The sequence below is a fragment of the Chromobacterium sp. LK1 genome, assembly GCF_001043555.1.
Taxonomy (GTDB): domain Bacteria; phylum Pseudomonadota; class Gammaproteobacteria; order Burkholderiales; family Chromobacteriaceae; genus Chromobacterium; species Chromobacterium aquaticum.
In genome coordinates this window covers 1-50,255 of sequence record NZ_LDUI01000004.1, presented here as the reverse complement: position 1 = coordinate 50,255, position 50,255 = coordinate 1, and the positions used below count along the sequence as shown (strand labels likewise).

Sequence of the window (50,255 nt, the reverse complement as noted above, 5' to 3'; positions counted from 1 at the left end):
CGCGGTGGAAACGCTGACACGAAAGCCTCCCCTCGGGGAGGCTTTGTTGCGTTCGGGCATTGGACATGCCGGCAATAAAAAAGCGCCGCGAGCGGCGCTTGATCGTGAAGTTTAGAGTCTGTTTACGCTCCCGCGAGCAAGAGCGAGACAAGGCGAAAACGGTTGAAGCAACGTAGACTTTGAACAGGTTCTTAGAAATCCACGCGCATGAGCAAGCGTGGTTCGTCCTCGCCGAAGTAGTGCGGCTGATGCTCGATGATGGTGAAGCCCAGTTGCTGGTACAGCCGAACCGCGGGGTTGTCGGGATGCACGGTCAGTTTCGCATGGCTGGCCTGGCGCGCCCGTAGCGCTTGCAGCAGCGTCTGCAGCAATTGCTTGCCGGTGCCCTGGCCGCGGCAATGTAGGTGTACCGCCAGAGACATGATCCAGAACTCGCCTTGCCCGCTGCCCGGCGCGCCAATGATGTAGCCGCCCAATTCGCCGTCTTGCGCGCCTGGCGCGACCAAGAACAGGTCTGGCCACAGATCGTGGGCCTGACGGAAGAAGAAGTCGGGGTAGATGTGCTGGCCGAATACCGCCTGCTCGATCTGGAAGACCGGGGCGAGGTCCGGGAGTTGCGCCGGGCGTGCCGTCATCGTGAAAACATCCTTGTCCATGAGTGCTGTGGAGCGGGCAAGCCTACTGCAATGTCAGGCGCTTGCAAAGCGCGGGCGTAAAAAAGCCGCGCGGGCGCGCGGCTATTGAACGGCTCAGGGCGGCTTACCACATGACCTTAACCTTGTCTGAGCCCAGCCAATCCTGCAAGGACAGCAGCAGGCCGTCGTCCAGCCGCACGCCCCAGGGTGGCGGCAGCATCAGGTCGCCGCTGGCGGCGCCGTTATTGTAGTGGATGCGTACCGGGCAGCCGGCATCCTCGCTACGGAACGGGTGCAACTGGGCCTTGAGCTTGCTGACATCGACCTTGCCGGCCAATTGCAGCGACAAGCTGCGCGCGTAGCGGCTGCGCGCCTCGCCCAGCTCGTAGACCTTGTCGGCGATGATGCGCAGGCCACCGGAGAAGTTGTCTTCGCTGACCTTGCCTTCTATCACCAGCACCACGTCGTCCTTCAGCCGGCTGCGGTTGGCTTCGAAGCTTTCCGCGAACAGGCTGACTTCCAGTTTGGTGCTGCCGTCGTCCAGTTGCACGAAGGCCATCTTGCCGCGGTTGCCCACCTTGACGCGGATGCCGGTGACGAAGCCGGCCAACAGCTGCGGCTCCTTGCGCGGGCTGAGCCGTGATAGCGGCGTCTTGATGAAACCGCGGATTTCCTTGGCGTAGGCGGCGAAAGGGTGGCCGGACAGGTAGAAACCGATGGCCAGCTTTTCTTCCGCCAGCTTGACCGCATCGTTCCAGGGCTTGATCTCCACCATTTCCACGCTGGGGGCGACGTCGTCGCCGAACATGTCGAACAGGCCGCCCTGGTTGGCATTGGCGTGTTCCTGTTCGGCGGCGTCCATCGCCAGGCCGACATTGCCGAACAGTTTGGCCCGGTTCGGCTCGATGCTGTCGAAAGCGCCGGCGCGGATCAGCGCTTCGATCACGCGTTTGTTGACGATTTTCTTGTCGGTGCGGCGGCAGAAATCGAACAGGTCCTTGAACGGGCCGGATTCGGCGCGCACCGCGACGATGTGATCGACAGCGGCCTCGCCGGTGCCCTTGATCGCGCCCAGCGCGTAGCGAATGTGCTTGCGGTCCACCGGCACGAAGCGGTAGTAGCTCTGGTTGACGTCTGGGGGCAGGAAGATCAGCTTGTTCTTGCTGTCCACGCTGTCGTCGTAGAACACCTTGAGCTGGTCGGTGTTGTCCAATTCCGAGGACATGGTGGCCGCCATGAAGGCCGCGGTGTGATGAGCCTTGAGCCATGCGGTCTGGTAGGACACCACCGCGTAAGCGGCGGTGTGCGATTTGTTGAAGCCGTACTCGGCGAACTTGGCCATCAGGTCGAACAGCATCTCGGCCAACTTGGGATCGTAGCCCTTGGTCGCCGCGCCCTGGGCGATCTTGCCGCGGTGCTCGGCCATTTCCTCCGGCTTTTTCTTACCCATCGCGCGGCGCAGCATGTCGGCGCCGCCCAGAGTGTAGCCGCCGATGATCTGCGAGATCTGCATCACCTGTTCCTGGTAGACGATCACGCCATAGGTCGGGTCCAGGCAGGCCTGCAGGTCTGGGTGGTAGTAGTCGACCTCTTGCTTGCCGGCCTTGCGCAGGATGAAGTCGTCCACCATGCCGGAGCCGAGCGGGCCCGGACGGTACAGGGCCAGCACAGCGATGATGTCTTCGAAACGGTCGGGCTTCAGTTTTTCCAGCAGCCGTTTCATGCCGTCCGATTCAAGCTGGAACACCGCGGTGGTATTGGCTTGCTGCAGCACCTTGTAGGCGGCTTGATCGGTGAACTCGAGCAGATTCAGGTCGGTGTCGAAGGCGGGGTCCAGGTCTTTGATGTAGCGCACCGCCAGTTCGATAATGGTCAGGTTGCGCAGGCCCAGAAAGTCGAACTTCACCAGGCCGACTTTTTCCACATCGTCCTTGTCCAGCATCGACACCGGCACCGCGCCGTCGGCGCTGGCCTGATACATCGGGCAGAAGTCGGTGATCTTGCCCGGCGCGATCAACACGCCGCCGGCGTGCATGCCGATATTGCGGGTCAGGCCTTCCAGCTTCTTGGCGAGCTCCCACAGCTCGCGCAGCTCCTCCTCGTTTTCCAGGCGTTCGCGCAGCACCGGTTCCATTTCCACCGCGTCGTCCAGCGAGTACTGCTTGCCGGGCGCGGCCGGAATCAGCTTGGAGACGCCGTCGCAGAACATATAGGGCAGGTCCAGCACCCGGCCGACGTCGCGCACCACCGCCTTGGCCGCCATGGTGCCGAAGGTGGCGATCTGCGATACCGCCTCGGCGCCGTATTTCTGGCGCACGTATTCGATCACGCGGTAACGATTGTCCTGGCAGAAGTCGATGTCGAAGTCGGGCATCGATACCCGCTCGGGGTTGAGGAAGCGCTCGAACAGCAGCGCATAGGCCAGCGGGTCGATATCGGTGATGCCTATGCTGTAAGCCACCAGCGAGCCAGCGCCGGAGCCGCGGCCGGGGCCCACCGGGCAGCCATTGTTCTTGGCCCAGTTGATGAAGTCGGCCACGATCAGGAAGTAGCCTGGGAAGCCCATCTGGACGATGGTGTCGCACTCGATCTTCAGGCGCTCGTCGTAGCGAGGGCGCTCTTGTGCGCGGACTTCCGGGTCCGGGTAGAGTTTTTCCAGCCGCTCTTCCAGGCCTTGCTCGGACAGGTGGATCAGGTAGTCGTCCAGCGTCATGCCATCCGGGGTGGGGAATTGCGGCAGGTAGTTCTTGCCCAGCTGCACACTGATATTACAGCGGCGGGCGATTTCCACCGAGTTTTCCAGCGCTTCGGGAATGTCGGCGAAGCGCTCCAGCATTTGCTCGGTGGACAGGAAGTATTGGTTCTCCTCGAAACTGCGCGGCCGGCGCTTGTCGCCCAGGGTGAAGCCTTCGGCGATGCAGACTCGAGCTTCATGGGCCTTGAAATCGTCCGGGTCCATGAACTGGATGGGATGAGTGGCCACCACCGGCAGGCTGGTTTCGCCGGCCAGCCACAGTGAGGCCTGCAGGGCGTGCTCCACTTGCGGATTGTCCAGGCGTTGCAGCTCCAGGTAGAAGCTGTCGGGGAAGCAGCGCTCCCAGTATTCGGCTCGCCTGCGCGCCTCATCGCGCTGCCCTTGCAGCAGCGCCTGGCCGACATCGCCCAGATGGGCGCCGGACAGGCAGATCAGGCCGCTGTTGTCGCCGTTTTCCAGCCAGGCGCGCTTGATTTCGGCGCGGCCGCGGTACTGGTTGTGGGTGTAGGCATCGGCCAGCAGTTCGCACAAGCGTCCATAGCCTTGACGGTTCTTCACCGTCAGCATCATGCGATAGGGCTTGTCGCGGTCATCCTCGTTTTCCAGCCAGATGTCGCAGGAAACGATGGGCTTGATGCCCTTGTCCCGGCAGCCCTTGTAGAACTTGACCATGCCGAAGATGTTCATCAGATCGGACATGCCCACCGCCGGCATCTTGTCCTGTATGGCGCGCTTGATGGCGTCATCCAGGCGCACGATGCCGTCGGTGATGGAGAATTCCGAATGAAGGCGCAGATGGATAAAACGAGGTGAGTTCATCGCGCCATTTTACCCGTCGAGCCGCCGTGACACCATCGTCGGGTACTGCATTGCGGGCTGGTATTTTGCTGCTATGCAGCATTAGAATGATGGCATCAAGGAGGAAAGAAAATGGATTGCGATATCAGCGCCTTGCCGGCGGAGTCGGTGTATCCCTTACTGGTGGGCAGCGTGCAGCCGCGCCCCATCGCCTGGGTCAGTACCCAGGATTTGCACGGCGTGGCCAATCTGGCGCCATTTTCCTTCTTCACCGTCGCCAGCGTCAGCCCGCCGGTGTTGGCCTTGAGCATTCTGACGCCGGCCGCCGGTGGCGAAAAGGACACGCTGGCCAATATCCGCGCCACCGGCGAATTCGTGGTCAATGTGGTGTCGGAACGGCTGGCGGAAGCGATGAACGTCAGCTGCGGTCCGTATGCGGCGGAGGTGGACGAGTTCGATCTCGCCGGCGTCGGCAAGGCGCGCAGCCGCCAGGTGAAGGCGCCCGGCGTGGAGCTGGCGCCGCTGCGTTTCGAGTGCGTGCTCAGTCAGTGCCTGGCCTTGGGCCAGGGCGCCGGGGCCGGCAATCTGGTGCTGGGCGAAGTGCGCCACGTGCATGTGGCGGATGAGGCCTGGCGCGACGGCCGGCTGCATTCCGATGCGCTGGCCTTGGTGGGCAAGCTGGGCGGCGATGATTTCAGCCGCGCCGAACCGGCGTTCAGCCTGCGGCGGCCTGGCGCGTGAGCGCGTGGCGGCTCTGTAACGCCAGTTCATCCAGCAGCGCGTAGCGGCGTTGGTATTCCGCACGCTTCTTGCTGGCGATCTCGCTCAGCGGTTTGCGCGGCAGCTGCAGCGGCAGGCTGAAGAAGCGTTTGCAAGCGGTGGCTTGGGCGTCGAAGGTGTCCCAGAAGCTGTCGTAGTCGGCAAAGAAGTGACGGCGATAGCGCCAGGAGCTATAGATGTGCTGCCATTTGCTGACGGCCAGCACTTGCTTCGCGCCGATTTCCTGCGCCAGGGCGATCAAGGCTTCCACCGCCAGGCGCTTGGGAAACAGGCCATGACTTTGCTTGGTCAACTGGTGCACTGCGTCGGCTCCATGAGGTTTGCGTGGACCTTGCAGGCCGCCGATGATGATGGCGATGTCGTCGTGGCGCCGGGCGATGGTGAAGGTCAGCGTGGCGATGGCGACATCGTCGGCATTGCAGATTTGCAGCGACAGCTCACCCTCCTTGTCGAAGCTGTGCTGGTGGGTCAGCCGCACCTTGATCTCGGCATCGTTCTTGCCATTGAGCTCGGCCAGTATCAAGCCGGCGTCATCGAGCAGGCTGCGATAGGCGGCCGGTGAAATCCGTTCCGCCAGCGCTTGGTAATGGGTGCAGAGCGCGGCGAGTTTGCCGCCCTGGCTCAGCGAGCGGTAGAGATAGGGGCGGTGCAGCTTGCAGGCCAGCCGCGGGTTGGCCTGCAGATGTTGCCGCAGCGCGGGCTGTTGGCGCCAAGTGTCCAGCCAGCGCAGTGTCCACGGCAGCGTCAGTAAGCCGCGCAGCGCGAATTTGCAGCGATTCTTCCCTTCGTCGAAGCCGTCTTTGCGGGAAAAGCGCCCGCTGGCCAAGGACCAGAATAAATCCACCGCGTTCAGCGCCGACATACCATAACCTCAAACAAAAAAGGGTTAAGGCTACGTGATGCCGGGCCGCCAATTGTTAATGAATGTTGGGTAAATTGTGACTAAGTGTGACTATTTCGTATGAAATCAAGTCAATTGGAATTATTTGCCGGGGGTCTGCAAGCGTTCCAGCGGCTGTTCCAGCCGGTAGAGGCGGAAGCGTTCCTTGACATCGCCCGGGCGCTGAAAACTCCGCAACGGTGTCAGCGTGGCGGCAAAGGCCGGTAGTTGGTCATGCAGGGTTTGCACCAGTAGCCACTGGCATTGGCCGGCTTGCGGGCTGCTTTCCAGCCGCAGCGTGTGGTAATCGGCGTAATAATCCAGCAGCGCGCGCTGCGGTTCGCCCAAGCCCATGCTGGCGACGCAGCCGCCTTGCGCGCGGATGTCGGCGAATACCGGGCGCAGCGGCGCGAAGGTCTCGCGGTAGCGCATGCCGTGGTCCAGCGCCGGCAGCCACAGCGTGGCCAGTCCGCCCCACAGCAGCACGATGGTCAGGCTCCAGCGCCAGGCGAAGCCGGGAGCGGTATTGGCCGGCAGCCGCCGCCATAGCCAGATCACGCCGCCGGCGATCAGGCCATAGGCCAGCCAGGTCCATGGATGCCAGCTTGGCTGCCAATCGGTGAATTTGCGATGCAGGATCACCTTGGCCCATTGCGTGGGTTCGCCGGTGGACAACACCCAGGCCACGGCCAGCAGCAACACGCTCAGCGCCAGGCTCAGCAGCAAGGGCAGCAGCGACAGCGCGCTCCAGGCGCGGCCATGGCCGCCGGCCTGCAGACCGGTGACGGCCAGCAGCGCCAGGGGGAGCAATAGCGGCATTGCGTACAGTTCGCGGGCGTCGCCGGCGAGGGAGAGCACGCCCAGCGTCACCAGCCAGCACAGCGCCGGCGCCGCCGGCCAGGCGCGGGTCCATTGCCGGCGGCCGCGCCACAAGCCCCATAGCGCCAGCGGCAGCACCGGAATGCCGTACCACGGCAGGGTGCGGGCGTAGAACAGCTTGGGCGCTTTGGGGCCCAGGTGGGCGCTGCCGTTGAAGCGGCCGAAGTTATTGACCTGGAACCATAGCTGGAACAGCGCCGGGTCGCGTTGGTACAGCTTGAGCACCCACAGTGCGGGCAGCGGCAAGCCCACCAGCGCGGCGATCAGCAGTCCCTTCAGGTAGCCGCGGTTGCGGTAGTCCGGATGCAGCGGCAGCAACAAGGCGCTCAGGCCCAGGCAGCCGGGGCCGAGCAGGCCCTTGCTCAAGAAGGATACCGCGCCGCCCAGCCCCAGCAGCACTCCGCCGAGCACCGCGCGCCGGCGCAGCAGCACCATGCCGGCCAGGCCCCAGGCCATGCCGGCGAGCAGCGCGGTGTCGGTGATCATCTGGTGGGCGCGCATGGACAGGCCCAGACAGCCCAGCAGCAAGATGGCGCCCCAGGCCGCGGCGCGGCGGCCGTACAGCGCGCCGGCGGCGGTGGCGATGCCGCCTAGCGTCAGCGCCAGCCAGCCTCCGGCGGCCAGGCGCGCGGCGTCCGGCGCGCTGAGCCAGCCGCTGAGGCAGCGCATGGCGAAGGCGGCGCTGATGAAGAACAGCGGCGGCTTTTCCATGAAGGGCTCGCCGGCCAGCGTCGGCACCACCCAATCGCCGGTCAGCGCGATATGGCGCACCAAGCCGAAGGTATAGGCTTCATCGGGTTTCCACGGTTCATGGCCGACTAGGCCGGGCAAGAGCCAGGCGGCGGCGATCAGCAGCAAGAGCCAGACAGGAATGGGCGGCAGGCCGGAAGCGGCCGGCTGCGAGGAGAAATCGTTAGAAAAACGCATGGCGTCCGCAGGGTGAAGTCGTTGTTGTTGTCTATTAGGATAGGCGCGAGAGGCGCAGTCCACAGGCATGGAGGGGCTGCGCTTGCACACTCTTGGTCATGGAGGTCCGCAGCCGGACGCTAGAGTGTAGCGTTGTTTGCCTCACCGGCAAACTCCAATCCGCAGGCTTGGGAATCAGGCGTGCGGAGGGTCTTTCGGCCGCATCGAATGCAGTGCCGATTTCTGCATTTCCAGGGTTTTGATCTGCATGCCCAGCATGCCCATATTCATGGTCAGCCAGCTTTCCACCACGCGCAATTCCGCCAGCTTGCGATCGATTTCCTCTTCGCTCATCGGCGGCAGGAAAGGCTGCATGCCGGGCGGAGTGGCGTTTTGCCAGAACTGGCGGAACAGGGAGAAGGGGTCGTTGGGGTTGAATTCGTTGCTCATGAGCGGCTCCCTTGGCCAAGAAAAAACGGGCAAGCTGTGCTTGCCCGTTCAGTATATGCCTTAAATCCCAGGCAAACGCTTACTTGCTGTTTTGCGCATCCACGGCGGCCAGCGCCACCATGTTGACGATGCGGCGCACCGAAGCGATCGGGGTCAGGATGTGAGCCGGCTTGCTCATGCCCATCAGGATGGGGCCGATGGTCACGCCGTCGGAGGCGGAAACGCGCAACAGGTTGTAGCTGATGTTGGCGGCTTCCACGTTCGGCATGATCAACAGATTGGCCGAGCCTTTCAGCGTGCTGTCCGGCATGGCCTGGTTGCGGATGCTTTCCACCAGCGCGGCGTCGCCCTGCATTTCGCCGTCGATTTCCAGATCCGGCTGCGCCGAGCGGATCTGGTCGAAGGCGGCGCGCATCTTCTGCGCCGACGCGCTGTTCAGCGTGCCGAAGCTGGAGTTGGACAGCAGCGCGGCCTTGGGCGCGATGCCGAAGCGCTTGATTGATTCGCTGGCCATGCGGGTGATGCTGGCCAGTTGCTCGGCGCTCGGGTCGGCGTTGACGTAGGTGTCGGCGATGAAGATGTTACCGGTGGGCAGGATCAGCGCGTTCATCGCGCCGGCGACTTGCTCCGGGTTGTTGTAGCCGAGCACGGTTTCGACGATGTCGAAGTGCTGGCGGTACGGCCCGTAGGTGCCGCAGATCATCGCGTCCGCGTCGCCGCGGCGCACCATCATTGCGCCGATCAGCGTGGTGTTGCCGATCACGCGGCGGCGAGCCTGCTCCTGCGACACGCCCTTGCGCTTGGTCAGCTGGTAGTACTCTTTCCAGTACTCGGCGAAGCGCGGATCGGATTCGTTATTGACGATCTCGAAGTCCTTGCCGGCCACCAGCTTCAGGCCCAGCTTCTGGATGCGCATGTCGATGACGCTGGGGCGGCCGATCAGGATGGGCTTGGCCAGGCCTTGGGTGACGATTTCCTGAGTGGCGTGCAGCACGCGCTCGTCCTCGCCCTCGGTCAGCACCACGCGCTTCTGGTCTTTCTTGGCCTGGGCGAACACCGGTTTCATGAACAGATTGGTCTTGTACACGAACTGGGCCAGTTGATCGGCGTAGGCGTCGAAGTCCTGGATCGGACGGGTGGCGACGCCGGAATCCATCGCGGCCTTGGCCACGGCCGGCGCGATCTTGACGATCAGGCGCGGATCGAACGGTTTCGGAATCACGTATTCCGGGCCGAAGGACAGTTCCTGGTCGCCGTAGGCGGTGGCCACCACGTCGTTTTGCTCGGCCAGCGCCAGGTCGGCGATCGCGCGCACCGTGGCCAGCTTCATCTCTTCATTGATGGTGGTGGCGCCCACGTCCAGCGCGCCGCGGAAGATGAAGGGGAAGCACAGCACGTTGTTCACTTGGTTCGGGTAGTCCGAACGGCCGGTGCCGATGATGGCGTCCGGGCGGACTTCCTTCACCAGCGGCGGCAGGATTTCCGGCTCCGGGTTGGCCATGGCCAGGATCAGCGGCGCGCGGGCCATGGATTTGACCATGTCCTGGGACACCAGCTTGGGACCGGACAGGCCCATGAAGATGTCGGCGCCGGCCATGGCGTCGGCCAGCTTGCGTTGACCGTTGTCCTTGATCGCGTAGCGTTTCTTGGAGTCATCCAGTTTCTCGTCGCGGCCTTCGTAGATCACGCCCTTGGAGTCGCAGACGGTGATGTTCTCGCGCTTCACGCCCAGCGCCACCAGCAGGTCCAGGCAGGCGATGGCGGCGGCGCCGGCGCCGGAAGCCACCACGCGCACTTGAGCGATGTCCTTCTCCACCAGGCGCAGGCCGTTGAGCACCGCGGCGGCGGCCACGATGGCGGTGCCGTGCTGGTCGTCATGGAACACCGGGATGTTCATGCGTTCGCGGCACTTCTTCTCGATGTAGAAGCACTCCGGCGCCTTGATGTCTTCCAGATTGATGCCGCCGAAAGTGGGTTCCAGCGAACAGATGATGTCCACCAGCTTGTCCGGGTCCAGCTCGTTGACCTCGATGTCGAACACATCGATGCCGGCGAACTTCTTGAACAGCACGCCCTTGCCTTCCATCACCGGCTTGCCGGCCAGCGCGCCGATATTGCCCAGGCCCAGCACAGCGGTGCCGTTGGAAATCACCGCCACCAGATTGCCGCGCGCGGTGTATTTATAGGCGTTCAGCGGATCTTCCACGATGGCGTCGCAGGCGGCGGCCACCCCGGGGGAGTAGGCCAGGGCGAGGTCGCGCTGGGTGGTGAGAGGCTTGGTCGGGGCAACCTGGATTTTGCCCGGGTTGGGGTACTGGTGGTATTCCAGTGCGCTCTGGCGCAATTGCTCGTCCATTCTCTGGGACTCCTGAGGTTGATCTTTAGGTGGTTGGTTGGTGTAAGGGAGTAACTACACATTATACGGGCTTAAGGGCGAGCGGGGCTATCGCCTTGTCGGACAAAAAACGCGATGGCGCATGCTATCGCGTTTTCATGCTTGTCAGGCGGATGCTAATTCACCATGCCCAGCGCGCGCGGCAGCCACAGCGAGATTTCCGGCACGTAGGTGACGGCCACCAGGAAACCCAGCATGGTCAGCAGCCACGGCCACACCGCCACCGTCAGTTCGGTGATGCCCATCTTGGTGATGCCTGAGGCGACATAAAGGTTCAATCCCACCGGCGGGTGGCACATGCCCACTTCCATGTTCACCGCGATCAGAATGCCGAAGTGGATGGGATTGACACCCAGTTTCACCGCCACCGGATAAAGGATGGGCGCCATGATCAGCACGATGGCGGACGGGTCCATGAAGTTGCCGGCCGCCAGCAGCAGGATATTGGTCAGCAGCAGGAAGGCGACGATGCCCAGGCCCTGGCTGGTCATCCAGGCCGCCATCGCCTGCGGAATCTGCTCGGAAGCCAGCAGGAAGGAGAACAGCACCGCGTTGGTGATGATGTAGAGCAGCATGGAGCTCATCGACGCCGCGTTCAGCAACACCTTGGGCACGTCCTTCAGCCCCATGTCCTTATAGACGAAGACCGCGATCACGAAGGCGTACACCGCCGCCATCGCCGCCGCCTCGGTGGGCGTGAAGATGCCGCTGTAGATGCCGCCTATCACCAGCGCGATCAGCAGCAAGCCCCAGACGCTGTCGCGGAAGGCCTGCCAGCGCTCGCCCCAGCTGGCGCGTGGCAGCCGCGGGTAATCGAATTTCTTGGCGCGGAACCAGGTGGTCAGGCCCAGTAGCAGGGACAGGCACAGGCCGGGCAGCACGCCGGCCATGAACAGCTGGCCCACCGATGCGGTGCTGACGCTCATGCCGTTGGGACCGGTGACATCCATGCCGGCGGTGGCGATGCTGTACATCACCAGGTTGATCGACGGCGGGAACAGGATGCCCAGCGCGCCGGAAGTGGTGATCACCCCGGCGCCGAAGCGCTGCGGATAGCCCTGCTTGACCATGGCCGGCAGGATGATGGAGCCCACCGCCACCACGGTGGCCACCGAGGAGCCGGTGATGGCGGCGAACAGCGCGCAGGAGACCACGCCGGCCAGGCCCAGCCCGCCGTACCAATGGCCGACCAGGGTGGTGGCGAAGCGTATCATGCGCTTGGCCACCCCGCCGTGCATCAGGAAGTTGCCGGCCAGGATGAAGAAGGGGATGGCCATGATCTCGAACTTCTCGATGCCGGTGAACAGCTTCAGCGCCACCGAGGTGATCGGCACTTCCGTCATGGTGAACAGGAAGGTCAGCACCGTCAGGCCCAGGGAAATGGAAATCGGCATGCCGGTCAGCATCAGCAGCATCAGCAGGCCAAAAATGATCAAGGCGCTCATGGCCGGCCTCCGTGGTGCAGATCATGGGGGTGCATATTGTCCAGTTGCTCATCGCCTTCCAGGCCATCCACATGGCCATGGTCATGCTTGGGCAGCGAGCCGGTCTTGACGAAGTTCCAGGCCACTTGCAGGAAGCGGAAGCACATCAGCGAAGAGCCACAGGGAATGGCCAGGTAGACCAGCCACATCGGCGCTTCCAGATCGGGTGAAGTTTGATCGGTGTGGGCGATGTCCCAGACGAAATCGGCGCCCATGACGGCGACGGTGCCGGTGAACAGCGCGCCGGCCAGCAGGCCGAACACGATGAAGCGGGCGCGGCGCTTGTCGCTGAGCCGGTTGATCAGCACATCGACGCCGACATGGATGCCGGTGCGCACGCCGTAGGCGGCGCCAAACTTGGCCATCCAGACAAAGAGGTAAATGGTCAGCTCCTGCGCCCAGGACATATTGATGTGGGCCAGCAGCGGCTGCAGAGTGGCGATGCCCGAGCCGTAGCGGTGCAATACCGCGGCAAAGGTGATGAGGGTGGCGGCCCCCATCAGGCAGGCGATCATCCACTCCTCAAGGTGATCGAGGAATTTGAACATGGCTGTCTCCGCATGGAACAAGAGCATGCCGCCTGGCATGCTCTTGGACTCGCATGGTCTTATTTGGCCGGGTTGAAACCGGTCTCTTTATAAATCTGGTTTAGCAGATCCTGACCGATGCGGCCGGCCATCTTGGTATGGACCGGCGCCAGCGCTTTCTTGAAGGCGCTGCGCTCCTGCGGAGTGGGGGTGTAGATCTGGGTCTTGCCGGCGGCCTTGATGCCGGCCAGCGCGCGTTCGTTTTCCTTCTTGGCGATGTCGTTGGCGTAGATGGACGCATCGCGGATCGCGCTGTCCAGCTGGGTACGGACATCGGCCGGCAGGCCGTCCCAGAACTTCTTGTTGACGATGACGGCGTAGCCGAGGAAGCCATGCTGGGTCAGCGTCAGCTGTTTCTGCACCTCATAGGCCTTGCTGGTGTACAGATTGGACGCTTCCAGCTCGGTGCCGTCCACCACGCCGGTCTGCAGCGCCTGGTATACCTCGGAGAAGGCCATCACCTGCGGCAGCGCGCCCAGGGTGCGCATTTCCTCTTCCAGCACCTTGGACGACTGGATGCGGATCTTCATGCCCTTGAGGTCGGCCGGGGTGCGGATGGGTTTGTTGGCGGAGAAATTCTTGAAGCCGTTGTCCCAATAGGCCAGGCCCTTGATGCCCTTGCTCTCCAGCTTGCCCAGCAATTGCTTGCCGATGGGGCCGTGCATCACCTTGTTGACCTGGTCGTAGTTGTCGAACAGATAAGGCAAGTCGAAGACCTCGAACTCCTTCACCCCCAGCGGGCCGAACTTGGCCAGGCTGGGCGCCAGCATCTGCACCGCGCCCAACTGCAGCGCTTCCAGTTCTTCCTTGTCCTTGTACAACTGGCTGTTGGGATACACTTGCACCTTGACCTTGCCCTTGGTGCGTTGCTCCGCCAGTTTCTTGAAGTATTCCGCGGCCTTGCCCTTGGGGGTGTCCGGGGAAACCACATGGCTGAACTTGATGACGATCTCGCCGGCGGCGTTGGCGGTGGCGGACAATGCGAACGCGGCGCAAACGGCCACGGCGGCAAACTTCAGTTTCATTCTCATCTCCAATGTGAATGCATGGTGCGGATTTAGGAAAGGCTGCCCATGCTTAATATTATGCTTTTGTATTTTTAAGGGTAAAGCTGAGGCTACTTTCCTTTATATGCTGTCCTTGTGGACAGTCTCTATGTTCGGTGTAAAGTAGAAGTTCCCCGGTCCTTCAGCCATTAGGGACTTCAGCATTAGGATTTTCCCTAGCATGTCATGCAAATAAAAAATATGGCGCAACGCCGCTCTCCCCGCATGCTCTGGCTCAGCGCGGCCTCGCTGCTGCTGGCGCTGGTTTTGGCGCTGGGCAGCCTGTTCTACCTGGTCTACCGCGATTGGCGCGACGAGCAGCAGGATAATCTGATCCAGGAAGTGCTGTGGCTGGAGCAGTCGCTGCGCATGCATCTGGAAGGGCAGCAGGAGTGGGGCGACACGCTGAGCCGGGAGATCGAGGGCGGCGCCATCGACAGCCTGCGCTTCGCGCGCCAGGCCTCCTTCTACCTGCGTGAAAACCCGGAACTGCTGACCATAGAGCAAGTGGACCTGGACGGCCGGGTGTTGCGCGATCAGCACGGCACCCGCCGCGACGGCAGGGTGTTGCGCGGCGAGGAGTTCGACGCGCTGTGGCGCGCCAACCGTCTGCTGCGTCCCAGCTACGGCGAGCCCTACCAGGGCGGGGACGGCAAATACCGTTTCGACCTGGCCGTGCCCATCGTCCACGACGGCAAGCCGCTGGGCGGGCTGCGGCTCAGCTACCAACTGGACCTGCTGCTGTTCAACCAGGTGCCGTGGTGGATCGCCTCCAAGAACTCCATCAGCATCCAGGACCTGAGCGGCAAGATCCTGGCCAGCAAGTTCGACCCGGCGGAGCGCCCGGGCACCGTCTCGCACCAGACCAGTTTTGACCCGCCCGGTTACGGCCTCTATCTGCACGCGGTCAGTTACCGCGCCGGTCTGGGCCTGACCCTGCCGGTGCTGTCCGGGCTGATCGTATTGCTGGTCAGCGCGCTGTTGTACGCGGCCTGGCGCATCCGCCGCCATGTGCGCGAGCGCGCCCACGCCGAGCAGGCGCTGGCCAAGGAAGTGTCGCTGCGCCAGGCGATAGAAGACTGCATGAAGAGCGGTCTGGTGGCGTTGGAGGACGAAGGGCGCATCGTGCGCGTCAACCGCGCCTTCTGCGACATGCTGGGCTTCAGCGCCGAGGAACTGGTGGGCCAGGCGCCGCCGCACGCGTTCTGGCCGGCCGACGACCACGCCACCATGACCGCGGCCATCGCCGCGGTGCGCGATAACCGCCAGCCAGAGCAGGGCTTCGAGCTGCGCTTCGCGCGCAAGGATGGCGAATTCATCGAGGTGAGGCTTTACGCCACGCCCTTGGTGGAAGCTGACGGCAGCCAGCGTGGCTGGATCGCGTCCTTGTTCGACATTACCGAGCGCAAGCGGCAGCGGCTGGCGCTCAATGCCTCGCACCAGCGCTTCCTCACCGTGCTCAACGGTCTGGTGGCCGGCGTCTGCGTGATGGAAGAGAGCGGCGGACTGTTGTTGTACGCCAATCCGGCGTTTGCCCGGCTGTGGCTGACGCTGGAACCGGACGGCCCTTGCTGTGTGCTGCTGCCCGGCTTGCAGGAGCAACCGGAGCAGGACGAATACGGCCTGGAATTCACCACCGACGGCGGCACCAGCTGGTTTCAGGCCCACCGTCGCCGCATCGACTGGGTGAACGGCGAATCCGCCTGGCTGGCCATCCTGGCCGACATCAGCGAGGACAAGGCGCGCGAAGGGCGGGAACTGGCGCAGCAGGAGCGTTTGCAAAACACCTCGCGCCTGATCGCCATGGGCGAAATGGCCTCCACGCTGGCGCATGAACTGAACCAGCCGCTGACCGCGATCAACACCTATGCCGCCGGCGTCAGCCGTCGCTTGCCGGCGGCGCTGGAATTGCCGGCCGGCGTGCGCGAGGCGATCCAGGCCATTGCCGAGCAGGCCAAGCGCGCCGCCCAGATCGTCAGCAGCATTCGCGCCTTCGTCAAGAAACACGAGCCGCAGCTGGAGCGGGTGGAGCCGGGGCCGGTGGTGCTGCGCGCGGTCGGCCTGGCGGAGGGCCTGGCCACCAAGGCCGGCGTCAAGCTGCAAGTGGAGCAGGACCTTGGCCGCTGTCTGCTGGACATGGACCCGGTATTGATTGAGCAGGTGCTGCTCAATCTGATGAAAAACGCGATCGAGGCGATGCAGGAAGCGCAAACCAAGCGGCCGCGGGTCAAGGTGCGCACTTCCATTGGGCCCGCGTTCTGGCGAGTGGAGGTGGTGGACAATGGCCCTGGTCTGTCCGAGGCGATGAAGAGCAATCTGTTCACCCCGTTCTATTCCACCAAGCCGGACGGCATGGGCATAGGCCTGAATATCTGCCGTTCCATCGTCGAATTCCACCGCGGCGAATTTGGCGCCAACAGCACCGTGGCCGGCGGTTGCGCGTTCTGGTTCACCCTGCCATTGGCCAAGCCTGAGTAAGAACTTGTTTACGATCTGCTGGGCGTTGGCGATACGGCGTTGAAACCAAGCTCAGTGCTCATGTACCACGAGTACATTCCGCTTTCTCGGCCGTTTTCGCCTTGTCTCGCCTTAGCTCGCCAGATCGTAAACGCATTCTAAGGGCTCACACTCGCAAAGTTATGACAACAGTCTTGTTGGTCAGGTGAACTACCGGCCTATCCCTTACTATTGTTTGTCATAAGGTTTGGGCGGGAGCACGCCGCTTGCCCGGACCCGACCGTGGCGCTGCGCGTCGGTGCCAAGCATTCATACACCCGGGTAGGAGCTGATGATGAGCAAAACTAGCGCGATGTGTTGGCTGGCAGGCCTGCTGGCCGTATTGACAATGGGCGCCGCCAATGCGGGGATCACGTTCAAGAAAGGCTGGAACGATCCCGCCAATAGCGATGTGAAAGCCTATACCCAGGCCGAGGCCACCGAATACCTGAGCAATAAAAGCGATGCCTTGAAGGAAATGATCGATAAGTCGGCATGCAAGCTGAATGTCTCCAAGGGCTGCCATCAGAAGAGCGATCCGCACTTTACCCTGGACGGCATAGGTTCCAAGGCGTCTTGCAAGAATATTTACGCGGGCTCAAAAAGCATTCACGTGCCTTGTCCGTGAGTCGTTGGAGACATGGAAGGCAAGCGCCGCCACTGTGGGAGCCCACGGCCGCGGCGCTTTCGCTTATGCTGTAACGGCGAGCCGCATCCCCGCCGTCCTGGCCGGATCGGCCGTTTTCCCTTATCCGACAGGAGCCCGCCGATGTCTGTTTCCATGTATCAAGCTTCCGTCCCGGTGCTGATCCGGGGCCTGAACAATCTGTCCGCCTTGCTGGACAAGGCCGCCGCCGACGCCGACGCGCGCAAGATCGCGCCGGAAGTGCTGCTGAACGCCCGCTTGGCGCCGGATATGTTCGCGCTGACGCGCCAGGTGCAGATCGCCAGCGACAGCGCCAAGGGCTGTGTCGCGCGGCTGGCGGGAGTCGAGGTGCCGAGCTACGCCGACGAAGAGGCCAGCTTCGACGAGCTGCGCCAACGCATCGCCAAGACCGTGGCCTATGTGCAGGGCTTCGCCGCCGCGCAGATCGATGGCAGCGAAACACGAGAGGTGGTACTGAAAGTGCGCGGCGAGGAGATTCGCTTCAGCGGTCAGAGCTATCTGCTGGGCTTCGTGCTGCCCAATTTCTACTTTCACATCACCACCGCCTACGCCATCCTGCGTCACAACGGCGTGCCGCTGGGCAAGATGGACTATCTGGGCGGGGTGTAGCCCGCCCGGATCGTCAGTCCGGCTTGGCGACTGGCGTGTCTTCCGGCGTCAGGATGGTTTCCTGCGCCAGTTCCAGTTTTTCCGGATAGTCGCGGCTGTAATGCAGGCCGCGGCTCTCCTTGCGCAGCAGCGCGGAACGCACGATCAGTTCTGAGGTCTGCACCAGGTTGCGCAGCTCGATCAGATCGTTGCTGACATGGAAATGGCGGTAATACTCGTTGATCTCCTCGGCCAGCAGGCGGATGCGGTTCTGCGCGCGCATCAGCCGCTTATTGGTGCGCACGATGCCCACATAGTCCCACATCGCCCGGCGCAACTCGTCCCAGTTGTGAGAGATCACCACCTCCTCGTCCGGGTCCGTCACCTGGCTGTCGTCCCAATCCGGGATCTTGGGCAGCTTGATTTCCGGCGCGGCCAGAATGTCTTCCGCCGCCGCCTTGCCTATCACCAGGCATTCCAGCAAGGAATTGCTGGCCAGGCGGTTGGCGCCGTGCAGGCCGGTGCAGGCCACTTCGCCCACCGCGTATAGCGCGTCGACATCGGTGTGGCCGCTCAGGTCGGTGACCAGGCCGCCGCAAGTGAAATGCACCGCCGGCACCACCGGAATGGGCTGCTGGGTGATGTCTACCCCCAGCTCCAGGCAGTGGGCGTAGATATTGGGGAAGTGTTCGCGGATGAAATGGGCCGGCTTGTAGGAAATGTCCAGGTAGACGCAGTCCAGGCCGTGCTTCTTCATCTCGAAGTCGATGGCGCGCGCCACCACGTCGCGCGGCGCTAGTTCGGCGCGCGGATCGTGTTCCGGCATGAAGCGGGTGCCATCCGGCAGCTTCAGGATGCCGCCCTCGCCGCGCACCGCCTCGGTGATCAGGAAGGACTTGCTGTGCGGGTGATAGAGGCAGGTGGGGTGGAACTGCATGAATTCCATATTGGCCACCCGGCAGCCGGCGCGCCAGCCCATGGCGATGCCGTCGCCGGTGGCGGTGTCAGGATTGGTGGTATAGAGATAGACCTTGCCGGCGCCGCCCGAGGCCAGGATGGTGTGTTTGGCGGCGATGGTGACGATCTGGTCCGCCAGCTTGTCCAGCGCGTAGACCCCGTAGGCGCGCTTGCCCGGCAGCCCCAGCTTGCGCGAGGTGATCAGATCGATGGCGATGTGATCTTCCAGCTCGGTGATATTGGGATGCGCCTTGATCTTCTGCCCCAGCGTGCTGGTCACCGCCGCGCCGGTGGCGTCCGCGGCATGGATGATGCGGCGATGGCTGTGCCCGCCCTCGCGCGTCAGGTGGTAGCCGGTGCGATGGGTCTCATCCTTGGTAAAGGGCACGCCCAAGGCGATCAGCCAGTCTATCGCCTCCTTGGAGTGCTCGACGATGAAACGCGTGCTGGCCTCATTGCACAGCCCGGCGCCGGCGATCAGCGTGTCGCGGATGTGTTCTTCCACCGAATCCTCGGTGTCCAGCACCGCGGCGATGCCGCCTTGAGCGTAAGTGGAACTGCCTTCTAGCAAATCGCGCTTGGTGATCAAGCCCACCTTGCGGCTTTCGGCCAGATGCAGCGCCAAGGTCATGCCGGCCAGGCCGCTGCCTATGATCAGAACGTCAAACTTGAGCATGGTGAAATCCTGCGGACGCAGAAGTCGAAACGGACAGGCAGCGTAGCAGACTTCATCCCAGGATGACAGATGCTTCAGCCGCCGCCGGATGGCGGTCCCATGGAAGCCCACGGCATCGCCAGCGTTATCCGGATTTCGTCAGCTAGTCGGTGGCGATGGCCAGGAAAATATTCACCTATTAAGAAATTTCTCATTTTCCCGCACTGCAGCAAGGTTTGAGAAACGTCTCATTCAGCTGGCGCGTGGGCCTGCAGATAATGTGCCTGCCCAATTCCCGGCGAGCAGAAAGCAGGCGGCGCGCCGGAACGGGGTATCCCCTAATAGGGTGTCCAGCGGCGGCGGTTCGGCGTTCAGGATCGCGGCTGTGGATTTCGACGGATTCAATTTTGGAGTGTTTTGCATGAATAAGCTGACTATTAGCGTGGTATTGGCCTTGGGCGTCGGCCTGGCATCCCAGGCGTTTGCGGCCAACCGCGGCGAAATCGTGTTCAAGGGCAGCGTCGCCAGCAGCACCTGCCTGATCGACGGTCAGGAAGACGGCTACAAGGTGGTGGATTTCAATAATCTGAAGCCGGAGGAAATCGGGGCGACCGGCAGTGCCGCGGTGCCGTTCAGCCTAGTCATTAGCGGCATGTCCAATGTCTGCAATGCCGATCGGGTGCAAATCGCCTTCAACCCGAACAACCTAAACGTGAATCGCGGCACCGGCCGTCTGAAGCTGAACGGCCCCACTTCGGCCTCGAACGTGGAAATTGGCTTGTACAAGGGCTCGGGCAGTTCCGCAGTCAAGATTCCGCTGGGATCCAGCAATAGCGCAGATATGCCGGAAGCTAATTTGAGTCCGGATGTGCCGACTTCAGGGGATCCGAAAATGCGTACCGCCACCATTGATCTGTCCGCCAAGTTGGAACGCATCAACCCGGCCAACGAAGCCGGCAGCGGTTCAGTGTTCAGCCAGATCGACTACGTGCTGGCTTACCGCTAAGGCCCAGGTTCTGAAATTGAGTTGAGGAGGGCGGCCATGGCATGGATGGCGCGCACAAATGCAGGTCTGGCGGCTATTTATGCTGTGGCGGTCCTGATGTGGGCTAGCGCCGCGGAGGCGGGACTGGTGATCCGCGGCACGCGGATCATCTATCCCGCTCAAGAGCGGGAAGTCAGCATCCAGCTGGAAAACAAGGGCAATGACCCTGTCTTGGTTCAGTCCTGGCTGGACCTGGGCGATGCCGCGGTGGCGCCCAGTGATATCCAGGCGCCGTTCACGCTGTCGCCACCTATTTTCCGCATGGACGCGGACAAGCGCCAGGTGGTGCGCATGCTGTATAGCGGCGAGCCCTTGGCCACGGATAGGGAATCGGTGTTCTGGATCAATTTCCTGGAAGTCCCGCCCAAGGCCGCTGGCGCAAATTACTTGCAGTTCACCTATCGCACGCGCTTGAAAGTGTTTTTCCGGCCAGCCTCCTTGAGCGACGACCCGGCGCTGGCGCCGCGGAAAATGCGCTGGACGGTGGTGAGCGAAGCCGGGAAGCATTACCTGGAAGCGCATAACCCCACGCCTTATTTCGTTTCCCTGTTCAAGGCCGATGTGCAGGCCTCCGGTCAGAAGCCGGTTGAAGTGCCGGTCGACATGGTCAAGCCCTTCTCCTCCGAGCGCTTCGCCATCCCGAGCCAGGCGCAGGCCTTCAAGCCCGGTGTGCTGCTCCGCTTCCAGGCGGTGAATGACTTCGGCGGCATTGTCGACGCGGAGACACGCTTGCAATAGTCCGGCTTTCCGCCAGTGACTTTTCACGCACCGGGGTTGGCCCCGGATCAAGAATCGAAGCAATTAAGCGAGACTGCATATGGGTGGCTTGAGCGGAAGCGACAAGGCCGGGACGCGCGTGCCCGCGGCCAAGCCTTTGGCGGTATTGGTGGCGGGCCTGTTCAGCGGCGCTTGCGCCGCCGCCCACGCCGACGGCGTGACGCCGGCCGCCGCGCCGGAGCCGCCCGCAGCCGGCGGCGAGCAGCCGGCTGCGCCGCGGGCGGCGTCGCGCAATGTGGTGTTCGACGCGTCCTATCTATTCACCGGCGCGGGCCAGAAGGACATCGACCTCAGCCGCTTCGAACGGGAAGGCCAGGTTCAGGCCGGCAGCTATAGGTTGGAAATCAGAGTCAACGGCCGCTGGCAGGGGATGGAGGATATCGTGTTCGCGGAACGCGAGCCCGGCGCCAGCGCGCAGCCTTGCTTCAAGCGTGAGCAACTGGAGCGCATGGGCGTGGACATGGACAAGGCGGCGCGCGGGCAGAGCGGCAGCGGCGAGCCCAATCCGATGCCGGACACATTGTTCTGTGGCGAACTGGCGCAATACGTGCCGGGCGCTAGGGTCAGCGTGGACATGGCGGAACAGAAGCTGACCTTGCAAGTGCCAACGCTGTTCGTCCACTTCGCCAGCAGCAGCAGCTTCGTCGGTCCGGAAAAATGGGAGAACGGCGTCAGTGCGGCGGTGCTCGACTACAACGCCAATCTATACAGCAGCGAAAGCAGGGGGATGCGCAATAGCAGTGCTTATGTCGGCCTGAACGGCGGCGTTAACCTGGGGCGTTGGCGGCTGCGTCACAACGGCTCGCTGTCCTGGTCGTCCGGCCGCTCCGGTCGTTATCAGAGCGGCTCGGTCTATCTGCAGACCGATGTGCCAGCCTGGCGCTCGCAGCTGGTGTTGGGCGAAACCTCCAGCAGCGGCGAGCTGTTCGACAGCCTGTCCTTCCGCGGCGTGCAACTGAGCAGCGACGCGCGCATGCTGCCGGACAACGAGCGCAACTACGCGCCGGTGATCAACGGCACCGCCAGAAGCAATGCCAAGGTCAGCGTGTCGCAACGCGGCTACCTGATTTACGAAACCTCGGTGGCGCCCGGCGCCTTCGCCATCCGCGACCTGCAGGTCAACAGCGATGGCGGCGATCTGCTGGTCAAGGTGGTGGAGGCCGATGGAGCCGAAAGCAGCTTTGTCGTGCCCTATGCCTCCACGCCGCAGCTGCTGCGCAGAGATATGCAGCGCTATAGCCTGATCGCCGGCCAGCTCAAACAGCCGGGCGTGGCCGACGACCCCTTCTTCGTCCAGGCCATCTACAAGCGCGGGCTGGATGGGTTGTGGACCGCCTATACCGGCGCGATCGCGTCCAGCGACTATGCATCGGCCCTGCTGGGCGTGGCCGCCAATACCCGGGTGGGCGCTTTCGCCGTCGACCTGACCCGCGCGCAGAGCCGGCAGCCGGAAGGACGGCGCTTTCATGGCAATAGCCTGCGGCTGTCGTTCAGCAAGCGGCTGGACGCCACCGGCACCAACTTTTCCTTGCTGGCCTACCGCTACACCACCTCCGGTTTTCTGTCGCTGACCGATGCCATCGCGGTGAAGGAACAGCTCCGGCAGCAACAGCCCTTCGATTCCGTGGTGCGGCAACGCCACCGCTTTGATGCCAACATCAGCCAGCAATGGGGCCGCGGCTCGCTGTACGCCAATGGCTCGATGCAGCAGTTCTGGGGCGACTCCAGCAAGGAAATCAATTTTTCCGCCGGCTACGGCAATAGCTGGCGCGGCGTCAGCTACAGCCTTTCCGTGCAGCGCACGCGCAGCCTGACCCAGGGGCTGAGCGCGGCCAACGGCAGCCGCACCACCTACCTGCTCAACCTGAGCCTGCCCTTGGGCGAGGGCCGGCGCACGCCCACCTTGAACAGCTTCGTCACCCGCGATTCCAACAGCGGTTTGCAAGCCACCGCCACCGTGTCCGGCGTGATGGACGAACAAGGCAAGGTCAATTACTCGGTCTCCGCCAGCGATGCGGAGCAAGGAGGCGCCAGCGGCGGCGCGCAACTGGGTTATAAGCTGCCGTATGTCCAGCTGAATACCAGCGTCAGCGCCGGCCGGGGCTATCGCCAATATTCCGCTGGCGCCGCCGGCGCGCTGGTGGCTCATCCCGGCGGGCTGACCCTGTCGCGCAGCCTGGGCGAGACCATCGCGGTGGTGCGCGTGCCGGACGCCGAAGGCGCTCTGGTGGGCTCCGGTCAGGCGCGGGTGGATGGCCGCGGTTACGCGGTGGTGCCCAGCCTGACCCCTTATCACCTCAACACCATAGATATCGACCCCAAGGGCATGCCCTTGGACGTGGAACTGAAACAGACGGGCAGCAAGGGTCTGGCGCCGCGCGCCGGCGCGGTGGTGATGCTGTCCTACGACACCGAAGTGGCGCGCGCCACCCTGATCAACAGCCGCTTGCCGGACAACAAGCCGCTGCCGTTCGCCGCCACCGTGCGCAACCGTGCCGGCGACAGCGTCGGCGTGGTGGGGCAGGGCGGCCGCATCCTGGCCAAGGGGCTGGCGCCCAGCGGCGAATTGACCGTGTCCTGGGGCGAGGCGCTGGAGCAGCAATGCCGGATCGACTATCAACTGCCCAAGCGGGACAGCGATCGGCAGCAGCGCTACGAGGTGCTGGACGCCCCCTGCCAGCCGCAGTTGTGAACCTTTTCCCCTCGATGAACGATCGCATGCATCCCTCCCGCCACAGCGCGCCTTGCGCGCATTCACATCACCTGCTGCTGGTCCTTGGCCTGGGCTTGGCCTGGAGCGCGCCGGCGTTGGCGCAGTTGCCGGACGCCGGCCAATCGCTGCGCGACATCGAATCGGCACGGCCGCAATTGGCGCCGTCCATCGCGCCGGAGCTGGAACTGAGCGCGCCGTCCCGGCCGCAGGCCGCCGAGCCGGACAGCGGGCCGCGGCTGCGTGTCGCTGGCTTCCGTTTCAGCGGCAATACCGCCTTTGACGCGGCGACGCTGGCGCCGCTGCTGCAAGACCTGGCCGGGCGCGAACTGGGCATGGCCGAATTGCGCGCGGCGACGGAACGCGTGACGCGGTTTTATCAGCGGCACGGCTATCTATTGGCCCGCGCCTATTTGCCGCCGCAGGAAATCGAAGCGGGCGAAATCAGCATCGCGATCCAGGAAGGCCGTTACGGCGCCGTGGAGTTGGACAATGCATCGCGAACCCGCGACCAGGTGCTGCGCGCGCCCTTGCGCGGGCTGGAAGGCCGGCTGGTGGAGCGTGACGCGCTGGACGAGGCCTTGCTGCGATTGAACGACTTGCCAGGCGTCAATGTGCGCGCCACCTTGCGGCCCGGCACCCAGGCCGGCCGTTCCGATCTACTGCTGCAGGCCCAGCCCGGCGCCTTGCTCAGCGGCGGCGTCGAGCTCGATAACTATGGCGGCAAATACACCGGCGAATACCGGCTGGGCGGCAGTCTCAACCTCAATAGCCCGCTCACCCTGGGCGATCAGCTCAGCCTGCGCGCGATGGGCAGCGATGGCCGGCAGCAATACCAGCGCATCAGCTACCAACTGCCGTTGGGGCCTTGGCTGACCCGGTTGGGCGCCGCCTATTCCAATATGGAATACCGGCTGGGGCGCAGCCTGAGCGATCTTGGCATGCACGGCAATGCACGCATCACCAGCGGCTTTGTCAGCCAGGCGCTGCGGCGCGGACGCAACTTCAGCCTGCACGGCCAACTGCTGTACGAAGACAAGCAGTTGAAGGACGACATCGAGTTCGACGGTAGCCGCAGCGTCAAGCGCGCGCGGCTGTGGACCGCCACCCTCAGCGCCAACGGCCAGGACGGCCTGGGCGGCGGCGGGCTCAGCCAGCTGTCGCTGGCCTACAGCGCCGGCGAACTGCGGATGGAAGACCCATTGGCGCAATGGTGGGACTACCTGACCACCGACACCCAAGGCAGCTTCGGCAAGCTCAGCCTCAGCGGCGTCCGGCTGCAAAGGCTGAGCACGCGGCTGAGCCTGTACGCCCAGCTCAATGCCCAATGGGCGAGTCGCAACCTAGATTCCTCCGAAAAAATCAGCCTGGGTGGACCCTATGCGGTGCGCGCCTACCCGGCCGGCGACGCCAGCGGCGACGAAGGCTGGATCGGCAATCTGGAAGCGCGTTACGCCGTTTGGCCCGGCGTGCAGGCCGCGCTGTTCTACGACTACGGCCAGACCCGGGCCAATAAGCGTGGCTGGGGGCCGCTCAACCCCCTGCTCCAGCGCGGCGCGCTCGGCCTGGGCCTGGGTTGGCAGCAAGGCCAGGGCCAATTGAATCTCAGCGCGGCCTGGCGCGTCAGCGCTGGCAACGCCGCCCCGGAACGGGGCCCCACGATCTGGGCGCAAGCGAGTTGGCTGCTTTAGGGCGCTGTTCATGCTCCGCCGCGCTGCGGCGGCGGTGGCTTGGACCGACTCTGGGGCGTCGCTCGCTGGTGTTCGGTAACTCTCCTGTGTTGGGAGATTGCACTTCGTTCATTTTAAAAAGGAAGTAGTGATGAACAAGACTTACTCTCTGATTTGGAACCCGCTGCAGCAGTGCTGGCAAGTGGGCAGTGAATTGAAACGCGCGCGCGGCAAGGCGGGCAGCGGCCGCCGCTGGCAGGGGCGCCTGCTGGCGGCGCTGGGCCTGATCGCCTTGGCGCCGGCCCACGCGCTGCCGCAAAACGGCAGCGTGGTGTCCGGCAACGGCAATATTCTGGTGTTCGACAACGGCAAACAGCTATCCATCAACCAGGGCAGCGACAAGCTGGCGATCAACTGGGACCGCTTCGACATCGCCGCCGGCGAGAAAGTGCGCTTCAATCAGCCCGGCAGCCAGTCCATCGCGCTCAACCGCGTGCTGGGCAATAACGGCAGCACCATCCTGGGTCAGTTGGAGGCCAATGGCCGCGTGTTCCTGATCAACCCCAATGGCGTGGTGTTCGGCAAGGGCGCGCAAGTCAATGTCGGCGGCCTGGTCGCCTCCACGCAAAATCTGTCCGATGCCGATTTCCAGGCCGGCAATTACCGCTTTGCCGGTAGTTCCACCAGGAGGATTGAAAACGAGGGCAGCATCGTGGCCAAGGACGGCGGCTTTGTGGCGCTGCTGGCGGCCAAGGTGGACAACAAGGGCACGATTCAAGCCCAGCAAGGCAAGGTGGCCTTGGCTGGCGGCAAGGCCTTCACCCTGAATCTGGATAATGACGGCCTGCTGAACCTGCAAGTGGACCAGGCGGCGGTAGACGCGCAGGTGCTGAACCGTGGCCTGTTGCGCGCCGATGGCGGCGAAGTATTGCTGACTGCGAGCGCGGCCGCCAATATGGTCCAGGCGGCGGTGAATAATCTGGGCGTGATTGAAGCCCGCGCCTTGAACAACCGATCCGGCAAGATCGTGCTGGACGCCGGCGATGGCCGCGCGGACGTGGCCGGCCGGCTGGACGCCAGCGCCCAGGGCGCGTCACGCGGCGATGGCGGCCTGGTGGAAGTCAAGGGCGGCAAGGTCAATGTGGCGCTGGCCACTGCGGTCAACACCGCCGCCAGCAATGGCCGCACCGGCAACTGGAAAATCAGCGCCGACCAACTGGAAGTCAGCCCAGGCGCGTCCCAGCCGGCGGCCAGCGGCGTGTTTGCCGACACCCTGTCCCGCAATCTGGCCAATACCCATATCGAGCTGGCCAGCCGGCAAGGCGATATCGTGGTCAATGGTCCGGTCAGTTGGAGCAGCGGCAACGCCTTGACGCTGAACGCCAGCAACAATATCCAACTCAATGGCAACCTCAGCGCCACCGGCGCTGGCGGCGCGCTGGCGCTGAACTATGGCGGCGACGGTTATTTCCTGAAGTCCGGCGTCAAGGTGACGCTGTCCGGCAAGGGCGCCCAGTTCGATTCCAATGGCAACCGCTACACCGTGATCCAGGACGTGGCGCAACTGCAGGCCATCAACGGCAATCTGAATGGCCTCTATGTGCTGGGCAATGCCATCGACGGCTACAACCGCGTGTTCAGCTCCATCGCCGGCGGCGGCAATGCCAGCTTCTCCGGCGTGTTCGATGGCCTGGGCAACGACATCAGCCGGCTCAATATCCAGTTCGCCGGGCCGTCGCTGGGCCTGTTCGCCGCCAATAGCGGCATCATCGGCAACGTCAATCTGTTGAACAGCCGCGTCAACGGCTCTTCCAACTACATGGGCAGCGTGGAGATCGGCAGCCTGGTGGGCCGCAACACCGGTCTGATCCACAATGCTAGCAGCAATGCCGTCGTCGATGCCTACGGCAGCCGCATGAACTCCATCGGCGGCCTGGTCGGCGTCAATGCCGGCGGCAAGGGCGTGGTGCGCGATTCCTCCTTCAACGGCACCGTTTACAGCAATCGCTACACCCAGGCGATTGGCGGCCTGGTAGGCGAAAACGTACGCGGTTACTTGCTACGCTCGCAGGCCAATGCCCGGGTCTACGCCTCCAGCATGGCGCGCAATGAAATCGGCAGCGGCGGTGTGGGCGGCCTGGTGGGCTTGAACAACAACGGCTACCTCGGGGACGTCTCCGCGGCGGGCAGCGTGGATGCGCGCGTAGGGCTCAACGTCGGCGGCCTGGTGGGCTATAGCAAGGGCGGCAGCATAAATAATGCCAAGTCCAGCGCCTCGGTATACGCCAGCAATGACAGCCGCATTGGTGGCTTGGTGGGTTACAACGAAGGCGGCTCCATCGAGGGTTCCAGCGCCAGCGGCGTGGTCAAGGGCGCGTACAGCGCCGCCATTGGCGGGCTGGTGGGTCTGAATCAAGACGGCTACCTATCCAATGTCAACGCCAGCGGCCAGGTGTACGACACCGGCAGCGCCAGCCTGGGCGGCCTGATCGGCACCAATAACGGCGGCAGGGTGGTCACCGCCGCCGCGCAAGGCATGGTGACCGGCGGCGCCAACAGCCGTGTGGGCGGCCTGATCGGCAGCAACAACACCGGCGATATCTCTTTTGCCCGCGCCAGCGGTAAAGTGAGTGGTGGCAGCAACAGCTTGGTGGGAGGGCTGGTGGCCTATAACGGCGGCAATCTGCGGTCGACGGATGCATCCGGCGAAGTCATCGGCGGCGATACCAGTCGCGTTGGCGGCCTGGTCGGCGTCAACAGCAATAGCAATGAAGCCGGCAGTATCCAGATCGGCAATGCCACCGGCAATGTTCGCGGCGGCAGCCGCAGCCTGGTGGGCGGCCTGGTGGGCATGAACGAGAGCGAGATCGACAACTCGGTGGCCAGCGGCATGGTCAGCGGCGGCAGCGACAGCATGCTGGGTGGCCTGGTGGGCATGAACCAGCGCTCCGGCACGGTCAACTACTCCACCGCCAGCGGCAAGATCAGCTGGGTCAATGGCTGGCGCCAGGTCTATGGCGGCTTGGTGGGCTGGAACTATGGCGAAATGCGCGGCAACCTCGCCATGGGCAATGCCGCGCTGGTTCCAAACCATGGCCGTAACGAAGGCGTGATCTCCGCCTACTGAGCCACGCTGAATGCCGGCTGAAGTTGGCCGGCCACCCGGCCATGGCATGTCATGGCCGGGTTTTTCCAACGAGCGCAAGGCGAGGAAGCCTATGTTTAAAGCCCAGCAATGGCTAGCGGCGCTGGTAGGTCTGTTATGCCTGTCCGGCGGCGCGGCGGCGGCCGTTTCCGTCAAGAGCTGCACATTTCCAGTGCCCGGCCCCGGCCCTTGGCTTGGAGGGGATGGCAGCACGCTGCAGATCACTGAAGATACGCCGCCGGGCACGGTATTGGCCAGACGCGGAATCCAAGTGATCGGCAGTTACAAGGCTGATACCGGCTATCCGGACGACCAGGTGCAGATCATCGGGCACTGGACCGGTGGCGGCGGCGGCGCACTGGACCAGTACGGCACCATGCCCACCAATATCACGGGCATAGGCCTGCGCTGGAGCTATGAGAGCATCTCGGGTGAAACCGAGACCTTGCCCTCTAGCGTGAAAGCCGTGGTCCTGGCGAAGAAAGCTGCGGAACACACCGGCCAATCCAGGTGGGACTCGCTATATCTCAATATGTACCAAGAACTGATCGTAACCGGCCCCAGCCCTGGCGGGCAGGTGACTGGCCTGCCTGGTGCCAGCACCCAATTCCGCCTACAGGCGGTCAACACTCGTGTATCGGATCTCTGCAATGTCTCCGCCGACTTCAGCTCGCTGCAGACTGGGCTGAACCCGCCGCCGATCAGAAACGTCTGCCAGTTGCAGACCAAGAGCGTGCTGGTGGATATGGGGCAATATAATATCGACGATTTTCCGGTGCTGAACGGCGCGGCCACCAGGCCGGGCCAAGACTTCGTGTTGCAGCTGAGCAAATGCGCGGCCGAGGCCAAGCCCAAGATACAGTTCACCGATGCTTCCAAGCGCGACAACAATAGCGCGCTGCTCAGCATCTCCCCCGAGGCCGAAGGCGGCGCGGCGGCGGCCCAGGGCCTGGCGCTGCGGCTGAGCCGGGTGGGCGGCGACAATGGCGTGATCACTTTTGGCCCCGAGGGCGGCGCCGGCACTCCGCACTTCGAGCTGGGCAGCCCGCAAAGCGGCATGGTGGAAATGAAGCTGCATGCCGACTACATTCGTACCGGCACCATCCGCCCGGGCCCCGCCAATGGCAAGGCCGAATTCCTGATCAGCTATCCCTAGCCGGCGGGAGAGCGTCCGCGTGCTGGTAGTAGTCCCGCACCAAGGCCTCGATCCGGTAATCCAGCGCGCTCATATTGCGCGCGTCGTATTCCGGCTGTGGTTCCGCGATTACCCTCAACTCCGCGATCAGCTCGGGCAGGCGCTGCTGCAGATCCAGTAGTTGGAAGGTGCGGCAGGTCTCGGCCCAGGCCTCGGCGGGGCTCAGCTCCTCGCTACCTATGCGCACCCCCAGGCGATAGAACACGGTGTCTATCAGGCTCAGGGTGCAGATTGCCTGCCGCAGCGCGGCTTGAGCGGGGGTCATGCCTTGGTCTCCGGTGCCGTCGGCAGGGCGACCGCGTGCGATAGCAAAATGGCTTCTATGCGCTGGATGAAGCCGGCCGGCATGGCGGTATCCGCGCCATAGAGATCCGCCAGCCCCACCTCCACCACGCAATCGACCAGCTGGAGAAAGCTGTCCCGCAAGTCCTGGTCCGCCAGCCACCGCGCCAGCTCCGCCGGCGGCGGATCGCCGCGGCCGTTCAAGGCCAGGCCGGCGCCCTCGCTTTCCCATGCTGGCAGGCTGGTCGCGTGTTCAATGGCGTAAAGATGGCTTAGCAACTGAGCAATGGCGGGATGCGACAGCGCCTGGGCCTGGCAGAAAGCTTGCAAACAGGACGCCGCGTATAACTGGCGCTGGCGGATGGCGTCGGACGCCGGCGGCGCAGGCGGCTCAAGCGGCGCATGATCGAAGCCGTCCCAGCGCGCGGCGGCGGCGTTGGCCAAGAGGGTTTGGCAGGGCGGGAACGCCGCCAACAGGCGGCCATCGGGCGAATCCATGATTTCCGCCAGAATTTCCAGGTCCTCCTGGCAGCCGGTGTGTTGCGCCAGGATGCGCAGCGCTTGCTCGGCCTGCGGCTGCCCCCCCTGTCGCAGAGCGTTGCCGGCCAGAGCGAGCAATGCTTGTTTCAAGGTCTTGTTGCATGCCCGTTCCGCGGCTTCGTCGCTGAAATCCTGCGTGTAGAAATCCTGCATCGCGGCGTCCAGCCGGCTGAGCTGTTCCGCCAAGGCGGCGGTTGGCGTTTTATCCATGGCGTTCTCTATAGGGGGCGGCAGGCCGCCGTGGGGGGCGAGCAGGCTTTCCGGCGCAATCCGCAGGTCGGTGGCCAGGTAGTCCAGCGCGGCCTCGAAGCTGTCGAAGCTCGCCCGGAGATGGCACAGATACAGATCAACGGCATCCTCGTGTTCGGGCAGGTATTCATCCAGTCCAAGATGGTAGCGCTGCGCCACCCGTTTGAAAAAGAACTCGCGGCAGACCAGGCCGGCCGCGCCGCGATAATTATCGTTGCGCCAGACCCCGGCGGCTTGGTGGACCCGGTTTTTCAGTTGTTGCTGCGCTGGCGTGAGCATGGCGTTTCCATGGCGGGATTGGTTTGGCGGCCTGCGGGCCGCACGGGTGTCTCTGGTGCGAGAGTGGTCGCCATTTTAATGCCTGGGCGGGATGGCGGCGCGGCAATATCGCCAGCGTGGCTCATCCGGCGGCGAACAGATACAAGCCATCCTCGCGGTCTTGCAGATCCAGGGTGGCGCCCGCCGCATTGAAAAAAACCGTAATGTCCTTGCTGCCGTTGGCGGCCCAGACGCTGCGGATGAAGCGCGGGATGTCGATGACTTCGGCTTGAAGGCAATAGGGGCGCTCAAAGGGCAGGAGAATGCAGGGCGCATGGCGTTCAAAGATCCGGACCAGCGCGCGCAGCGTTGCCGTTTCATCCTCCGGGGCCAGCTTTTGCAGCGGCTTCGCTTCGAGATGACAGTATTGGCGTAGGAATTCACGGTTCTTGGCGAAACCGCCGGCCGGGATGGGCTGGACCGAGCCGCAAGCCAGTCCGGACAGCTGTTTCAACCAGTGTCTGGCGCGGTGTTCGACTAATTTATCGCTCAGCATGCTCTAGGGGCTTCGTGGGGGCGCCGCTGGCTTGGCTGCGGCCGAAGTCCATATATCCCTCGCTGCACAGGCATAGGCACCAACTGGCTTGTTCATCGAAAAAATAGTGATGCTGAGGAATATTGGCTAACAGTGTTTCACCAAGAGCCAGCAGCGAGTTGTGCTGCCATCGGCTGGTGAACGACAGGGCATTGTCGTTGAGGTAGAAAACCGGCGCAGACGGGCTGTTATCCGGCAGATATTGGCGCAGGAAGCCTGCTCGTTCCACGCTGGCATCGCCGTTGAGGACGAGGCTGGTCGCGCTCACATGATCCAGGGTTTGGCTCCAGTCTATCTTGCTGCCCAGGAAGGAAAAGCGTCGCAGCAGCCGATTCATCGGCTCCTCTGAGTCGAGGATGGCGATTTGACCGGTATGAATTTCGCGCTGAAACAAAGTGTGGAAGCAAGCGGCAAAGTAAGTCATGGCGCTAGCGGCTTATCGTGTTCTTGGGGTGAGGCGGCAAGATGCTGGCCCCAGTGCGACAGCTCATATTCCACGCCATCGAACATGTCGTTTTCCGGCTGCGGCAAGGCGGCCTGAGTGCTCAGCGCCACGCCGGCCTGGCCATCAGGCAAGGCGCAGGCGAAGAAGGGCAGGGATGGGAGCGACATGGAGTACAAGAAAGACAGGGCTTCGCGGTAGCTGGTCTCGATCACGGGCAGATCCAGAATCAGATAATAGCCCTGGTCCGGGTAGGCGCTGCCCTGGTAGTTTGAGACGCAGAGATGGATGGGCGAGGCGCAATGGCTGGCGGCTTGCAAGCGCTCGCGCAGCAGCTCAAACGCCTGCTCCGGCTGCGTGCTGATTAGGCGCACATGGCTTTGGGCCTGGCGCATGGTGGCCTTGAGCCAGGTGGACGCCTGCTCCACGCTCAATGGCCTGCCGTTGGCGAATAATGGCCCGAGGAACGGATGGCTGTTAGCCGCGTGTTCAAGATTCCTTCTCCAGCGCTGCTGGATTCTCAATTCGTCGGCCCGCTTCATCTTTGTTCTCCGGATGCGCTGCTTCCGAATAGGACGCTTAGCTTGCGGCAGCGCCTGGCCGCGGTCTTATCGCGTAGCAACTGTGGCAGCGAGTAGCCGTGCAGCAGCCTGGCGCTGTAGGTGGCGATGCGTTTTTGGCGGGTGGACTCATCAAAGAAAAAATCGCTCTCGATGGTGCGGATATAGTGATTGCCCGCGCCGGCCCTGTCGGCGGCGTGAAACTGCAGCACGATGCCCTCGTTGATGAGGAGCGCCCCGTTTTCCCCGGTGGCGTCGAACAGCAGCTCCAAGCGGCAGCCACCTAGCTCGGGGTCGTGCTGGAGGGTGTGGGCGATCTTGTCCAGCCTCAGCCCTTGAGCGAAGGCCAGGCCATTGCCCATGGCCAGCCCGTTGCGGGTGTAGATTTTGATTTCCGCGTCCAGCACCCTGCGCTGATGGCGCAAGCAGATGCTGCTTGAATACATGCCGTCGCCGTCCTGGCCCTCGAAGTCGAAGCCGTGTTCTAGCAGCAGGGAACACGGCTGCCGCGCCGTGGCGGGGTGGAGCAGGGTTTTCGAATAGCCGTCGCGGATGAACTCCCGCAGCAAGTCAAAAAATGGATGCCGTGGATAAGGTTTGTGCTTCATGGTCGTCTGCTCGCCACCAGATGTTGAGGCGAGTCGATATCGATGGCGATGGCAAGGCCAGCGGTTGAACATAGCAGAATCTCGGTGCCGGCGCAGGGGATGAGCGCGTCGAAAGGATTGGACTCCTGCAGTAATAGCGCCCATTTGAAGCTGCGGTCCGCGGCCAGGCAGACTGCGCAGCCATCCGCGCCATAAGAGCCTCCCCCTATCAGGCAAAACCCCATCTGGGCGGGCAGGCGGATTTCCTGGTGGAGGTCAAGATCGCAGACCCAAGTGGGATCTTCCCGCAGCAAGCGTCTGGCATCGAAGCGCGCGCCGGTTTCAAGCGCAAGCTTGGGCTCCCAATACAGCGCGAGCGCAATGGCGTGGCCGTCCGCCAAATAGAGGCCGTCCTTGATCGGTAGCTGCCGCCTGGCGATGGCGTCGGCGATTGAGTCGGACTCTGGTGCGGGCCGGTTCATGGTTTCTTTGCCCGCCACACGCGTGCCGCGGCCGGAAAGGACCAGCCTTCAAATTGCGCGATGAAGCCCAGCGCCTCAGCCACAGCCGGATCCTGAACCAGGGTGTAGCAATGATGTTGCGAGCCGGGAGAGGCGGGCGCTCCCGCATCGGCCGCGGAATAGATCAATACGGTTTTCATGGGTGGTGTGGCGTGATGGCTGCGATGGCATTACGGTTCAACGGCATGTTCTGCAAAACAAGGCGCGGCTACGGGACCATGACGTTTAGAGAGGCTAACAAAGTTCCTGATGCTGTGTTGCGCCGACTTGCCGTACTCAAGTACTGCCTGTGTCGGCGCGCCTTGCCTCAGCCGTGAAACTGACAATGTTAGCCGCTCTTAATGCTGGAGGATGAGGAAGTCCCGGTTGAAAATGATGTTTTCCAGCGCCGCGACGACATCGGCGCCAATCCGGCAGAAGAAGCCATCATAGCCGGCGTAGACCGCGCCGTCCTCGGCAATGAGATAACTGAGGTGCCTGGCATAGCCTTGCCCCACCGGCAGCAGCTTTTGCCCGATCAAGGGCTGGTAGACCTCCAGCGCCCAGAGGCGATCAAAGCCCCGGGTGGCCTGGATGGCGTCAAAACAGGACTCGTCATCCGCGTCTCCGTTCCATGAGCGGTGGCTCAAGGCAATGCCATGGAAGCTCTGGATGAAATGCACGCCGGCCGGGAACACAGTGTAGCCGTCCTGTTCCCAAGCCAGGATGGCCGCTTGCGGCGCGATGTTTCGGCCGGCTTGCCAGCCATGAGCGGCCAGAATGGCCGCGCTGGCGGCCGGGAAGGCGTAACGCATAAGGTTTTCTTTCCGCAAGACGGAGCGTGTGCTCAGCCGTATAAATATTCGAAGAAGTTCAAACTGCCCTCCGCGCCCAGAAATGGGGACGTCGCGGAGCAAAAGTCCTCGGAGAACGCGCCGCTCACCTCGCCGTCCGCGTCGAACACCTCAAAGACTTGATACTTGCCGTAGATCAGATCCACCATGGCGGCCAGCGCATGGAGGAGGGCGGGCAGCGAGGCGGCAATCCGCAGCAGCGTGCCGGCTTCGTGCGGGGCCCAGATGAGCGTTTGTTCCGGCCGCAGCTCCGCGATAATGGGTCGGCCTCCGCCGATATCATCCATGATCACCAGGCTGTTAGCCGGCCAGTGGGCCGGCGGCAGCGCCTCATTTCCGCGCGGAGAGTAAGCCGTTTGCGCCGCAAGATCGTTTGCCTGCATTACGTGTTGCCGAGTCGGCGATATCCGCGTCCTCATCCTTGGCCAGAGACTGCAAGATATCCAGCGGCGTCTTTTTGTTCGCCGCGATGGACTGGCGTACGGTGGCCGCCGGATCTTGAGACAGCAGGATAAACAATTCGCGGGACAATCTTCTTTTGGTGGCGACAAACTGTCGAATATCCGGGCCATAGTTGCATAGCTCGGCCAGGATTTCAACGGGCACGGTTTTATTATGCGCAACCCACCGCCGGTAGTCGGGATAACGTTGAATCAAGTCCCTCCACACCGCTAGCGGCGCCTCTTCAAAGGCGGAACGGTCATATTCTTCCTTATTATCGCTATCACGCAGGGCAATGAATTCTTCCGCGGAGTGGATCATTTTGGCCTTTCTTATTCTCAGCGCCGCTTGCCGGCCTATTTCATCAGCGAGAATGGCTTGAACTTTATCTTTAAGCGGCGCTGTTCGCACAATATCTTGAAGGACTCGGTGACAAAAAAGAATTGAGGCAGATTCGCGTCCCGGACGATCAAATCCTCCCGCCGGATGTCGGCATCTTTTCGTATCTGAATTTTATAATCATCCACTCTCTCGAATATCGGTTTTCTATTCAAGATTCGGCCCGCGAACATCTCTATGCTGCCGGCGCCAACACGGGTCTTGCAGGGGTGTAAGCTCATCTGTGCTGTTAGCGCTTCACCGATGCAGGCGCTGGCCAGAACAGAAAAGATGGGCAGGCTGATGCTGGGCTCGAAGTAGTCATAATCCGCCATGCTCTCTTCCTGGAAAAAAGCCTGCGCGTTGGCTTGTAGCGCGCGACCGTTTTCTAGACCTTTATTGCCCATGCCAAGCAGGAAGAAATCGAGGATGGCTCCATCGGGATCTTTGATATCCAGCAGCGAGTGTTCGCTCTGTGTGGTGCTGAACATGCTGTAAATCTTCATCGGCTCTCTTTCGTCCGCTTGCCAGGGACGGGCTTGCGGTTTCACTTTTCAACAGAGTGACTGCTGCAGCAAGCGCTCCAGCTCGCTAAAGCTGCTGGCAAGCTTGAGCATATTGTCCCAGCAAGCCTCAACCGTGCAGTCGGCCTCATTGTCATGATTCCAGTAATAAATATGCCCGGAGTCCACTTGGCTGCCATTCAACAGCAATAAGCTGCCGCTGGAATCATGAGCAATTGGAAGCAAGCCATGCGGAATCCGGCCCTGATATAAAGTGCTGGCGTAGTCCAGGGTACAGGCTTCCAATGGGCTGGAATAGGCATAAAAATACTGTATCGAGATACTCTGAGTTTGAAGTCGGAGCGAGCCAGGCTCAGGCCTCCCGCCGTTATGCTGGCTTAGGAAATCCAGATAGTCTTGCGGGATTTTCAGCTTTCTGGCGCTAAAGTAATCGAGCAATACCGCTAGTGTCGGCCTGGCTTGGTCATGATAAGCCTCCAGCAACTGCCGTTTTTGCCTCTTGTCATACTTGATGCCATGTTTAAGCAAGAGCTCCATTTCCGCAGGGCCAACTCCCAGTGGCAGATAAGCCGCCATATTCGCTTCCTATTGGTGGTATCACAGGCATGGTTGGTGCTGAGCCGAGCCAGGCAAAACAATAAGTCTGTCTGGGGGACTATGGGAAAAACACGGTTCCAAAATCCTGCACCGGAACCAGCGTAACGCCTGGCCGGTCAAGGATGTCGGCGATGCTTTCATGCGCCAACAGCCAGCCCTCGGTGGTGGCACCCATTTTAAACAGCCTGCGCTGGCTCAACGGAATGGAGGCCAAGGTCTGGGCGCAAAGCTGATAGCTAACCACCTCATAGCGCAGATCGGCAAAGCCGCTTAAAGGCTCCGGTGCATAATATGACAAGCTTCTGTCCCAGCAATCCAGCGAGCGGGTGAAGGTCAAAAAGTAATAATCATCATGCCGCTGGCCCTTGTGGTCGCAGTAGCTGGCGGCCTGCGGTACGAGGCCGGGCAGCTCCATGGCGGCCAGCCGCTGATATATCGCATGCTTGACCGCGATATCCGAGCCATGAAACAGAATCTCCGGCGGGCTATCACTGAATATGCCTTTATTGCTTTCAGTCTGCGCGCCGTTGATGAATTGCAGCGGCAGCGCGCTAGCCGGCAGCGCTTGAGAGCTGTAGGCCAGGTCCGCGGTGGCGGCATCCGCCGCAAGAATCGGGCGGTTCTCCGCGCTTTGGTAGCAAATGAAGTAGTACTCGGAGTCGTAATGGCTCATGCGGAGGCACCGGCTTGGAGGGTGGGGGGGACTAAGTTGCCGGCTAGGATTCTAGCGTATATGCGGGAGGCACTGCTTAAGAGCCTGTTTACGATCTGCTACGCGTCGTGGAGCGTTACGCGGAGAGTACAGTTTCGAAATGCTGATGTATCAACCGTACATTTCGCTTTCTCAGCCACAACGCCTTGTCTCGCCCTGGCTCGCGAGACTTTGAACGGGCGCTAAGAAAAGTAGGAAATTAGAAAGCTGTTGAAGTCTTTCCATCTCGCAGTGTGGGTGCCTTGCCTCAGTGAGGGAATCTCCTCGAAGTTTACGTCCAGCACCGCTTCACTGCTCTTGTCATACAGATACATGCCTTCGCTTTCATCTGTCGTCAGTGCGAGATAGTGAACTGGAATGCCATAAACGCTTTGTATGTGTTCAGTCTGATCCGGTATGGCGGGTATCACTAAAGCCACGATATCCAGTAACTCTGGCTCATCATTTGGGCTAATGAATGCTCCTTGGTACTTCATGTAGAACTCTCCAAACTGAGAGCGCTCACTTATCCCAAGGTGTTTTAATGCGGCTGCCGCGAGGGAAGGGTGGGAGCGGAAAACCTCTCCCTTTTGAGCGGCCAAGTAAATGCCCACGGCGATTGGAATCATCCTGAATATAGATCCTGGTTGAGCTTTGCGTTTGAATTCACATGATGGAGGGAGGGCTAAAAGAGATGATTTTCCCCACCGGCTGAGCATGGTTTTTCTCAGGAAAGACAGTGTAGCCGCAAGGAATCCTGCCCTGTTTGTATATATCTAACAGGCGGCTGAAAAGCATTCTTTTGATACTTATCCGCTTTACAAAATATTCCTCAATAATGATATGGCTAATGTCATAGCCAATATCATCGGCTAAACTTTTCAGTCCATGTGCTTGTTCAAACTGTCTTAGTTTAGGCGCTATTCTTTCGTCAAAAAACAGACGGGCCGCTTTGGCGACGCTATTCCATTCCTGATATTGATTCTGAAACTTCTTATTAAGAGTCAGGCTCAATTGTGCCGCCGCTTCGCTCCTGACACTTTCCCATTCTTCAGATCGAATCCTGTGCTCAAAGCTTTCGAGGCTATTGCAAAATGTCCCATTCGATTCGAGCGCCGGGTGGCTTGACGTAACATTTTCGAAGAAGGGGACGGTATCCATCATTTGTAAGATGACGGGTAATATGCTTTTTTCCATTTTGATTTAATCACGCCATGTTTGGGGTGGCAGCGTTATAACTAGTCATTGCCGATGGTGCACCGCTATATGGAATTCTTTTTTGTCCAGTTGACACCATCAATGCTTTGAAGCGCTTTGTCAATTTTGAAGTTATCTTTTTTCAGGAAAATAAGGTACTTTGAGTAACGGTTTTGTTGCTTTCTACTTATTGTAATGGTTTCAAACTTGGTGGGCGTGATTTCCGTACAGGAGATCGCCTCCTGATCATAGAGGCGAGGTCTCCCGACCCCTAGTGTCTCCAGCTTGGCCTGTCCAATTGTATTAAAAGCCGTTTCCGTTAGATAAGGTTGCAATATGAGCTCAAGTTTGGCTCTAGACTCCAGGCAGACGGCATCAATATGGCTACCGCTAGATATGTTCTCTATTTTTTTCTTTTCTGCATAATGCCAGTCTTCCCATTCGAGCATTTCCGTCAGAAAGTTGGAGGTGAATTCTATGGGGGACATTGGAAAGCGCCTATAGGGAGGATGGTGTGGTGTGTTTGAATTTCGTAAGGTATGGGTGGACTCTAATTCGGCATGCTCCATGATCTGCAGGCGAGGCACTGAACTTGATTTTTTCCATCCTGCGCTTTCTGAATATGAGCAAATGCAAGGTAATGACAGATTTGTACTTGATATGAAGCGCCGGATGCCTATGAGCGAACCAATGTATAACCGCTTGCCAACTGGGCTGTCTTTTAGATCTCCTTCCATACATCTTCAAAGCCGTATGGGTCCACCATGAATTTATAGCCGGGTTCCAAGCAAAGATACTTCATCACTTCCGGCAAGTATTCATTAAGGTGACTAAGATGCATGGGTTTGAAAAAATCTGGCGCTTCCGAGAAGTCTCCGCAGTAGAAAAACCAGGATATATTGTCACCATCTTGTTTGAAGGTTCTGATGCCGCGTATGGGGAGTTGACCAATTGTTTCGAGCGCAATGGCGATCATCTCACCGTCATCTGGCGCAATTATTTCTGATGAATATTTTTGGCAAATCTCAATTTGTTCTTGGCTGTTTTGCATGCTTATTCTGCTGAAGGTGATTGTTTTTTGTTTTTTATCTCAGTGATAAATCTGCTTGATATGGCATCTAGGTATGGGGTGATTGTTTTTCTTACATTTTCTTTGGGAGATTGGATCGCACTGAAGTCGTCCGCTATAATCTCTCCGTCTGGTGTGCATATCTCCAATGCAATCGTTACAGTGCTTTCATCAAAGCCGCCTTCAATAAGTAGCTCGATTTCAAGCGGAAGCACCGAGATATAAGCGGTAAAATTATTTTCCCCCCAAAAATAAGCGCCGTGGTTGATGTGAACTTCTGAGAAGCTGAACTCTACGCTGTCGGCTATTTCTGCGGTGATTCCTAGCATTTGTTCCTTGATAATATCCATTATGTTCTGCCGTTTTCAACAGTCACTTCATAAGGCTCAAGTAATTAGCCGCTTCATCTCTATGATGGAGGCTGTAGTGTAGCTTGGATTCTTGGTGCCGGGCGTGGCTGGTGGCGATCGCGTTGATTGTGTGTGTCTGACTTCAGTTGCAGTGGTCGATCATCCGCTGACGCCAGCTTTAGCCCGATACTTGTACGCCGCAGATGATGTCTGCGTGGAGTGGGGGACGTCGGCCCCTTGCCTCCCGGCCCCAAGCACGTGATAATCCTGCTGTGCTGTGGTTTAGCACCGGAATTAGCGTTCCGAAGCAAGAAGGCGGACAGCCGCCACATGCGGCATTTTTTACGTCCGTGACACCATTGCTACGTCCTTTTCTCTGGCGGGCCATGGTGGGAGCGTGCTTGCACGCGCCGGATCCTTCTTGCCGGTAACGCTAATCCCGCCATGTGCCCGCCGCCTCCGGTTAGCGTCGGAGAGTGGGCTTAATGCTCAAGAAGGAGTCACCATGACTAGCACCACTCAATCCCCTCATCTTCCCACGCTGTCTAACTTGCTGCGCCAATTGCACGCCCTGCGCCAGCAACATCCCGCACTGCAGCCGCTTGACCCGCTATTGCAGCAGCTAGACAAATACTGCGAGCATTTCCAGCAGAGTGCCCGTCTGATCTGCCTGGAACTCAGCCAGGTCAGCAGCGCCATGGCCGGTCTAACGATGATGTTGGACCAATCCAACCTCGATACGCTGGACAGCGAACAGATGTATTGCTTGCTGGAACCACTCGCCCGCCGCTTGCAACAGACCTCGATGCAAATGCAAGAACTGGCCTAAGCACCCAAACGACCAAAGCCCCGGATGGGGCTTTGGTTTTGTTGTGGCCGGGCTTTCACTGGCGGCGTTGTATCCGTCCACGGCCGCACGCGTTTGCCATGACCCCCTTGTGGATGGATGCCGCCACTATGATTCCCGATCCCTGATTCAGGCCAGGTCGTTTATTGCCAGCGCCAGTGAGGCTGACTTGTCGGGCTGAGCCTGTGGTGTGCTGTGTGCTCAGGTTGGCCTGGGTCTTGGCGGTGTGGCGGTCCAGCGGGTTGTAGTGGTAGTCGCAACTGGTGACTGATTAGGCAAGTTCTTTTGATTCAAATTTACATCAATTAATATTTATGTTGCTAGCTATGTTTAAACGGTGATATCTCTTGCCAAATTGGAGAGGAGCAAGGCAGTTTTGTATATGTTCTCCGACATTGCGATTTGCTTCTTCTCATTCTTATGCCAATCCGCACTTGTTATTAGACTGGCCTGCATATCAATCAGAACGTTTACAATCTCCATTGGCAATGATGCGGTTCCCTTGTATTTTGCTATCAATTGATTAGTGCTGTTGATGGCTTGCTTGATCTCTGTATCCGTGATGCCTGCATTTGATCTGGCATTTAGGATCAATGTGGTGATGTCATCAATCCAAATTTGATCTGTATTGATCATAAATTTTCCTTGCTGCAGCCCTATCTTGAATGATTGGTCTGCGCATTCTTCCATATGGTGATGTCAGGCTCTCCATCTCTTCCCTTGGTTGTAATGCTTTCCACTTTTTCATCATCCATATAGTGTAAATCATAGCGGATAGTGCTTTGGTGTCGAGATCCCAATACGTAAATATGATTAACTAAGTTTTTTTCATTAAAGGAGAAAGCCTTAAAGCCGTAGTCGCCTCGGGTGGATATGCCTACGCTTATTTCAAGGTTTTCGGATAGTTTATTAATGGTAGTCAGTGAGACAAGTTCAGGTTTCTTGCTTGGCTTGTCAGTAAAATCATAATGATGTGTTCGACGAATAAGGATTTCAGAGTCTTTATATGAGATAAGGTTTGCCGTTAGCCTTACAAGGTCAGGCTCTTGTTTCTCAGAATCTATCGTTAGAACCAGTCTGTTGTCGATGAAGCCCGCGCTTTCAGCGCCATTTCTTCTAGCCTCTAATGGCGATATGTACTTTTTTTGCAGCGGTTTTCCTGGGTTTTCTTCCAAGAGTTCGTTGAAGAACCGTTCCGGTGTGTAAAACACTCCACGCGAGTACTTCCACTCTGTAATGTTGCTTATGGTGCGAATGGCGCTGTCTAGCTCTTCCGAGTTGTTTTTTAATGCGGCGAGTTCATTGACTAAATTGTCTTTTATTTTTTTGATGTCATCAATGTTTGGGAAGCTAGTGTCCACTTCATATCTCCTAGCAATACTCAATAATTTTATGTTAGGTGTTTACTAGTATTTGGCTCGTGCCTTGTAGTATATTTTCAATATTTCCCCGTGGGTTCTGCTCACAATTTTAGTGCTCGTTGGATTGGCTTTGCACTTATGTCAATCGTTAGTCAACCTTATTCGAGGGACTGCGCCTAAGGGAGGGTGACTGAGCTACTGCGGTAGACCTGCCTCACAGAAACCGGGATGCTTTATGCATGACCCATTTTCATTCTGAAGCTATTCGCTGTGAAACTGCAGAGCCCCAAGCAGTTTCGAATTCGGTTTTTGTTATTTCCGCGGCAATAAACTCATCTTCCTGGTTTATCTCTTCGATTGTTGGTATTTTTTGATCCGCAAGTATGGATGCTCCAAATTCGCCGGCTTCAGATGCATAGCCAATGACTTGGCCATCTTTCATGATTTCTATTTTTCTGACTTCATAAGATGAGTCATCAATTTCTTGGTAAATATTGGATGGCTCATCCTGATGGTTATGATTCCAGATTGTCTTTAAATATTTCATTGGCTATACCCATTCGCTCATGATGAATAGTATGGTCTACGCCGGTGCTAGGCTGGGCTAGGTGTCTGCGAGAACTTCGCATGTCTGGCTTCAGGCTTGGTCGTCCACTTTCAGTACCAGTGTGCGATGTCGTCGGTCAACACCCGTGGGCTGCCCAGGTGGTCGGTGTGGTAGGAGTACACCGCCGTCGGTTCGCTGGGTTCCGGCGCGGGTTTGCGCAGCGGGCCCAGGTCGGAGTCGTAGGGTCGGTACTGGTTCCAGTTGGGCTCTTTGACGCCGCGCATGATGTCGGTTGTAGATCGAAGCAAAAAATAGTTAGGCGGGGTGGCAAGACAGCCGGTGCGCTGGCTTTGCGAGGAGGTCTCGCAATTAGATCGATAGCATATTAGTCATGAGTTAAGGCTGTCGTTGCACGATATTCAGTGGGCTCGAAAAACTCGGGGCTAGCAGCCGGCCGGTTAAATTACTTCTTCCAGATTATCCTTTCTGTTCCATCTTTTGATGGGGAGCTTATATTAATTAAATCCCCATTTTGATTGTAATTGAAATTTCTTACCCCTTGAGCTGACCATGAATTGCCCCATAGTAAAACTTCTTTGATTTTTTTGTCACTATATTTATAGACGGTGATTAAGAACTCATCTGCGTCACTGACATTTATGAAAACGGAGTCGCTCTGCTCTTGAAAGCTGCCAATAAGCCCCTGTAGGGTTGTCCGTTTTATTTGCTCATCTTTTATAAGATACTCGATATTTAAATGGAATTTGAATTTTTCGTCGTGTAAAAAGTAGGTTATCGGAATGATGGATTTAATTTCGGATGGATGAATGGTTAATTTTAATGTATTTTTTTCAAAGCCGTGGCTGTAGTACCCATCTAGCTTGGCTTCAAATGGGTCCGAGTACGTTTTTTGTAAAACTCGTCCTGGCTTTCTTCCGTTGATTTCATTTAGGTACGGTTGAGGGTCAAGATTGTCAGCCGTGGAATAAACCCACTCTTTAATAGAGTGAATCTCTTCCGGGATGTGATTCAGTAGTGAATCTTGTATTTTGAATTGATGAAAAGCTTCTTTTAATTGATCTGCTGCTTGTAGTAGCTCTGGGGTTCCTTTTATATTCATGATTTTTCCTTAGCAGCAACATGCATGAGTGACTTTCCAAGAGCCGCTTTCCATTTGTTCGTCGGTCAGCGCCTGCGGCGTGCCCAGGTGGTCTGTGTGGTAGTAGTACACCGCCGTCGGTTCGCTGGGTTCCGGCGCTGGTTTGTGCAACGGGTCCAGGTCGGAGTCGTAGGGACGGTACTGGTCCCTGCTGGGCACTTTGATGCCGCGCACGGCTTCGGTGTGGACCAGGGCCAACGACACGAAGCTGTCCGGTTCAAACAGATAATACACCGCTTGTTCATCGCGGGTCTCGAAGGCCAGTACGTCGCCGTCCCAGCCGTAGAGCGTGGTCTGGCCGGCCTGGGTTTTGGCGATGCGATGGCTGGCAGCTTACGGCAGTTGTGATGCCTGGAGTTGCTTATCTAGAAAACAATCAGAATACCGAATAAATGGCAAAGTTACGGTTCTGAATCGTAACTAGGAAGATGGCAAATATTAATGTAGGCACCGATAGTGTTGGAAGTGCATTTCGGTTTATCGGTTACTAACTTTCCTTACACGGGAGTGTATTTCATGCTCCCTCTTTCAATGTCTTCTTGAGAGTTTAATTTGACCGTTTCGATGTCAATAAATGTTACGCCCTTAATGCCTTCATTTTCCATTGCGGATTTAAGGTGCTCTGAGGCGATTAGGCTAAATTGATTGGGGGAAGTGTCGAACATGTCAAACAAATCGAGGTTGATGTTGTCTTTAAATTTTATAGTCTCAAACATCTCGCCGAATTCACCTGCTACTTTACTTGCTTTGTAGTCAACTATTTCTTTCTTGCTTATTCTGCGTGTTTTAGCGGCGTAATATTTTTTGCCTTGTATTGTTTCTCCTGACCTATTTAGATAAGCGACCGGGGCTAGCTCAACAAGGCTTGTTTTGAATGAGGGTAAAATAGTGGCTAGCTTGTCACTGATAATATAAAAGTGGACAGAGCCACGCCTAATATCGTATGCGTATGACTGGTCTTCGACTACCAAGGATAGGTCTCTGGGAAATGGAGGAAGTGTTCCGCCAAATTTTTTAGGGCCGGCATACCAAGGTAGTTTGCCGTAATTTTCTTTATAACTCCCGTTCTGGAAATCATTAACAAGATATGCATAAAAAAATCCAGAAGGACACCCTGCTTCTTCTTTCATCGCCATGATAAAATATTTTGTCATACTTTCCTCAGTTTAGTCTTTCTGGACATTGCCCAGTTGCTAATGGTGATCGCATCTGAGCTCTTCTTCGATCTTGTATTCTGCCGATTCTCATTCTGGCATCTGCTGCAGAAATATTTCCAGATTCATAATTGAATTTAACTTGGTCTACCTCTGCTTCGACTGATGCTGAATAATTTTTGTGTGAGCCATTATGGTAGTACTTGCGATTCATCGAATTGGCACCGTTCGCACTATCTGGCATTAGAACGCCATTTGAGCGGTGATCTCGCATTTTAGACATTCCAATATTATCAAAGAACTCTTCATTTTTGTTCCAAACTTCTTGAGGGATAATATGTTGGGCTTGCTTTTTATCTCCTTTAACGCCTGCAAGCCCTTTGTCTAGAGTGCAGCTTCCGCCTTTCTTTTTGAGTCCCCATGGATCCAACCATTCAACTGGGTTAGGGGCGTAGCTAAAGAGGTTTGCTCCTCCGAACAACCCAATCGGATCCCGCGAAATAAACCGCCCGATCTCCGGATCATAGTAGCGGTGGCGGTTGTAGTGTAGGCCGGATTCTTCATCCTGATACTGGCCCTGGAAACGGAAGGGGTTGCGGATGCCGGCCTTGCTGGCGGCGTCGGCGATGACTTCGCGCGCTTGCCCCCAGGCCTGGTAGTCCATCTCCAGCGCCAGCGCGCCTTGTTCGTCGGTCAGTGCCTGCGGCGTGCCCAGGTGGTCGGTGTGGTAGTAGTACACCGCCATCGGTTCGCTGGGTTCCGGCGCGGGTTTGCGCAACGGGTCCAGGTCGGAGTCGTAGGGCCGGTACTGGTTCCAATTCGGCACTTTGACGCCGCGCACGGCTTCGGTGTGGACTTGGGCCAGCGGCACGAAGCTGTCCGGCTCAAACAGATAGTGCACTGCTTGTTCGTCCCGGGTTTCGAAGGCCAGCACGTCGCCGTCCCAGCCGTAGAGCGTGGTCTGGCCGGCCTGGGTTTTGGCGATGCGGCGGCCCAGCGGGTCGTAGTGGTAGTCGGTGCGCTGGCCGTCCGGCGTGGTCAGGCGGGACAGGCGGTTGTGGCTGTCCCATTCCAGCTTGGTGAGCGCGCCGTTGACGCGCTTTTCCACCAGGTTGCCGCGGCTGTCGTAGCGGTAGTGGCGGCCGGCGTACTGGCTGAGCAGGTTGCCCAGCAGGCTGTTGTGCTGGTGGCCGTCGGCGGCCGGGGCGTTGTCCAGCAGGTTGCCGGCCGGGTCGAAACGGAAGCTTTCCACGCCCTTGGGAGTAGCGGCTTCCAGTAGGCGGCCCACCGGGTCGTAGCGGTAGTTGAGCTGGCCGGCGCGGCTGTCGGCGATGCCGGTGAGCTGGCCGGCGGCGTCGTACTGGTATTGGCGGTTCCACTGGGTGCTGCCCATCAGCCGCTGGCTGGCAAGGCGGCCGGCCTTGTCGTAGCTCTGGTGCTGTTGCAGCGCATTGCCCAATACGCGCTGGGTTTCGCGGTGCAGCTTGTCGCGCTCCAGGTTGACGATGTCGCGCTGGCCAAACAGCAGGCCATGCACGTGGCCGCTGCCATAGCTGAGGATGTCCACGCGGCGGCCGTCCGGGCGCACGCTGGCGACGCGGTTGCCCAGCGGGTCGTGCTCATGCTGCCAGCGGTAGGTTTCCTTGACGCCGGCCACGCTGTAGCCGTGGTGTTCTTCCACCAGATTGCCCACCGGGTCGTAGATCCAGCGCAGGCTGGCGTAGCGGTTCTTGGCCTGGTATAGCCTGCCGGCGGCGTCGTAGCCGAAGCTTTCCTTGCTGTTCGGCGCGCTGCGCTCGATCAGGCGGCCGGCGCGGTCGTAGCGGTAGTCGGTGACGATATCGCCTTCTTGCTGCTTTTCCAGCTGGCCGGCCAGGTTGTAGTGGTAGCGGGTGGCGCTGCCGTCAAAACCGGTTTCCGAAATCAACTGGCCGCCGGCATCGTATTCGAACAGGTAGTGGCGGTGGTTTTCATTGCGCAGCGCGGTCAGCCGGCCCAGCTTGTCGTATTTGTAGGCCAGGCTGTGGCCGTTGGCGTCGGTGCGGGTCTGCAGCCGGCCGGCCTGGTCGTAGTCGTAATGGGTGGCACGGCCCAGCGGGTCGGTCAGCTTGAGCAGGCGCGCTTCGGCGTCGTGTTCGAGCTGGGTGGCCTGGCCGTCCGGCTGGACGATGGCTTGCAGGGTGCCGTTGGCCGCGTACTGGTAGCGGGTGGCGCTGCCCATCGCGTCGACGATCAACTGCGCGCGGCCGCGTTCGTCGTACTGCCACTGGGTGGCGCTGCCGGAGCAGTCGGTATAGCTCTGCAGCAGGCCGTCCGGGCGGTAGGCTATCTGCTTCTTGCCGCCCTTGGCGTCGGTGATGGCCACCGGCAGGCCCTGTTCGTTGTAGGCGTACTTGGTCTTGTGGCCCAGCGGGTCGGTTTCCTCGATCAGCTGGCCCTTGTCGTCGTAGGCGCGCAGCCATTTTTCGCCGAGCGGATCGGTGATTTCCACCAGATTGTCCTCGGCGTCGTAGGCAAAAGCGACTTCGCTGCCGTCGCGGCGCTCGTGCAGCACCATATTGCCCTTGTCGTCGTAGGTGAAGCTGTCTTGCGAGCCGTCCGGGAAGATGTGATTGACCAGGTTCTTCTGGGCGTCGTAGTCGAACCATTCTTCCTTGTGGTCCGGGTAGACGATGCGGTAGTTGTAGCCCTTGTCGTCGAAGTAGTACTCGGTGGTGCGGCCGTAGGCGTCGGTGACGTAGGTGAGGTCGATATTGTCGTCCCAGGCCAGGCGGATGTCCTGGCTGCCATCATCGGCGTATTCGCGCACGGCGCGCGCGTCCAGGTGGCTACCGTCCCATTCCAGGTGGATGCCGCGGCCGGTGCGGTCGCTGTAGCGGGTCAGCAGGTGGTGCTGGTATTGGTAGCTCCAGCTTTGGCCGTTTTCATCGCTGGCGGCCAGCAAGTCGCCGGCGTCCGCGGCCAGCGGCGTGATCTCGCTGTATTGGTATTGCGCCAGCGTGCGCAGCGGCAGGCCGGTTTCCGGGTTTTGCAGGCTGACGCGGACGATGCGGCCGTGCTTGTCATGCGCCAGGTCCACCACATGGCCGGCACTGCTGACTAGCTGGATCAGCCGGCCGTCTCGGAAGTTCATCGCGATGCTGTTGCCGGCGCGGTCCTTGATCAGCGCCAGGCGGAAGCTGTCGCCGTGGCGCTCGTACAGCTGCACCAGGTCGTGGCCGTAGGTCTGGGAGATCAGGGTGTCGGACAGGCGGCTGAGGGTGAAACCTTCCAGCTCGTCTTTCAGGGATTCGCCCACCGGCAGCAGCGGATAGTCCAGGGTGCGGCAGCTGTCGTCGTGGTGCTTCAGCGCTTCGCCTTCGATGTCGAAGCGCGCGCCGTAGGCCACGCCCCAGCGCGCACCCAGGTCGCCGCGGGCGTCGTTGCCGTCGAAGTTGGAGCGGTATTGCCGGGTCCAAATGATGGGCAGCACGCCGGGCAGGCTGAAGTCGGTGTGTTGCAGCGATTCTTCGCCCAGCACATAGCCGATGCTGTTGGGCGAGGCGGCGCAGGCGCATTTGGGCGGCGGTTTGATCTTGCCCTTGAAGCGGCTGGTGACTTCCTGATAAAGCTGCTGGGTGCCTTTCTTGGCCTTGTTGGTGACTTTGTTGGCCACCGCGGCGGCCTTTTTGGGCAGGTGTTTGAGAAAAGCTTCCAGCAGCTTGTTCAGCAAGGGCTTCAGGTGGCTGGAGTACATGGACAGCAGCTTGGCGGTGAGCTGGCCGGCCCAGGCCAGCAGGGTGCGGCCCAGGCTCAACATCATGCGGGCGGCGGCGCTGCCTTTCAGCGCCATGTCTATGCCCTTGGCCGCGGCCACGGTCATGCCGGCGGCGGCTTCTTTCTTGGCGTTGGCGGCGGCGCGGTTGAGCGCGTCCAGTTCCGCGCCCACCGATGCCCAGAAGCCTTGATTATTGGTTTTCTCCAGGTGGTATTTGACCGGCGCTTGCGGCACGTGCTGTTTGACGTAGCCGCTGAAGTTGCCGGAGCCCAGGCTGATCAGCAGATTGGCCAGGTCCGAGATGATGACCTTGCCCTTGCCGCCGCAGGTTTCCAGCGTGCTCTGCATTTTGCCGTCCACGTGCTTGACCCACTGGTCCGGCATATTGCGGAAGTCGGCCGGCAACATATTGGCCACTTTCTGGGTCAGCGAGGCGGACAGCTCCATTTTCAGCCAGTCGCCGCCGGCGCGGCGCACGCTGCTGGCGCACAGCTTCAGCGTGGGGCGCGCGCCCATTTTGAACAGCCCGCCGGCGGCCGGCACCACGCCCACCAGGTCCACGCCCAGAAACAGCCAGTCGAAGACATCGACTTCCTGCTTCTTCTTGCTCTTTTCCGACATCTCCATCAGGTCGACGATGACATCGCCCACCGAGATCAGGTTGCCGACGATGGGCACCGCGCTGCCTATGGTCTTGAGGCTGTCCACCGACAGATGCCCGTCGCTGATGCTTTGCAGCCATTGATCGAAAGTCTTGCCGGTTTGTTGGATGACTTGGGCTGCGTTTTGCGGCGTGCCGTTGATCACGGCGACGGGTTTGGCTTGGGCTGCGGTGCTCATGTCGAAGGAGGGCTCTTAAACGATATTCTTGATCATGCCGGCGGCGGAGGGGAGGGACGCGCCGGAGGCAAGTTGTTTGATGTCGCGCGCTTGTTGCAGCGCGGCCTGTGCTTGGGAGGCCATGGCCTTGGCCTGGTCCACCGCGCCCTTGGCCTGGGCCAGGTTTTGCGCCAGGCCGGCGGCGGCGGGCGGCAGCGCCTTGCCCACCAGGCTGCTTAGCTGCTTCATTGCTTGTTCTTGCACCGCCGCGCCCATCTTTTGCAGCACCGCTTCCGGCTGCGGCACAAAGGGGAAGATGTCCGCCTCGCTCTTGTGCGGACGGCCCAGGAATTGCACTTGCGCCGGCCCGGTGGGCAGGCCGTTGACCATGGCCTTGCCGGCCTCGTCCAGCACGCCGCGGTGTTTGACGCCCAATGCGTCGGTGACCACGAACTTGCCCTGATCCATGGAGAAGCCGTTGGCGAAATCGTGGATCACTTGCAGATTACCCATGCCGGGCTTGTTGAAGGTGGGCGTGGGCGTGCTGAGGCTGGCCGGGCCGCTGAGCGCGTGGCTGGCGCCCTTGACGCTGACTTCGCCCGGGCAGTGCACTTCGATATTGCCGCCCTTGAGCCGGATATAGCCGCCGCCGCTGGTGAGCAGGATTTCCTGACCGGCGGCGATTTCCACCTTGCCCTTGCAGGCGGTGACGGTCACATCCTTGTCCGCGGTGACCTCGATGCTGTCGCTCTGCGCTTGAACCTGCACCTTGCCCTTGGCGGCGATCAGCTTCAGCGCGATCTGGTCCTTGACCCCGGCGACGAACAGGCTGATGTGTTGGCCCACATTGTGAATCCAGCGCCGGCCGCTGGTCTGGTTAGTGTCGCGCTGCGCCACCAGGTCCAGATTGGTGCCGGCGGCCACGGTCTGGCTTTGCTGGCTCAGGCTGGCGATGCCGGCCGGGGCGGACAGAATAATCAGCGGTTGTTGACCGGCT

Annotated in this window: 49 protein-coding genes; 11 read left to right on the top strand and 38 right to left on the bottom strand. The window is 60.2% G+C overall.

All coding sequences use genetic code 11. The features are described from left to right. Positions 1-191: 191 nt before the first annotated feature. Together VI26_RS02940 and dnaE are read right to left on the bottom strand one after the other, a co-directional pair. Positions 192-635 carry an N-acetyltransferase gene (locus tag VI26_RS02940; RefSeq protein ID WP_048408263.1) on the bottom strand — a complete coding sequence of 148 codons (444 nt, stop codon included), beginning with the start codon at positions 633-635 and terminating at the stop codon, positions 192-194. 124 nt (positions 636-759) lie between these two features. After that, the gene (gene dnaE / locus VI26_RS02935; protein WP_048408254.1) at positions 760-4,209 is read right to left on the bottom strand and encodes a DNA polymerase III subunit alpha; all 3,450 of its coding nucleotides are present in this window, start codon (positions 4,207-4,209) and stop codon (positions 760-762) included. 111 nt (positions 4,210-4,320) lie between these two features. Between dnaE and VI26_RS02930 the strand changes: the two genes are divergently transcribed. Next, positions 4,321-4,929, top strand: a complete 609-nt coding sequence (locus tag VI26_RS02930; RefSeq protein ID WP_048408253.1) for a flavin reductase family protein — start codon at positions 4,321-4,323, stop codon at positions 4,927-4,929. Here VI26_RS02930 and VI26_RS02925 read toward each other — a convergent pair. From VI26_RS02925 to VI26_RS02895, 7 genes are all read right to left on the bottom strand, one after another. Continuing rightward, on the bottom strand, positions 4,904-5,830 hold the full coding sequence (locus VI26_RS02925) for a VirK/YbjX family protein (protein ID WP_048408252.1): 927 nt from the start codon (positions 5,828-5,830) through the stop codon (positions 4,904-4,906). The genes VI26_RS02930 and VI26_RS02925 overlap by 26 nt on opposite strands. Before the next feature lie 120 nt (positions 5,831-5,950). Continuing rightward, the gene (locus tag VI26_RS02920; RefSeq protein WP_048408251.1) at positions 5,951-7,654 is read right to left on the bottom strand and encodes a glycosyltransferase family 39 protein; all 1,704 of its coding nucleotides are present in this window, start codon (positions 7,652-7,654) and stop codon (positions 5,951-5,953) included. A 174-nt stretch (positions 7,655-7,828) separates the two neighbouring features. Beyond that, on the bottom strand, positions 7,829-8,083 hold the full coding sequence (locus VI26_RS02915; protein WP_048408250.1) for a PhaM family polyhydroxyalkanoate granule multifunctional regulatory protein: 255 nt from the start codon (positions 8,081-8,083) through the stop codon (positions 7,829-7,831). Between the two features lie 79 nt (positions 8,084-8,162). Continuing rightward, the gene (locus VI26_RS02910) at positions 8,163-10,439 is read right to left on the bottom strand and encodes an NADP-dependent malic enzyme (protein WP_048408249.1); all 2,277 of its coding nucleotides are present in this window, start codon (positions 10,437-10,439) and stop codon (positions 8,163-8,165) included. 155 nt (positions 10,440-10,594) lie between these two features. Further along, entirely contained in the window at positions 10,595-11,923 is a 1,329-nt protein-coding gene (locus VI26_RS02905; RefSeq protein WP_048408248.1) for a TRAP transporter large permease, read from the bottom strand. Further along, on the bottom strand, positions 11,920-12,510 hold the full coding sequence (locus tag VI26_RS02900; protein WP_048408247.1) for a TRAP transporter small permease: 591 nt from the start codon (positions 12,508-12,510) through the stop codon (positions 11,920-11,922). Before VI26_RS02900 ends, VI26_RS02905 begins: the two co-directional genes overlap by 4 nt. Before the next feature lie 59 nt (positions 12,511-12,569). Continuing rightward, positions 12,570-13,574, bottom strand: coding sequence for a TRAP transporter substrate-binding protein (locus tag VI26_RS02895; RefSeq protein ID WP_048408246.1), 1,005 nt, complete (start codon positions 13,572-13,574; stop codon positions 12,570-12,572). 246 nt (positions 13,575-13,820) lie between these two features. Here VI26_RS02895 and VI26_RS02890 point away from each other — a divergent pair, with 246 nt between their 5' ends. The 3 genes from VI26_RS02890 to VI26_RS02880 all read left to right on the top strand — a co-directional run bounded on the left by VI26_RS02890 (position 13,821) and on the right by VI26_RS02880 (position 17,367). Beyond that, entirely contained in the window at positions 13,821-16,073 is a 2,253-nt protein-coding gene (locus tag VI26_RS02890) for a PAS domain S-box protein (protein ID WP_231580946.1), read from the top strand. A gap of 313 nt (positions 16,074-16,386) precedes the next feature. Next, positions 16,387-16,719 (top strand): hypothetical protein, encoded by a 333-nt coding sequence (locus tag VI26_RS02885; RefSeq protein ID WP_048408244.1) that lies wholly within the window; start codon positions 16,387-16,389, stop codon positions 16,717-16,719. Positions 16,720-16,860: 141 nt separating this feature from the next. After that, the gene (locus tag VI26_RS02880) at positions 16,861-17,367 is read left to right on the top strand and encodes a DUF1993 family protein (RefSeq protein WP_048408243.1); all 507 of its coding nucleotides are present in this window, start codon (positions 16,861-16,863) and stop codon (positions 17,365-17,367) included. A 13-nt stretch (positions 17,368-17,380) separates the two neighbouring features. Here VI26_RS02880 and nadB read toward each other — a convergent pair whose 3' ends face one another. Continuing rightward, positions 17,381-18,979 (bottom strand): L-aspartate oxidase, encoded by a 1,599-nt coding sequence (gene nadB / locus VI26_RS02875; RefSeq protein ID WP_048408242.1) that lies wholly within the window; start codon positions 18,977-18,979, stop codon positions 17,381-17,383. Positions 18,980-19,379: 400 nt separating this feature from the next. On the opposite strand from nadB, the gene VI26_RS02870 reads away from it, so the two are divergent. The 6 genes from VI26_RS02870 to VI26_RS02845 all read left to right on the top strand — a co-directional run bounded on the left by VI26_RS02870 (position 19,380) and on the right by VI26_RS02845 (position 29,461). After that, the gene (locus VI26_RS02870; RefSeq protein ID WP_048408241.1) at positions 19,380-19,964 is read left to right on the top strand and encodes a fimbrial protein; all 585 of its coding nucleotides are present in this window, start codon (positions 19,380-19,382) and stop codon (positions 19,962-19,964) included. Between the two features lie 96 nt (positions 19,965-20,060). Further along, positions 20,061-20,741: a fimbria/pilus periplasmic chaperone gene (locus VI26_RS02865; protein ID WP_197081361.1), complete on the top strand. Its 681-nt coding sequence runs from the start codon at positions 20,061-20,063 to the stop codon at positions 20,739-20,741. A gap of 79 nt (positions 20,742-20,820) precedes the next feature. Further along, a complete protein-coding gene (locus VI26_RS02860; RefSeq protein ID WP_053074199.1) occupies positions 20,821-23,472 on the top strand; it encodes a fimbria/pilus outer membrane usher protein in 2,652 nt (883 codons plus the stop codon). A 26-nt stretch (positions 23,473-23,498) separates the two neighbouring features. Continuing rightward, positions 23,499-25,181, top strand: a complete 1,683-nt coding sequence (locus VI26_RS02855; protein ID WP_053074198.1) for a ShlB/FhaC/HecB family hemolysin secretion/activation protein — start codon at positions 23,499-23,501, stop codon at positions 25,179-25,181. 130 nt (positions 25,182-25,311) lie between these two features. Continuing rightward, positions 25,312-28,287, top strand: a complete 2,976-nt coding sequence (locus VI26_RS02850; RefSeq protein WP_048408239.1) for a filamentous hemagglutinin N-terminal domain-containing protein — start codon at positions 25,312-25,314, stop codon at positions 28,285-28,287. Positions 28,288-28,378: 91 nt separating this feature from the next. Then, entirely contained in the window at positions 28,379-29,461 is a 1,083-nt protein-coding gene (locus VI26_RS02845; RefSeq protein WP_048408238.1) for a fimbrial protein, read from the top strand. Here VI26_RS02845 and VI26_RS02840 read toward each other — a convergent pair. The 19 genes from VI26_RS02840 to VI26_RS02755 all read right to left on the bottom strand — a co-directional run bounded on the left by VI26_RS02840 (position 29,448) and on the right by VI26_RS02755 (position 39,614). Further along, positions 29,448-29,765 carry a hypothetical protein gene (locus VI26_RS02840; protein WP_048408237.1) on the bottom strand — a complete coding sequence of 106 codons (318 nt, stop codon included), beginning with the start codon at positions 29,763-29,765 and terminating at the stop codon, positions 29,448-29,450. The two genes, VI26_RS02845 and VI26_RS02840, sit on opposite strands and share 14 nt — an antisense overlap. Then, positions 29,762-30,850, bottom strand: coding sequence for a hypothetical protein (locus VI26_RS23070; protein ID WP_053074197.1), 1,089 nt, complete (start codon positions 30,848-30,850; stop codon positions 29,762-29,764). Before VI26_RS23070 ends, VI26_RS02840 begins: the two co-directional genes overlap by 4 nt. Before the next feature lie 121 nt (positions 30,851-30,971). Further along, positions 30,972-31,385 (bottom strand): hypothetical protein, encoded by a 414-nt coding sequence (locus VI26_RS02830; protein ID WP_156183725.1) that lies wholly within the window; start codon positions 31,383-31,385, stop codon positions 30,972-30,974. After that, positions 31,372-31,848: a hypothetical protein gene (locus VI26_RS02825; protein WP_048408235.1), complete on the bottom strand. Its 477-nt coding sequence runs from the start codon at positions 31,846-31,848 to the stop codon at positions 31,372-31,374. Before VI26_RS02825 ends, VI26_RS02830 begins: the two co-directional genes overlap by 14 nt. Beyond that, positions 31,845-32,408 (bottom strand): hypothetical protein, encoded by a 564-nt coding sequence (locus tag VI26_RS02820; RefSeq protein WP_156183724.1) that lies wholly within the window; start codon positions 32,406-32,408, stop codon positions 31,845-31,847. The genes VI26_RS02825 and VI26_RS02820 overlap by 4 nt, the downstream gene beginning before the upstream one ends. Next, complete coding sequence (locus tag VI26_RS02815) at positions 32,405-33,034, bottom strand: hypothetical protein (RefSeq protein WP_048408233.1); 630 nt, start codon at positions 33,032-33,034, stop codon at positions 32,405-32,407. The genes VI26_RS02820 and VI26_RS02815 overlap by 4 nt, the downstream gene beginning before the upstream one ends. Beyond that, on the bottom strand, positions 33,031-33,495 hold the full coding sequence (locus VI26_RS02810) for a hypothetical protein (protein ID WP_048408232.1): 465 nt from the start codon (positions 33,493-33,495) through the stop codon (positions 33,031-33,033). Before VI26_RS02810 ends, VI26_RS02815 begins: the two co-directional genes overlap by 4 nt. After that, positions 33,492-33,674, bottom strand: a complete 183-nt coding sequence (locus VI26_RS24260; RefSeq protein WP_156183723.1) for a hypothetical protein — start codon at positions 33,672-33,674, stop codon at positions 33,492-33,494. The genes VI26_RS02810 and VI26_RS24260 overlap by 4 nt, the downstream gene beginning before the upstream one ends. Before the next feature lie 198 nt (positions 33,675-33,872). Then, positions 33,873-34,328 carry an SUKH-3 domain-containing protein gene (locus tag VI26_RS02805; protein WP_053074196.1) on the bottom strand — a complete coding sequence of 152 codons (456 nt, stop codon included), beginning with the start codon at positions 34,326-34,328 and terminating at the stop codon, positions 33,873-33,875. A 32-nt stretch (positions 34,329-34,360) separates the two neighbouring features. Further along, complete coding sequence (locus VI26_RS02800; RefSeq protein ID WP_156183722.1) at positions 34,361-34,654, bottom strand: hypothetical protein; 294 nt, start codon at positions 34,652-34,654, stop codon at positions 34,361-34,363. Between the two features lie 43 nt (positions 34,655-34,697). Then, positions 34,698-35,129 (bottom strand): hypothetical protein, encoded by a 432-nt coding sequence (locus VI26_RS02795; protein WP_048408231.1) that lies wholly within the window; start codon positions 35,127-35,129, stop codon positions 34,698-34,700. A gap of 35 nt (positions 35,130-35,164) precedes the next feature. Continuing rightward, entirely contained in the window at positions 35,165-35,692 is a 528-nt protein-coding gene (locus VI26_RS02790; protein WP_048408230.1) for a hypothetical protein, read from the bottom strand. A gap of 48 nt (positions 35,693-35,740) precedes the next feature. Further along, positions 35,741-36,286: an SMI1/KNR4 family protein gene (locus VI26_RS23065; RefSeq protein ID WP_053074194.1), complete on the bottom strand. Its 546-nt coding sequence runs from the start codon at positions 36,284-36,286 to the stop codon at positions 35,741-35,743. Positions 36,287-36,365: 79 nt separating this feature from the next. Next, on the bottom strand, positions 36,366-36,980 hold the full coding sequence (locus tag VI26_RS02780; RefSeq protein WP_048408229.1) for a hypothetical protein: 615 nt from the start codon (positions 36,978-36,980) through the stop codon (positions 36,366-36,368). A 221-nt stretch (positions 36,981-37,201) separates the two neighbouring features. Next, complete coding sequence (locus tag VI26_RS02775) at positions 37,202-37,627, bottom strand: hypothetical protein (RefSeq protein WP_053074193.1); 426 nt, start codon at positions 37,625-37,627, stop codon at positions 37,202-37,204. A gap of 37 nt (positions 37,628-37,664) precedes the next feature. After that, complete coding sequence (locus VI26_RS02770) at positions 37,665-38,195, bottom strand: hypothetical protein (RefSeq protein WP_156183721.1); 531 nt, start codon at positions 38,193-38,195, stop codon at positions 37,665-37,667. Positions 38,196-38,260: 65 nt separating this feature from the next. Next, the gene (locus tag VI26_RS24775) at positions 38,261-38,683 is read right to left on the bottom strand and encodes an NTF2 fold immunity protein (RefSeq protein WP_048408227.1); all 423 of its coding nucleotides are present in this window, start codon (positions 38,681-38,683) and stop codon (positions 38,261-38,263) included. A 233-nt stretch (positions 38,684-38,916) separates the two neighbouring features. After that, positions 38,917-39,246 carry a hypothetical protein gene (locus VI26_RS02760; RefSeq protein ID WP_048408226.1) on the bottom strand — a complete coding sequence of 110 codons (330 nt, stop codon included), beginning with the start codon at positions 39,244-39,246 and terminating at the stop codon, positions 38,917-38,919. A gap of 2 nt (positions 39,247-39,248) precedes the next feature. Then, positions 39,249-39,614 carry a hypothetical protein gene (locus VI26_RS02755; RefSeq protein ID WP_048408225.1) on the bottom strand — a complete coding sequence of 122 codons (366 nt, stop codon included), beginning with the start codon at positions 39,612-39,614 and terminating at the stop codon, positions 39,249-39,251. Positions 39,615-40,119: 505 nt separating this feature from the next. On the opposite strand from VI26_RS02755, the gene VI26_RS02750 reads away from it, so the two are divergent. Then, entirely contained in the window at positions 40,120-40,443 is a 324-nt protein-coding gene (locus VI26_RS02750) for a DUF1484 family protein (protein WP_156183719.1), read from the top strand. Between the two features lie 348 nt (positions 40,444-40,791). Here VI26_RS02750 and VI26_RS02745 read toward each other — a convergent pair whose 3' ends face one another. From VI26_RS02745 to VI26_RS02725, 9 genes are all read right to left on the bottom strand, one after another. Beyond that, positions 40,792-41,097 carry a hypothetical protein gene (locus VI26_RS02745; RefSeq protein ID WP_048408223.1) on the bottom strand — a complete coding sequence of 102 codons (306 nt, stop codon included), beginning with the start codon at positions 41,095-41,097 and terminating at the stop codon, positions 40,792-40,794. A 20-nt stretch (positions 41,098-41,117) separates the two neighbouring features. Next, on the bottom strand, positions 41,118-41,822 hold the full coding sequence (locus tag VI26_RS24250; RefSeq protein ID WP_156183718.1) for a hypothetical protein: 705 nt from the start codon (positions 41,820-41,822) through the stop codon (positions 41,118-41,120). 250 nt (positions 41,823-42,072) lie between these two features. Next, positions 42,073-42,369, bottom strand: a complete 297-nt coding sequence (locus VI26_RS23565; RefSeq protein ID WP_082150851.1) for a hypothetical protein — start codon at positions 42,367-42,369, stop codon at positions 42,073-42,075. Positions 42,370-42,479: 110 nt separating this feature from the next. Continuing rightward, positions 42,480-42,653, bottom strand: coding sequence for a hypothetical protein (locus VI26_RS24245; protein WP_156183717.1), 174 nt, complete (start codon positions 42,651-42,653; stop codon positions 42,480-42,482). A gap of 179 nt (positions 42,654-42,832) precedes the next feature. Continuing rightward, on the bottom strand, positions 42,833-43,489 hold the full coding sequence (locus VI26_RS24240; protein ID WP_156183716.1) for a hypothetical protein: 657 nt from the start codon (positions 43,487-43,489) through the stop codon (positions 42,833-42,835). A gap of 9 nt (positions 43,490-43,498) precedes the next feature. Further along, a complete protein-coding gene (locus tag VI26_RS02740; RefSeq protein ID WP_048408222.1) occupies positions 43,499-43,762 on the bottom strand; it encodes an RHS domain-containing protein in 264 nt (87 codons plus the stop codon). Between the two features lie 263 nt (positions 43,763-44,025). After that, positions 44,026-44,682 (bottom strand): imm11 family protein, encoded by a 657-nt coding sequence (locus tag VI26_RS24235; RefSeq protein ID WP_156183715.1) that lies wholly within the window; start codon positions 44,680-44,682, stop codon positions 44,026-44,028. 7 nt (positions 44,683-44,689) lie between these two features. After that, on the bottom strand, positions 44,690-49,279 hold the full coding sequence (locus tag VI26_RS02730) for an RHS repeat-associated core domain-containing protein (RefSeq protein ID WP_053074192.1): 4,590 nt from the start codon (positions 49,277-49,279) through the stop codon (positions 44,690-44,692). 15 nt (positions 49,280-49,294) lie between these two features. Further along, a partial coding sequence (locus VI26_RS02725) for a DUF2345 domain-containing protein (RefSeq protein ID WP_048408220.1) occupies positions 49,295-50,255 on the bottom strand: 961 nt, incomplete at its 5' end.

Bases quoted from the DNA above. Each gene is read 5' to 3' on its own strand.
- VI26_RS02730 (WP_053074192.1), bottom strand. From the start codon at position 49,279: ATGAGCACCGCAGCCCAAGCCAAACCCGTCGCCGTGATCAACGGCACG.
- VI26_RS02755 (WP_048408225.1), bottom strand. From the start codon at position 39,614: ATGGATATTATCAAGGAACAAATGCTAGGAATCACCGCAGAAATAGCC.
- VI26_RS02895 (WP_048408246.1), bottom strand. From the start codon at position 13,574: ATGAAACTGAAGTTTGCCGCCGTGGCCGTTTGCGCCGCGTTCGCATTG.
- VI26_RS02925 (WP_048408252.1), bottom strand. From the start codon at position 5,830: ATGTCGGCGCTGAACGCGGTGGATTTATTCTGGTCCTTGGCCAGCGGG.
- VI26_RS02790 (WP_048408230.1), bottom strand. From the start codon at position 35,692: ATGAAGATTTACAGCATGTTCAGCACCACACAGAGCGAACACTCGCTG.
- VI26_RS02915 (WP_048408250.1), bottom strand. From the start codon at position 8,083: ATGAGCAACGAATTCAACCCCAACGACCCCTTCTCCCTGTTCCGCCAG.
- VI26_RS02920 (WP_048408251.1), bottom strand. From the start codon at position 7,654: ATGCGTTTTTCTAACGATTTCTCCTCGCAGCCGGCCGCTTCCGGCCTG.
- VI26_RS24260 (WP_156183723.1), bottom strand. From the start codon at position 33,674: ATGAAAACCGTATTGATCTATTCCGCGGCCGATGCGGGAGCGCCCGCC.
- VI26_RS02750 (WP_156183719.1), top strand. From the start codon at position 40,120: ATGACTAGCACCACTCAATCCCCTCATCTTCCCACGCTGTCTAACTTG.
- VI26_RS02930 (WP_048408253.1), top strand. From the start codon at position 4,321: ATGGATTGCGATATCAGCGCCTTGCCGGCGGAGTCGGTGTATCCCTTA.
- VI26_RS02775 (WP_053074193.1), bottom strand. From the start codon at position 37,627: ATGATTCCAATCGCCGTGGGCATTTACTTGGCCGCTCAAAAGGGAGAG.
- VI26_RS24775 (WP_048408227.1), bottom strand. From the start codon at position 38,683: ATGTCCCCCATAGAATTCACCTCCAACTTTCTGACGGAAATGCTCGAA.
- VI26_RS02890 (WP_231580946.1), top strand. From the start codon at position 13,821: ATGCTCTGGCTCAGCGCGGCCTCGCTGCTGCTGGCGCTGGTTTTGGCG.
- VI26_RS02760 (WP_048408226.1), bottom strand. From the start codon at position 39,246: ATGCAAAACAGCCAAGAACAAATTGAGATTTGCCAAAAATATTCATCA.
- VI26_RS02885 (WP_048408244.1), top strand. From the start codon at position 16,387: ATGAGCAAAACTAGCGCGATGTGTTGGCTGGCAGGCCTGCTGGCCGTA.
- VI26_RS02770 (WP_156183721.1), bottom strand. From the start codon at position 38,195: ATGGAAAAAAGCATATTACCCGTCATCTTACAAATGATGGATACCGTC.
- VI26_RS23065 (WP_053074194.1), bottom strand. From the start codon at position 36,286: ATGGCGGCTTATCTGCCACTGGGAGTTGGCCCTGCGGAAATGGAGCTC.
- VI26_RS02860 (WP_053074199.1), top strand. From the start codon at position 20,821: ATGGGTGGCTTGAGCGGAAGCGACAAGGCCGGGACGCGCGTGCCCGCG.
- VI26_RS02865 (WP_197081361.1), top strand. From the start codon at position 20,061: ATGTGGGCTAGCGCCGCGGAGGCGGGACTGGTGATCCGCGGCACGCGG.
- VI26_RS02825 (WP_048408235.1), bottom strand. From the start codon at position 31,848: ATGACTTACTTTGCCGCTTGCTTCCACACTTTGTTTCAGCGCGAAATT.
- VI26_RS02880 (WP_048408243.1), top strand. From the start codon at position 16,861: ATGTCTGTTTCCATGTATCAAGCTTCCGTCCCGGTGCTGATCCGGGGC.
- VI26_RS02905 (WP_048408248.1), bottom strand. From the start codon at position 11,923: ATGAGCGCCTTGATCATTTTTGGCCTGCTGATGCTGCTGATGCTGACC.
- VI26_RS24235 (WP_156183715.1), bottom strand. From the start codon at position 44,682: ATGACAAAATATTTTATCATGGCGATGAAAGAAGAAGCAGGGTGTCCT.
- nadB (WP_048408242.1), bottom strand. From the start codon at position 18,979: ATGCTCAAGTTTGACGTTCTGATCATAGGCAGCGGCCTGGCCGGCATG.
- VI26_RS02830 (WP_156183725.1), bottom strand. From the start codon at position 31,385: ATGCTGAGCGATAAATTAGTCGAACACCGCGCCAGACACTGGTTGAAA.
- VI26_RS02840 (WP_048408237.1), bottom strand. From the start codon at position 29,765: ATGACCCCCGCTCAAGCCGCGCTGCGGCAGGCAATCTGCACCCTGAGC.
- VI26_RS23070 (WP_053074197.1), bottom strand. From the start codon at position 30,850: ATGCTCACGCCAGCGCAGCAACAACTGAAAAACCGGGTCCACCAAGCC.
- VI26_RS02745 (WP_048408223.1), bottom strand. From the start codon at position 41,097: ATGATCAATACAGATCAAATTTGGATTGATGACATCACCACATTGATC.
- VI26_RS02850 (WP_048408239.1), top strand. From the start codon at position 25,312: ATGAACAAGACTTACTCTCTGATTTGGAACCCGCTGCAGCAGTGCTGG.
- dnaE (WP_048408254.1), bottom strand. From the start codon at position 4,209: ATGAACTCACCTCGTTTTATCCATCTGCGCCTTCATTCGGAATTCTCC.
- VI26_RS02780 (WP_048408229.1), bottom strand. From the start codon at position 36,980: ATGAGCCATTACGACTCCGAGTACTACTTCATTTGCTACCAAAGCGCG.
- VI26_RS02795 (WP_048408231.1), bottom strand. From the start codon at position 35,129: ATGATCCACTCCGCGGAAGAATTCATTGCCCTGCGTGATAGCGATAAT.
- VI26_RS02940 (WP_048408263.1), bottom strand. From the start codon at position 635: ATGACGGCACGCCCGGCGCAACTCCCGGACCTCGCCCCGGTCTTCCAG.
- VI26_RS02805 (WP_053074196.1), bottom strand. From the start codon at position 34,328: ATGCGTTACGCCTTCCCGGCCGCCAGCGCGGCCATTCTGGCCGCTCAT.
- VI26_RS02910 (WP_048408249.1), bottom strand. From the start codon at position 10,439: ATGGACGAGCAATTGCGCCAGAGCGCACTGGAATACCACCAGTACCCC.
- VI26_RS02870 (WP_048408241.1), top strand. From the start codon at position 19,380: ATGAATAAGCTGACTATTAGCGTGGTATTGGCCTTGGGCGTCGGCCTG.
- VI26_RS02855 (WP_053074198.1), top strand. From the start codon at position 23,499: ATGCATCCCTCCCGCCACAGCGCGCCTTGCGCGCATTCACATCACCTG.
- VI26_RS02810 (WP_048408232.1), bottom strand. From the start codon at position 33,495: ATGAACCGGCCCGCACCAGAGTCCGACTCAATCGCCGACGCCATCGCC.
- VI26_RS24245 (WP_156183717.1), bottom strand. From the start codon at position 42,653: ATGCGCGGCGTCAAAGAGCCCAACTGGAACCAGTACCGACCCTACGAC.
- VI26_RS23565 (WP_082150851.1), bottom strand. From the start codon at position 42,369: ATGAAATATTTAAAGACAATCTGGAATCATAACCATCAGGATGAGCCA.
- VI26_RS02800 (WP_156183722.1), bottom strand. From the start codon at position 34,654: ATGGATGATATCGGCGGAGGCCGACCCATTATCGCGGAGCTGCGGCCG.
- VI26_RS02900 (WP_048408247.1), bottom strand. From the start codon at position 12,510: ATGTTCAAATTCCTCGATCACCTTGAGGAGTGGATGATCGCCTGCCTG.
- VI26_RS02815 (WP_048408233.1), bottom strand. From the start codon at position 33,034: ATGAAGCACAAACCTTATCCACGGCATCCATTTTTTGACTTGCTGCGG.
- VI26_RS02820 (WP_156183724.1), bottom strand. From the start codon at position 32,408: ATGAAGCGGGCCGACGAATTGAGAATCCAGCAGCGCTGGAGAAGGAAT.
- VI26_RS24240 (WP_156183716.1), bottom strand. From the start codon at position 43,489: ATGAATATAAAAGGAACCCCAGAGCTACTACAAGCAGCAGATCAATTA.
- VI26_RS02845 (WP_048408238.1), top strand. From the start codon at position 28,379: ATGTTTAAAGCCCAGCAATGGCTAGCGGCGCTGGTAGGTCTGTTATGC.